Raw genomic sequence first — 45,829 nt, 5'->3', positions numbered from 1 at the left:
CTCCAGTTCGGCGCGGCGGCGGGCGCCCTTGCCGCGCGCCGCCCGCTCCGCGGCGGCCAGCCGCTCCGCCGCCGCGGACAGCTTCGCCCGGGTGCCGCCACGCCAGACGTGACACACCGCGAGCGCCAACGCGTCCGCCGCGTCCGCCGGCCGGGGCGGGGCGTCCAGCCCGAGCAGCCGGGTGACCATCGCCGTGACCTGCGCCTTTCCCGCCTGGCCGGAGCCGGTCACGGCCGCCTTGACCTCGCTCGGCGTATACAGCTCCAGCGGCAGACCGGCCCGCGCCGCGGCCAGCACCGCCACCGCGCCGGCCTGCGCGGTGCCCATCACCGTGCGCACGTTGTGCTGGCTGAACACCCGCTCCACCGCCACGCTCTGCGGCCGGTGCTCGGCGATCAGGTCGGTCAGCGACCGGTCCAGGTGCAGCAGCCGCAGCGGCAGGGCGTCCTCCGGGTCGGTGTAGACCACGTAGTACGCGACCAGCGTGCAGGGCCGCCCCGGCACGCCCTCGACGACGCCGACGCCGCACCGGGTCAGCCCCGGGTCGACGCCGAGCACCCGCACCACGCGCCCCCTCCCGACCTGACGTACGTGTGTTCGACACACTATCGGGTCCCGTCCGGCGCCCCCGCCGCGACACGCGCCCGGCGGCCCGTTACGGCGCGGCGAGGGCCTCCGTGGGGGCGAGCCGGCTGGCGCGGACCGCCGGGTAGAGCCCCGCCAGCGCACCGACCACGACCGTCACGCCGACCCCGGCCGCCGACGCCCAGGCCGGCAGGCTGACCGGCCAGCCGCGGCCGCCCGCGTACCCGGCGGTCACCAGCGCGCCGAGCAGGGTGCCCGCGGCGCCGCCCAACGCGGACAGCAGCAGCGACTCGGCGAGGAACTGGGCCCGGATCTGCCCCCGGGTGGCGCCCAGCGCCCGGCGCAACCCGACCTCGGCCCGGCGCTCCAGCACGGAGATGACCATCGTGTTGGCCACCCCCAGGCCGCCGACGAACAGCGCCACCGCCCCGAGTCCGAGCAGCATGCCGGTGAGCGCGGCGTCGGCGGCCCGCCGCGCGGCGAGGGCGTCGGACGGGCGGGAGACCCGCACCTCGTCCGGGGCCTGCGGCTTCGCCGTCCGGCCGAGCACCGCGCGGACCGCCTCGACCCGCTGCGGCGCGGCGCGCACGTACACCGTGGTGGGGTTGCCGGCGAAGCCCAGGTACGCGGTCGCGGCGGGCCAGCCGACCAGGGCCGCCGAGTCCAACTCCCCGGCGAGCGGCACCGGACGCAGCACGCCCACCACCGCGAACCACTCCCCGCCCAGCCACACCCGGGTACCCATCACGCGTACGCCGAGCCGCTGCGCGGCGGTGGCGCCCAGCACGACCGCCGGGTACCGCTCGGTGGCCGGGGTGAGCCAGGAGCCCCGGGCGAGCGTGGCGCCCACCGTGCCGGGCAGGCCGGGTTCCGCGGCGAACACCGCGATGCTGCCGGTCTGCCCGGACGGGATGTGGTCGTTGCGGTAGACGGCCACGTCCTCGAGGGCGGCCGTGGCGGCCACCGCCTGGACCGGCCCGATCCGGCCGATCATCGCGGTGGCCTGCGCGGGCAGCCGGGTCCGCTCGCCGGTGATGCCGGCACCCGGCGCGACGGTGAGCAGGTTGGTGCCGAGCCGGTCCAGGGTGCGGGTCAGCTCGGCCCGGCTGGAGGTGGCGATGCCGACGACGGCGAGCATGGCGGCGATGCCGATGGCGATGCCGAGCGCGGACAGCACCGCCCGCAGCGGCCGCGCCCGCATCCCCGCGGCGCCGAGCCGCGCCAGGTCCGCCGGGCCGAGCCGGGCCGGCGTGAGCTGGCCGGCCTTTCGGCCGGCCGGTGCGAGTTGGCCGGCTTGCCCGCCGGTCGGGAGGCGACGGTCAGCCATCGGTCACCCGCCCGTCGTGCACGGCGAGCCGACGCGGGAGGGTGGCGGCCATCGCCGCGTCGTGCGTGACCACCACGATCGTCGTCCCGGCCGCGTTCAGCTCCCGCAGCAGCGACAGCACCTGCGCCCCCGACCCGGAGTCCAGGTTCCCGGTCGGCTCGTCGGCCAGCAACAGCGGCGGGTCGCCCACGACCGCCCGCGCGATCGCCACGCGCTGCCGCTCGCCGCCGGACAGCGCGCCCGGCCGGTGCCCCAGCCGGTGCCCCAGGCCCACCCGCTCCAGCGCCGCCACCGCCCGCCGGCGCCGCTCCCGCAGCCCGACCCCCGCGTACAGCAGGCCGTCCGCGACGTTGTCCACCGCCGAGGCGCCGGCCGCGAGGTGGAACTGTTGGAACACGAACCCGATGTGCCGGGCCCGCAGCGCCGACAGCGCCCGGTCCGCCAGGCCGGCCACCTCGTGCCCGGCCACCCGCAGCGAGCCCGACGAGGGGCGGTCCAGCGTGCCGATCAGGTGCAGCAGGGTCGACTTGCCGGAGCCGGACCGGCCAACCACGCCGACCAGCTCGCCCGCCTCGACGCGCGCGGTCACCCCGGCCAGCGCGGTCACCCCGCCCGGATAGGTCCTGGTCACGTCCACCAGTTCGATCATCGCGGGGTCGGTCATTGCGGCACCGCCACCAGGACGCCCTCGGCCAGGTCCGGGCCGCGCACCTCGACCCGCCCGTCGGAGAACAGCCCGGTCTCGACCGCCACGGTCCGCGCGCCGCCGCCGGAGACGATCTCCACCCCGTACCCGCCCTCGGCCAGCGCCAGCAGGGCGCCCACCGGCACGGTCAGCGCGTCCGCGCGGCGCTCGGCGACGTACCGCACGTCGACCGGCGAGCGTTCGATCTTCGCGACGGCGCGCTGGTCGGCGATGGTGACGGTCACCGCGACGGTCGCGCCGCCGGTGCCGGGACTGGCCGGCTCCCCCTCCTGCCCGCCCGACGCCGGCAGCGCCTCGGCGCCGACCCGGTCCACCTTGCCCGCCAGGGTGACCCCACCGGGCAGCACGACCGTCACCGCCGCACCCCGCGTCGCCCAGCCCACCTGCCCGGCCTGCGCCTGGACGGTGACCACCTTCGTGCTGCCCGTGTACCCGAGCACCTCCCCGGTCGCCGCCGCGCCCACCCGGACCCGGTGCTCGCCGATCCGGACCGCGCCGGGCGCGTACACCACCCGCTCCCGCTCCACCGTCCCGGTCTCGGGCAGACCCAGGTCCCGCTGCCACCGCTTGACGGCCGCGGCGGTCGCGGCACTGAACGTGTCGTCCACGGTCAATCCGGTGTAGCCGAGGGCGGCCAGGTTCCGTTCGAACTGCGCGACGTCGGCGCCGGTCGCGCCGGCCGCGAGCGCGCGGTACATCGGCACCGCGCCGTACAGCAGCAGCACCGGGCGCTCGTCCACGCGCAGCAGCGGGTCGCCGCGGCGGACCGTGACACCCACCGGGGCCAGCCAGGTGACGGTGCCCTCGGCGGCCACCGCGAGCGGCGTGGTGGCGCCGTAGTCGAGGTCACCGGCCAGGGTCACCGTGCGCACCAGCGTCTGCCGGGTCACCGGCGCCGTGACGGGGGCGACGTCCACGCCGCCGCCGTCCGCGCCCTCGCCGCGGGCGCCACCCAGGCCGAGGCTGGCCGCGACCGCCACCGCGACCGTCAGCACCGCCGCACCGGCCGCGAGCACACCGCCCCGCCTCATCCCTTGGCGTCCGGCGGCGGGGTGGCGTTGGGGTCGGCCGGCTTGCCGTCCAGCACCGGCGCGCAGGTGAGCCCCGCGCGGTACCCCTGCTCCGCGCCCTGCTCCGACCCGCCCGGGTTGGCCCGGCGGGGCCAGGTGCCGTCCGGCTCCGGGTCGGGGAACGACTCGTCGCCGTGCTCCCGCATGCACTTCGCGTACGCGCGGCGGTGCGCGATCTGATCGGCCGTCAGCACCTCCCGCTCCAGGAGTTCCTCGGGGACCTCCCGGCTGAACCGCCGGCAGTCCTGCTGCGCCTGGATGAAGCGCGGGTCGGTCTTGTCGGTCACGCCGATCTGGCGCAGGTTGACGTCCACCCGGCCGCGCGAGTCCGGATCGGGCAGCTCGTAGCCGTGCTCGCGCATGCAGCCGACCCATTGGCGCTGCGCCGCCAGGTACTCGGCCACGGCGCCGCCGCCGGTGGCGGACGCGTCCGCGGTGGGCGCCCCGGTGGCCGCGGTCGCCACCTCGGGGCCCGGGTCGCCGCCGCAGCCGGAGAGGGCGAGCGCCACGAGCGCCACGGCCGCGGCGATTGCGGGCAGGGGGTGTCTAGGCATCGTTGCGAGAGACCTTCCTTCAGCGTGATCCGGCGGGCGACCAGCGCCAGCCGTCGGCAGAGCGGTACAGAACCCGGTCGGAGTAGCTGAGCGCGTAGTAGCAGCCGTCCGCGCTGCGCTGGACGGGGTAGACCGTGTCGGGCAGGCCCGGCGGCGACACGGGCACGAACTGCCCACCGCCCGGCGGTGCCGCCCAGTAGCGCTGGCGGTCGATGTCCACTCGGGCGGAGCGCCGCAGCTCGACCAGGACCAGCCGGCCGTCGCCGGCCACGTAGCCCCAGCCCACCACCGTGCCCACCGGACCGGTCGGCGCCGCACCGGCCGGCTCCCACCGGCCGGGGCCGCTCCACCGGAAGGCGGCCCAGCGTTGCCGGTCGGTCGGCGAGGTGGCCACCGCGTACCGGACGCCGCTGGGGCCGGCGACCACCTCCGGAGGGGGGCATTCGGCGGCGGCGCACGCGGGAAGCGGGGTGACCGTCCAACTGCGCCCGGCGTCCGGACTCTCCGCGACCGCGGGGCGCCCGTCACCGGTCCTGCCGCCGATCCAGAGCCGATCACCGTCGCGCACCGCGGCCGGGACGGCTGCCCGCACCCCGGGGAACACCTTGACCCCCGGCTGCTCGGCCAACGCGAAGTAGCGGTGGGCGACCGGGTCCACGACGGTGAGCGTGCACGGCGCGTCGACGGCGTCGGCCAGGCAGAGCAGCGGCGCCCCGGCCGGCGCCGCGACCACGTCCGGCCCCCGGGCCGCGGACGACCAGGTGGCGCCCCCGTCCGTGCTGACCAGAAGGCCAAGGCCACCTTGCGCCAGCGCCGCCAGCCGGCCGGGACCGAGCACCACCAGGCCCTCCGGGTCGACCGGGGCGCCGAGCGCTCCCCACGTGCGGCCGCCATCAGCGGACTCGGCGACCATGAAGCGGCTCTTGTCGCAGGCCGGCGGCCCGGCGGTCCCCTGGGTGGCCGGCGACCACGGCCACTCGGACCCCGCACATCGGATGTACGCCTGGTACACGTGCTCGGCGTCGCCGGCGCCCACCCACTGCACCAGGTCGGTGGCACCCGGCCCGGCAGTGACGGGCGGCTCACCCGGCCGCGGCGGCGCGGCCTGCGGACCGCCGACCACCGTGGCGGCGCCGGCCACCACGGCCACCACGAGGCCCGCCAGGGCGCCGGTCAGCGCGGCCCGGCGGCGGGCCCGCCGGCGCCGGCCGGCGGCGAACAGCGCATCCGAGGTCAACCGGCTCGGCGGCCCGGGCTCGCCGGCCACGTCCGCGAGCAGTTCGCGCAGGTCCGTCATCGCCCACCCACCCCGCTCAGCGCGCCCGGCAGTTCGTCACCCAGCAGCTCGCGCAGGGCGGCCAGGCCGCGCGCCGTCTGGCTCTTGACCGTGCCGACCGAACAGCCCAGCGCCGCGGCCGTCTCCGCGACGTCCAACTCCTGGTAGTACCGGCAGACGAGGGTGGCCCGCTGGCGGGGCGGCAGCCGGCGCAGCGCGCGGGCGAACAGCTCCCGCTGGGCCAACGCCTCGGGCCCGTCGTCCGGCACCACGGCCTCCGGCGGGTCGCCGTACGGCCGCTCCCGGCGCCGCCACAGCCGACGGGTCTCGGACAGGTACGCCCGGACCAGGCAGGTACGCACGAACGCGTCCAACGCCTGCCGATCCCGCACCCGCGACCAGCCGTCAGCGAGCCGGATGAACGCCACCTGGGTGAGATCCTCCGCCCAATGCCAGTCGCCACAGAGCAGATAGGCCGTCCGACGCACGGCGTCCCGGCGCGCGGCGAAATACTCGCCGAACTGGCGCCGCTCCTCCGCGTCCCCCCGCATGCGCGCCCTCCTTCGAGGACTAGGTGCGCGTGAGGACGCCGCCGGGTTGCCTCGCGGGGAAAATTACTTCCCGGCGATCCCGGCGAGCACCGCGTCGACGATCCGCTCGGCCAGGTTCTTCTCCTCCAGGTGCGGGTTCCAACGCAGCAGCCGCTGGAGCAGGACCGGCCCGGAGAGCATCGTCATCGTCAGCTCGACGTCCAGGTCCGCGCGCAGTTCGCCGGTCCGCACGCCGCGGCGCAGCACCTCCCGCATCCGCTCCCGGCGCGGCTCCATGAGCTCCTGGTACAGCCGGTAGTGCGCTTCGTTGCGGACCAGCTCCGGCACCAGACACGGCATCACGTTCAGCGCCCGCCGCTCCTGGCTGCAGCTCATCACGGACAGCAGCCGGATCAGATCGGCCCGCACCGACTCGCCCTCCACCTGGGGCGGGGGGCCCTTGAGCGCCCGCACGGCGTCCAGCAGGAGGGCCTCCTTGTTGGGCCACCGCCGGTAGATGGTGGCCTTGCCGACCCCGGCGCGGGCGGCCACCGCCTCGATCGAGAGCGCGTCGATCGGTGTGCCGTCCTGGAGCAGGTTCAGCACGGCCTCGATGATGGCTTCGTCCGCGCGAGCGCTCCTCGGTCGCCCGGGCGACCGAGGAGCGCTCCCGACGTCGGTGGTCATAGCCTGCATTGTTGCCGACCGGTTACGCTTCGGCCAGCTCCGGGTCAAGCACCTGTTCCGCGCGGGCCTGGGTGACCTGCTCGGAAACCACCCGCGGGGCGGGCGCGGCCGACCGCCCCGGCATCCAGCGCAGCACCACCAGCACGCCCAGCAGTGCCACCGTCGCGCCGCTCGCGGCCGCCCAGTGCATCGCCACCACGAACGCGTCGTTCGCCGCCCCGATCAGCGGCGCGCCCGCCGGGCCGAGCCGCTCGGCCACCCCGTACGCCCCGGCGATCGACTCGGTCGCCGGCACCCGGGCCGGCGCCGGAAGCCCGGCGACCGCCTCGGCCACCCGGTCCCGGTACACGCCGGCGACGACCGAGCCGAGCACCGCGATGCCCAGCGCCGACGCCACCTGCCGCACGGTGTTGGTGACCGCCGAGCCCACCCCGGCCTTCTCCCGCGGCAGCGACGACATCACCGACTCCATCGCCGGTGGCAGCACGTTCGCCATGCCGATGCCCTGCACGAAGCACATCACCGCGAACACCCAGATCGGCGTGTGCGCGGTCAGGAACGCCAACCCCACCAGGGACGCCCCGGTCAGGGCCAGGCCCACCGCCGCGACCGCCTTCGCGCCGTACCGCTTGACCACCGCCGCGCTGCGGGGCGCGAACACCAACTGGGCCACCGCGAACGGCAGCAGGAGCAAGCCAGTCTGCAGGGGCGTGAAGTCGCGGACCAACTGGAGGTAGAACGACAGGAAGAAGAACGCGCCGAAGCCCGCGAAGAAGACGAGCGCGATCGCGGCGGTGGCCGCGGAGAACCGCGGGTTGCGGAACAGCCCCACGTCCAGGGCGGGGTACGCGGTGCGCCGCTCCCAGGCCAGGAACGCGCCCAGCACCGCGAGGCCGCCAACGATCCACACCCACACGTCGACCCGACCGAAGCCGTCCTCGCCGCCGCCGATGATCCCGTACACCAGGCCGGTAAGCCCGACGACGGACAGCACCACCCCGATCAGGTCCACCCGGCCCGGCTCCGGGTTGCGCGACTCCGGCACCATCAGCGCCACCGCGACCAGGCCGACCAGCACCACCGGCACGTTGATCAGGAAGACCGAGCCCCACCAGAAGTGCTCCAGCAGCACCCCGCCGAGAATCGGCCCGATCGCCACCGCGATGCCCACCGAGCCGGACCAGACGCCGATCGCCCGGCCGCGCTCCCGCGGGTCGAAGACGTTCGAAATGATCGACAGGGTCGCCGGCATGATCGCCGCCGCCCCCAGCCCCATCAGCGACCGGGCCGCCACCAACTGACCGGGGCTCTGCGCGTACGCCGAGAGCAGCGACGCCAGGCCGAAGAGCGCGAGGCCCACCTGGAGGAACCGCTTGCGGCCGTACCGGTCGCCCAGGATGCCGAAGGTGAACAGCAGGCCCGCGAAGACCAGGGTGTACGAATTGATGGACCACTCGAGCTGGCTCTGCGTGGCGCCCAGCCCCTGCCGCGGGTCGGCGAGGACCTTCAGGGCCACGTTCAGGATCGTGTTGTCGAGCACGACCACGAGCAGGCTGACCACCAGCACGCCGAGAATGGCCCAGCGGCGCGGGTGGCCGGTGTTGATTGATGTTTCCACGTAGTCTCCCCCGGACGTGGATTGTGAAACGGAACTGACTCGTATCAACCTAGGGGGAGCCCAAGCGATACGGAACCGTCTCGTATCATAAAGTGGCCTCGGTCACAGGGAGTAACGCGCGACCGTGCCCCGACCGATTACCGGCTACTCCGGCCCGCACGCGGTGCGGGGCGGCGGCACGACAGCGACCTGTGCCGAGGGCGTGTGTACCCCGGCGGCACCATGTGGTCCGACGGCGACGAGGCAGGCGCGCGGGTGCCGCCGTTTCTATACGGAAGCAGGGCAAAGCGACGTGGCGCCACTGCCGCCAGGCCACGCCGCCACGCCGAGCCGGCTACGCGCCAGGCCGGGGCCGCCACGCCGCCGGGCCGAGGCCGCCGAGGTACGCCGTCAGGCCGAGCCGGTCGCCGCCACGCCGCCGCCGAGCCGAACCGGGCCACCGCCGAGCCCGCGCCACCGGGCCGCGCCACCAGCGTTCGTCATTGCGGTGAGCGCGGACGCGCAGCGCTGCGCCGGACAGGCACAACGAGGGTCAGCCGACGGCGGACATGACCTCGTCGGAGACGTCGAAGTTGGCGTAGACGTTCTGCACGTCGTCGCAGTCCTCGAGGGCGTCGATGAGCTTGAACACCTTGCGGGCGCCGTCCTCGTCCAGGGGCACGTTCACCGACGGCACGAACGACGACTCGGCCGACTCGTACTCGATGCCCGCCTCCTGGAGGGCGTTGCGGACCGCCAGCAGGTCGCCGGGCTCGCTGACCACCTCGTAGTTCTCGCCGAGGTCGTTGACCTCCTCCGCGCCCGCGTCCAGGACGGCCAGCAGCACGTCGTCCTCGGCCAGGTCGGCCTTCGGGACGATCACCACGCCCTTGCGGGAGAACATGTACGCGACCGAGCCGGCGTCGCCCATGGTGCCGCCGTTGCGGGTCAGGGCGGTGCGGACCTCCGTGCTGGCCCGGTTGCGGTTGTCGGTGAGGCACTCGATGAGGATCGCCACGCCGCTCGGGCCGTACCCCTCGTACGTCACCGTCTGCCAGTCGGCGCCGCCGCCCTCCTGGCCGGAGCCGCGCTTGACGGCGCGGTCGATGTTGTCGTTGGGTACCGAGTTCTTCTTGGCCTTCTGGATGGCGTCGTACAGCGTGGGGTTGCCGGCCGGGTCACCGCCGCCGGTGCGGGCCGCCACCTCGACGTTCTTGATGAGGCGGGCGAACAGCTTGCCGCGCTTGGCGTCGATGACCGCCTTCTTGTGCTTGGTCGTCGCCCACTTTGAGTGGCCGGACATTACCCCTCCACGTCGCTAGCCAGGCCCGCGACCACCTGACCGCAGAGCGCATCAATCCTACCGGTCCCGCACGACGTCCACGAAGTACCGGTGCAGTCGCGGGTCCCCGGTGAGTTCGGGGTGGAACGACGTGGCCACGAGGTTGCCCTGCCGCACGGCGACGATCCGGCCGGCCGCGGGGCCGTCGGCGACCTCGCCGAGCACCTCGACACCGGGGCCGACGCTCTCCACCCAGGGTGCCCGGATGAAGACCGCGTGGAAGGGTCCACCCTCGACGCCCTTGACCGGGACGGCGGCCTCGAACGAGTCGACCTGGCGGCCGAACGCGTTGCGCCGCACGGTCATCTCGATGCCGTCGAAGCCGCGCTGGTCGGGGCGGCCGTCCAGGACCTCGGTGGCCAGCATGATCATGCCGGCGCAGGAGCCGTAGACGGGCATGCCGGCGGCGACCCGTTCCCGGATCGGGTCCAGCAGGCCGAACTCGATCGCGAGCTTGCTGATGGTGGTGGATTCGCCGCCCGGCACCACCAGCGCGTCGACCTCGGCCAGTTCGTGGGGGCGGCGCACCGGGCCGGTCTGGGCACCGCACGCGGCCAGGGCGCGCAGGTGCTCGCGCACGTCGCCCTGGAGCGCGAGCACGCCGACGCGGGGCGCGGCCGACTGCGCGCCGGCCTGTGCGCCCGACGACCCGCCGGACGGCTCAGTCACGGGCCGCGGTCACCAGCCGCGCTCGGCCAGCCGGTGCGGCTCGGGGACCGCTTCGACGTTGATGCCGACCATCGCCTCGCCCAGCCCGCGCGAGACCTTGGCGAGCACGTCCGGGTCGTCGTAGAAGGTGGTGGCCTTGACGATCGCGGCGGCCCGCTCGGCGGGGTTGCCGGACTTGAAGATGCCGGAGCCGACGAACACGCCCTCGGCGCCGAGCTGCATCATCATCGCCGCGTCGGCCGGGGTCGCGATGCCGCCCGCGGTGAACAGCACGACCGGCAGCTTGCCGGTGGTCGCCACCTCGCGGACCAGCTCGTACGGGGCCTGCATCTCCTTCGCGGCGACGTACAGCTCGTCGGCGGGCAGCGAGGTCAGCCGGGCGATCTCGGCCCGGATCCGCCGCATGTGCGTGGTGGCGTTGGAGACGTCGCCGGTGCCGGCCTCGCCCTTGGAGCGGATCATCGCGGCGCCCTCGTTGATCCGGCGCAGCGCCTCGCCCAGGTTGGTGGCGCCGCACACGAACGGGACGGTGAACGCCCACTTGTCGATGTGGTGGGCGTAGTCGGCGGGGGTCAGCACCTCGGACTCGTCGACGTAGTCCACGCCGAGCGACTGGAGGATCTGCGCCTCGACGAAGTGCCCGATCCGGGCCTTGGCCATCACCGGGATGGAGACCGCGTTGATGATCCCGTCGATCAGGTCGGGGTCGCTCATCCGGGCCACCCCGCCCTGGGCGCGGATGTCGGCGGGCACCCGCTCCAGCGCCATCACGGCGACCGCGCCGGCGTCCTCGGCGATCTTGGCCTGCTCGGCGGTGACCACATCCATGATCACGCCACCCTTGAGCATCTCGGCCATGCCGCGCTTCACCCGCGCGGTGCCGGTGACGGGCTTGACCTGCTCAGCAGCCTGCTCGGCAGTCTCGGACATGCCGGAAATCCTACGCCGCCCGGGTGGCCGCACCCGACGGCCAATCGCGCTCCGGTGGCCTGCCGCGTGGCGCCGGTCACTCCGGTACCGCCGGCCCCGCCGGCCCCGCGCTCAGGCGGGTACCGGTGGCGTCAGCTCCAGCGTGGTGTCGCCCACGTCGAAGTACCCGGGGCGGTCGTGCCGGCGGGACAGCCGCAGCAGCCGGACCAGCCGGCGCTGGCGCAGCGCCAACGCGTCCCGGACGCAGTCGCTGTGCACCTGCCGGGCCAGCTCCACTCGGCGGCTGGCGGCAACGACCGCCTCCCCCGCCGGCCCGCCGGCCGGGTGGTCGATCAGGCGCAGCGCCCGGGTCAGATCGTTCTCGGCGGCCTCCCGCTCGCCGGGTGCCGCGTCCAGGGCGTCGCGGGCGGCCGCGTACAGCTCGGGGGCGGCCAGCTCCTCGGCGAGCACCGCCGCGGCGGCGGCCCGGCGCAGCAACTGGGCGTCCAGCGCCCGGGCCGCCGCGGCGGCCCGGGCGTGCAGCCGATCGAGGCGCCCCGCCAGCCACGTCACGTACATCGCCACCAGGACCACGACCGCGACCACGGCCACCACCGACCACATTCCGCGCATCGTAGTGGCGCCGGATGTCACCCGGGTTGCTCCTCGAGCTGCCCGTCGTCCCCGGTACCGATATCGCCCATTCCGACATCACCGACGGTGCCGTCACCCAGGGTGACATCGCCCAGGGCGGCGTCGTCGATGGCGACCCCGCCGGCCGCTTCGATCGCCGTCGCGTACACCTCGAGGACCCGCCGGGCCACGACCGGCCAGTCGTACGCGGCCACCACCTGGCTCGCGCGGGCGGCCAGGGCGGCCCGGCGCCCGGCGTCGTCCAGCAGCGGCCCGACGGCGGCGGCGAGGGCGGCGTGGTCGCCGGTCGGGAACAGCGCGCCGGCCCGGCCGCCGTCCAGGACCCGGCGGAACGCGTCCAGGTCGCTGGCGACCACCGGGGTGCCGGCGGCCATCGCCTCGGTGAGGATCATCCCGAACGACTCGCCGCCGGTGTTCGGCGCCACGTACAGGTCGACGCTGCGCAGCATCCGGGGCTTGTCCCGCTCGGGGACCAGGCCGAGGAACGTGACCCGGTCGTGCAGCGCGGGCGGCACCTCCTCCAGCAGCGTCTCCCGCTCCCCCGGCCCGGCCACCAGCAGGCGCAGCCCCGGGCGGCGCTCCGCCAGGTCCACAAAGGCCCGGCGCAGCACCGGGAAGCCCTTGCGCGGCTCGGTGAAGCGCCCGAGGAAGCCCAGCGTGCCGCCGCTGCCCGGGGCGCACGGGCCGGGCCAGCCGGACAGCGGCTCCGCGGCGGCGTAGCGGGCCACCGCGACCCCGTTGGGGATCTCCACCGCGCCGCCGCCCAGGTGCTCCACCTGGACCTTGCGGGCCAGCGCGCTGACCGCGATCCGGGCGGTGATCCGCTCCAGGATGAGCTGGAGCACCCCCTGGGCGGCGGCCATCGCCCGGGAGCGGGTCATCGCGGTGTGGAACGTGGCCACCACCGGGGCCCGGGCGGACAGCGCCGCCAGCATCGACACGCTCAGCACGAACGGTTCGTGCACGTGGACCACGTCGAACTCGCCCCGGGTCAGCCAGCGCCGCACCCGGGCGGTGGAGACCGGGCCGAACGTGATGCGGGCCACCGAGCCGTTGTACGGGAACGGTACCGAGCGCCCGGCCGGCACCACGTACGGCGGGTGCGGCGCGTCGTCGTCGGCCGGGGCGAGCACGCTGACCCGGTGACCGAGCGCGATCAGCGTCTCGGCCAGGTCCTGGACGTGGTTCTGCACGCCGCCCGGCACGTCCAGCGAGTACGGGCAGACGATTCCGATCCGCACGCCGCCCCCTAAGGCCGGTTCGCCGGCGCTGGCGCGGGCTCGTCGAGCCACAGCCGCTGCAGCATGTGCCAGTCCCGCGGGTGCGCCGCGATCCCGCGGGCCAGCTCGTCGGCGATGAGCTGGGTCAGGGCGCGCACGGCGGCGGCCGTGTCGGCGGCTGGCGGAACCGGCAGCGGCCCCACCAGCCGGGCGTGCACGGCGTCCGGCCCGTACCAGGCGTGCAGCACGTACAGCGGCGCGCCGGTGCGCACCGCGAGCAGCGCGCAGCCCGGCGGCATCCGGGTGCGCCCGCCGAAGAACTCCACCTCCACGCCGCGCGCGGACAGGTCCCGGTCGGCCAGCAGCGGCACGATGTACCCCTGTCGCAGCTTCTCGGTCAGCACGTCGATCGGCGGTCGGTCGCCGCCGGTCGCCGGCACGATCTCCATCCCGAGGGATTCACGGAAGGCCATGAACCGGGCGTACACCGCCTCCGGCTTGAGCCGCTCGGCCACGGTGACCATCCGCCAGCCGTGCGCCGCCACCCAGGCGCCGGCCGCGTCCCAGTTCGCGGCGTGCGGCAGCGCCACCACCGCGCCCCGCCCGGCGGCCACGTCGGCGGCCAGCAACTCCTCGCCGTCCAGGCGGAAGCCCGCCAGGTGCTGGGCGCGGGACCGGTTCGTCAGCCGGAACGCCTCCATCCAGTACCGGGCGTACGAGCGCAGCCCCGCCCGGACCAGGTCGGCCAGCTCCGCCTCGGGCATCCTCGGTCCGACCACCCGGCGCAGGTTCGCCGCCAGCCGGCGCGTACCGGGGCCGCCCCGCCGGTACGCGTAGTCACCGGCCAGCCGCGCCAGCCCGAACGCGATCGGCGCCGGCAGGGTGCGGGCCAGCCGCCACGCGGCGGCGTACCCGAACTCCACCCCGCGGCCGGTCAAGGCAGCTCCGAGGGGTCGGCGGCGACCGCGGCCCGGTCCGCCCGGTAGACGTGCACCAGCCGCTGCCAGATCGTGTAGAAGGACAGCGCGGCCAGGATCCACAGCGCGGCCGGCAGGCCCCAGGGGGCGATGTTCCAGCCGGTCAGCAGGCCACCGATGCCGAGCAGGACCAGCCGCTCGGCGCGCTCGGCGACGCCCACGTTGACGCTGAAGCCCAGCCCCTCGCCGCGCGCCTTCACGTACGAGATGATCTGCCCGCTGACCAGGCAGAGCAGCGCGGCGAGCAGGGTCCACCGGTCGTTGTGGGTGGCGTACCACCAGCAGACCGCGCCGAACGTGGCGCCGTCCGCGATCCGGTCCATCGTCGAGTCCAGCAGGGCGCCGAATCGGCGGCTCCCGCCGCGCATCCGGGCCATCGTGCCGTCGATGAGGTCGGTGAAGGCGAACGCGGTCACCACGAACGCCCCGATCACGAAGTGTCCCCGGGCGCCGAACACGATCGCCGAGGCCACCAGGCCGACGGTTCCGAACACGGTCACCGCGTCCGGGGAGACGCCGGCGCGCAGCAGCACCCGCGCGACCGGATCGAACACGCGGTTGACTGCGGCGCGGGCCGACCCGCTGAAGATCTTAGCCATGGCGCATTCACGATATCGGCGCGCTCCGGCCGCCGAACACCGGCCGGGCTTGTGTCACGCAGGGTTGCGGGTGTGGGATCGAAAAGTACCGTCAGCCAGCTCATTACGGGCGGAAGGTCCGGCACACTTCCCGGTAACCGACGCTCCACCGTCCGCCCAGTCACAGGAGGTGCGCGCATGGCGCAGAAGGCGCAGGAGAAGGGAGTCACCGGCCCCGCGCCGGTGGTGGACGCGCCCGGCAGGGTCCGCAACGTGGTGCTCGTCGGGCACTCCTCGGCCGGCAAGACCAGCCTGGCCGAGGCGCTGCTGGCGGCCACCGGCACGATCGCCCGGGCCGGCACCGTCGCGGACGGCACCACCACCTGCGACCACGATCCCGCCGCCGTGCGCCAGCAGCGCTCGGTGAGCCTGGCCTGCGCGCCGCTGCCGCACGGCGACGTGAAGGTCAACCTGCTCGACTCGCCCGGCTACGCCGACTTCGTCGGCGAACTGCGCGCCGGCCTGCGCGCCGCCGACGCCGCCCTGTTCGTCGTCTCCGCGGTGGACGGCGTGGACGCGGCCACCGGGGCGCTGTGGGAGGAGTGCGCCGCCGTCGGCATGCCGCGGGCGGTCGCCGTCACCCGGCTGGACCACCCGCGGGCGGACTTCGACGGCACCCTGGCCGCCTGCCAGGAGGTGTTCGGCGACAACGTCATGCCGCTGTACCTGCCGATGCTGGCCGACGACGGGCAGACCGTCGCCGGGCTGATGGGCCTGATCAACCAGCGCGTCTTCGACTACGGCGGCGACGGGCCGGGCGCCGGCTACCCGCCGGCCGTGCGCGAGCCGGACCCGGAGCACCTGCCCGCCATCGCCGAGTCCCGCAACCAGCTCATTGAGGGGATCATCGCCGAGAGCGAGGACGAGACCCTGATGGACCGGTACCTCGGCGGCGAGGAGATCGACACCGGCACGCTCACCGAGGACCTGGAGAAGGCCGTCGCCCGCGGCCACTTCTACCCCGTGGTACCGGTCTGCGCCGCCACCCGGGTCGGCCTGGACGCCCTGCTGGAGTTGCTGACGGACGCGTTCCCGTCCCCGCTGGAGCACGAACTGCCGGCCGTCACGGGCGTGGACGGTTCGCCCCGCCCGCCGCTGGCCTGCGACCCGGACGGCCCGCTGGTCGCCGAGGTGGTCAAGACCACGATCGATCCGTTCGTCGGCCGGGTGTCCCTGGTCCGGGTCTTCTCCGGCACGCTGCGCGCCGAGCTGGCGGTGCACATCTCGGGGCACGGCATGGAGCAGCGCGGCCACCCGGACCACGACGCGGACGAGCGCGTCGCCCACATCTACTCGCCGCTGGGCGCCCAGCTCCGCGAGGTACCCCACTGCGTGGCCGGCGACATCTGCGCGGTCACCAAGTCCGGCAGCGCCGAGACCGGCGACACCATCTCCGCCAAGTCGGACCCGCTGCTGGTCGCCCCGTGGGCGATGCCCGAGCCGCTGCTGCCGGTGGCGATCGTCGCCAAGACCCGCTCGGACGAGGACGCGCTGGCCAAGAACCTCGGCCGGCTCGTGGCCGGGGACCCGACCCTGCGCCTGGAGCGCAACCCCGAGACCCACCAGCTCGTGCTGTGGTGCATGGGCGAGGCGCACGCGGACGTGGTGCTGGAGCGGCTGCGCGCCGGCGGCGTCGACCTGGACACCGAACCGGTCCGGGTGGCGCTGCGGGAGACGTTCGCCGGCACCGCCAAGGGCCACGGGCGGCACGTCAAGCAGTCCGGCGGCCACGGCCAGTACGCGGTCTGCGACATCGAGGTCGAGCCGCTGCCCCGCGGCGCCGGCTTCGAGTTCGTGGACCGGGTCGTCGGCGGCGCCGTGCCGCACAACTACATCCCGTCCGTGGAGAAGGGCGTGCGGGCCCAGATGGAGCGCGGCCTGGTGGCCGGCTACCCGGTGGTGGACCTGCGGGTCACCCTGTTCGACGGCAAGGCGCACAGCGTGGACTCCTCCGATGCCGCCTTCCAGACCGCCGGCGCCCTCGCCCTGCGCGACGCCGCCGAGAAGAGCCAGGTCACGCTGCTGGAGCCGGTCGACGAGATCACCGTGCGGGTGCCGGACGCGTTCGTCGGCGCCGTGATGAGCGACCTGTCCGGCCGCCGGGGCCGCGTCCTGGGCACCGAACCGGATCCGGACGGCGAGGGGCGCACGCTGGTGAACGCGGAGGTGCCGGCCACGGAACTGCTCCGGTACGCCATCGAGCTGCGCGCGATGACCAGCGGCGCGGGCACCTTCCACCGCGCGTTCGCCCGCCACGACCCGATGCCCGGCCACCTGGCCGACCAGATCCGCAAGGAGACCCCCACCCACCACTGACGCCGCGCCCGGACCGGTGGGGGCGGGAGTCAGGGCCAGTGGGTGGTCAGGAGGGTGCGGGTGTCGGCCAGGAGTTGGGGCAGCACCTTGGTCTGGCCGATGACCGGCATGAAGTTGGCGTCGCCGCCCCACCGCGGCACGACGTGCTGGTGCAGGTGGGCGGCGATGCCGGCGCCCGCGACGGCGCCCTGGTTCATGCCGATGTTGAACCCGTGCGCGTTGCTGACCTTGCGGATCACCCGCATCGCGGTCTGGGTGAACGCCGCCAGTTCGGCGGTCTCGTCCGCGTCCAGATCGGTGTAGTCGGAGACGTGGCGGTACGGGCAGACCATCAGGTGCCCCGGGTTGTACGGGTAGAGGTTGAGCACCGCGAAGACGGTGGCGCCCCGGGCGATCACCAGGCTCTGCTCGGGCGGGCGGCCGGGCGCCAGGCAGAACGGGCAGCCGGCCGGGCGCTCGTACCCCTCGGCCGGCCGTTCGGCGCCCGAGATGTACGCCATCCGGTGTGGCGTCCAGAGCCGTTCCAGCCCGTCGGGGGCACTGACGTCCGTCACCCGCCCGATCCTACCGGCGCCGGCTCGGCGAGCAGATCGAGCGCGAGCGCGGCGGTCCAGCTGAACGCGGCGGCGCCGACGCCCTGCCCGGTGTCCGGGTGGTAGTACTCGAAGCAGCCCTCCCGGTCGATGAGGCCGAGCATCGCGGCGCGCAGGGCGGCGGCCAGGTCGTGCCGGCCGTGGGTGCGCAGGCCGCGCCAGAGCAGCCAGTTGATGTTGATCCAGCTCGGCCCGCGCCAGTAGCGCACCGGGTCGAAGTCGGGCGCGGTGCGGTCGTGGCTGGGTAGCGGCAGCCCCCGCCCGGCGGTGGGCCAGCCGAACCGGGGCGAGGCGCCCTCGGCGAGGATGGCCCGCACGGCCGGCTCCGGCAGGTCGGGCAGGATCAGCGGGGTCAGCCCGTTGACGCAGCGGGCCGGGCTGAGCTTGCCGGTGCGCACGTCCAGGGCGTGGAAGGTGGCGTTCACCGGGTCGTACAGCCGGTCGACCAGGGCGGCCGTCAGGGCGGCGGCCCGGTCCAGGTGCGGTGCCGGATCGGCGTCGAGCACGCGGGCGATGGCGGCCAGGGCGCGTTCGGCGGCGGCGGTCAGCGCGACGAAGTTCGGGCACTCCACCACGAACGGGTGCCGGTCGGCGAGCCCGGCGGGATCACCGGCCCCGTCCGCGTAGCCGCTGTCCCGGTAGGTCTCGGCGATGTGGATGTACCGGCAGTAGTCCACGTCGGTGGGCCGGTGCTCGGCGTGTGCCCGGCGCAGGTCCTGGCGGGCGTACCGGCGCAGCAGGTCCTCGTCGACCGGCACCTCGGTCAGCGGCGCGTCCCAGGCGGGGCTGTTGTCCAACCCGGACTCCCACGGGTGCACGATCGCCGGCAGCCCGGCGCCGCCCGCGTTCCGCCGGCCGAGCAGGTACTCCTGCTGGGCCACCAGGCGCGGGTACAGCCAGCCCAGGTGCCCGAGGGCGGCGGCTGACCGGTCGCGTGCGTAGACCTCCCAGGCGGCGACGGCGTGGACCGGCGGCTGAACGAGCCCGGTCGTGGCGCCGCCCGGCATCGCCGGCGGCGACGGCGCGCGCCAGAACGCGGGTCCCGGGAAGTAGTCGGCCTCGGCCACGGAGGCGTCGAAGACGATGTGCGGCACGCGGCCGTCCGCCCACTGCCCCGCGAACAGGGCCCGCAGGTCGTGCCAGGCGCGCTCGGGCGCGTAGTGGGCGAGTCCGATGGCGATGAACGCCGCGTCCCAACTCCACTGGTGCGGGTAGAGCTGCCGGGACGGCACGGTGTGGCCGCGGGCCCAGTTCCCGTCCAGGGTCTGGACGGCGAGGCGGCGCAGCCGCCGGCCGGCGGGAACGTCGTGGGGCATGGGGAGAGGTTGAGTTGTCATCGTTCTGTTCTCGGGGATGGTTGGGTGCGGGCGGGGCCCGGGCGGGCGCGGCATGCCATGGCGAGGGCCGGCTCCCGAGGGAGCCGGCCCCGCTCAAGCCCTATCGATCAATCCCATACCCGGCAGAGATCGAATGACAGTATCCACTCGGCCCGGGCCCGGCGACTAACCGCTGCGCCCGCCGACCGGATGGGCTATCCCGTTCGGTGGACGGCGGCCGTCACGCCTGGGCGGCGCTCGGCCCCTCGTTCGTGTGCGACCGGACGACGTCGACGACGTGCGCCACCGCGTCCGCCAGCGGCACGCCGTTGCGCTGCGAGCCGTCCCGGTACCGGAAGGACACTGTGCCGGCCTCGACGTCCGCGTCCCCGGCGATCGCCATGAACGGGATCTTCTGCTGCTGGGCGGTGCGGATCTTCTTCTGCATCCGGTCGTCGGACGTGTCCACCTGCGCCCGGATGCCCTCGGCCCGCAGGGCCTCCACAAAGGAGCCCAGATACCCGGCGTGGTCGTCCCGGATCGGGATGCCGACCACCTGGACCGGGGCCAGCCAGGCCGGGAACGCGCCCGCGTAGTGCTCGGTCAGCACCCCGAAGAAGCGCTCGATGGAGCCGAACAACGCCCGGTGGATCATGACGGGCTGCTGCCGGCTGCCGTCCGCCGCCTGGTACTCCAGCCCGAACCGCTTTGGCTGGTTGAAGTCGATCTGGACGGTCGACATCTGCCAGGTGCGCCCGATCGCGTCCCGCGCCTGCACGCTGATCTTCGGACCGTAGAACGCCGCGCCGCCCGGGTCCGGCACGAGGTCCAGCCCGGACTCCTCGGCCGCGGCGCGCAGCGCCTCCGTGGCCTCGGCCCACTCCGCCTCCTCGCCGATGAACTTCGGCGAGTCGTCCCGGGTGGACAGTTCCAGGTAGAAATCCGCCAGGCCGTAGTCGCGCAGCAGGTCGAGCACGAAGTGGAGCAGGGTGCGCAGCTCGCCCGGCATCTGCTCCTTGGTGCAGTAGATGTGCGAGTCGTCCTGGGTCAGCCCGCGCACCCGGGTCAGCCCGTGCACCACGCCGGACTTCTCGTACCGGTACACCGTGCCGAACTCGAACAGCCGCAGCGGCAGTTCCCGGTACGACCGCCCGCGCGCCCGGTAGATCAGGTTGTGCATCGGGCAGTTCATGGCCTTCAGGTAGTACTCCGCACCCTCCAGCGCCATCGGCGGGAACATGGTGTCGGCGTAGTACGGCAGGTGGCCGGAGGTCTCGAACAGCTGGGCCTTGGTGATGTGCGGGCTGTTGACGAACTCGTACCCCGCCTTCTCGTGCTGCTGGCGCGAGTACTGCTCCAGCTCCCGGCGGATGATGCCGCCCTTCGGGTGGAACACCGCCAGGCCCGAGCCGATCTCGTCCGGGAACGAGAACAGGTCCAGCTCCGCGCCGAGCTTGCGGTGGTCCCGGCGGGCCGCCTCCTCCAGCAGCTTCAGGTACGCCTTGAGCGCGTCCCGGGTCGGCCAGGCGGTGCCGTAGATCCGCTGCAGCTGCGGGTTCCGCTCGCTCCCCCGCCAGTAGGCGGCGGCGCTGCGCATCAGCTTCACCGCGCCGATCAGCCGGGTGGACGGCAGGTGCGGCCCCCGGCACAGGTCCGACCAGCAGGTCTTGCCGGACTCCGGGTCGACGTTGTCGTAGATCGTCAGCTCGCCGCCGCCGACCTCCATCAGCTCGTCCGCGTCGAAGTCGCCGGCGCCCGCCACATCGATCAGCTCGAGCTTGTACGGCTCGTCCGCCAGTTCCGTGGCGGCCTCCGAGACCGACCCGAACCGCCGCCGGCGGAACTTCTGCCCGGCCTTGACGATCTCCAGCATGCGCTTCTCCAGCCGGTCCAGATCCTCCGGCTGGAACGGGCGGGGCACGTCGAAGTCGTAGTAGAAGCCGTTCTGGATCGGCGGGCCGATGCCGAGCTTCGCCTCCGGGAACACGTCCTGCACCGCCTGGGCCAGCACGTGCGCCGACGAGTGGCGCAGCACGTTCAGCCCGTCCGGCGAGTCCATCGGTACCGGCTCGACCCGGATCGGGTACTCCGGGGTCCAGTCCAGGTCGCGGAGCGTGCCGTCCGGGTCCCGCACCACCACGACGGCCTTCGGCCCGGTCATCGGCAGCCCCGCCTCGGCCACCGCCGCGGCGGCCGTCGTACCGGCCGGTACGAGGACGGGCTCGGTAGGTACGGCGGCGGGCTTGGCGGGCTCGGTGGCCACGGGGCGCTCCTTCACATGGGTAATGGACCAACCGATGCTATCCGTCTCCGGCCGGCCCGCTGCCGGCGGCGCACCCCGGGGGTTACATTCAGCGCGTGGCTGCTCCTGACGTGATCGGCGCCCTGCAACGGCGCTACACCCGCTTCTTCGCGGGCAACCGGCCGGCCATCCCGTTCGCGGTAGGGAACGCGACCGGCCCGGCACACACCCTCGGTACCGGTGAACCCGCCTTCACCATCCGGATCACCGACACCCGCGGTGCCCGCGCGCTCGCCGGACTGGACCAGTTCGGCGTCGCCGTGGCGTACCTCGAAGGCTGGCTGGACGTGGACGGCGACCTGTCCGCGGCGCTGCGCATGCGCCAGTTCTTCCACGACTTCCACCCGGTCGCCTGGCTCAGCCGCTGGGCTCCCGCGCTGCTGCGCGGCCGGAAGGAACACGACCGGCGCTCCATCTCCGCGCACTACGACGAGGAGTCCGAGTTCTTCCTGAGCTTCCTCGACGACCGGCACCGCTGCTACACCGAGGGCGTCTTCGCGTACGACGACGAGCCCCTCGAGGACGCCATGACCCGCAAGATGGACCTGGCCCTGGAGGCGCTGGAGATCAAGCCCGGCGACCACGTGCTGGAGGTCGGCGGCGGCTGGGGCGCCTTCGCCGAGTACGCCGCCCGCCGCGACATCAGGGTCACCACCACCACGCTCGCGGCCGAGTCCGAGCGCTTCCTCAACGACTTCTTCCGGCGCGAGGGCCTGCCGGTCACCGTCGTGCGCGAGCACATCTTCTCGTACCGGCCGGACGAACGGTACGACGCCATCGTCAACATGGGCGTCACCGAGCACCTGCCCGACTACCGGAGGACGCTGAGCACCTACGCGCGGCTGCTGAAGCCGGGCGGCCGGGTCTACCTCGACGCGCTGGCGATGCGGGCCAAGCACAGCGTCAGCACGTTCATGAGCCGGTACATCTACCCGGGGCAGTCCTCGCCGCTGCTGCTGCACGAGTACCTCAAGCACGTGGCGAAGTCGCCGTTCGACCTGCTGTCGGTCGCCGACGACCGGCACAACTACTTCCTCACCTGCCGGGAGTGGGCCAAGCGGCTGGACGCCGCCCGGGACGAGATCGTCGCCCGCTGGGGCGAGCACATCTACCGGCGCTTCCGGCTGTTCCTCTGGGGCTCCGCGGCCGGCTTCGACACCGGTCTCGTCCAGGCGTACCGCTGGGTCCTCCGCCTGCCGGAATCCGCCCCCGCCTGAGGGCGGATCCCGGCGCGGCGGGGCGGGCGTCGGTTACCGAGCGGGTGGTGGCCGACGAGGGTGAACACGCACGCCCCGGGCGGCACCGCCCGGGGCGCGCCACCTACCCGCCAGCGCACCGGCACCTCCCATTACATTGACGTTTCCCGATCATTGTCGGAGCATGGAGCCACGCACCGGGAGCGCTCCCACGCCACCCGGGCGACGACCAGCCACCATGATCGAGGAGGCCCGCCCCGTGCGCACCCGATATCTCGCCCTGCTGGGCGCCGCCGTGCTGGCCTCGGCCGGCGTGGCACTGGCACCGCACGCGCGGGCGGCAGCCGGCCTGCCGTACCAGGACCCGAACCTGCCGGTCGCCACCCGCGTCACCGACCTGCTCGGCCGGATGAGCCTGGACGAGAAGCTCGGCCAGATGACGCAGGCGGAGCGGCCGAACGCCAGCAACGCCGACGTCACCACGTACCGGCTCGGCTCCGTGTTCTCCGGCGGCGGGGCGGCGCCCAGCCCCAACACGGCGACCGGCTGGGCCGACATGTACGACGCCTACCAGCGCGCCGCCCAGGCCACGCCGCTACAGATCCCGATCATCTACGGCGCGGACGCGGTGCACGGCCACAACAACGTGGTCGGCGCGACCATCTTCCCGCACAACATCGGGCTCGGCGCCAGCCGCGACCCCGCGCTCGTCCAGCGGATCGGCCGGGCGACCGCGGAGGAGGTGAGCGGGACGGGCGTCGACTGGACCTTCTCGCCGTGCCTGTGCGTGGCCCGCAACGACCGGTGGGGCCGCACCTACGAGTCCTTCGGCGAGAAGCCCGAGCTCCCGACGGCGATGGCCACGATCATCGACGGGCTGCAGGGCAGCTCGTTGAACGGGCCGGCGTCGGTGCTGGCGACGGCGAAGCACTACGTCGCGGACGGCGGCACCACCGGCGGCAGGGACCAGGGTGACGCGCAGATCACCGAGGCCGAGCTGCGGTCGATCCACCTGCCGCCGTTCCAGGAGGCGGTGCGGCGCAACGTCGGGTCCGTAATGATCTCGTTCAGCAGCTGGAACGGGCAGAAGCTGCACGGCAGCTCGTACCTGATCAATACCGTGCTCAAGGGCGAGCTGGGCTTCACCGGCTTCGTGGTGACCGACTACAACGGCATCGACCAGCTGGACGGGCAGCCGGGGTTCACCGGCGCCGAGGTGCGGCAGGCGATCAACGCGGGCATCGACATGGTGATGGTGTCGAGCGCCTGGAAGTCGTTCATCGACACGCTGCGCGCCGAGGTGCAGGCCGGCCGGATCACGCAGGCGCGCATCGACGACGCGAACCGGCGGATCCTGACCAAGAAGTTCGAGCTGGGGCTGTTCGAGAAGCCGCTGACCGACCGGTCGTACACCGGCACCGTGGGCAGCGCGGCGCACCGGGAGATCGCCCGCGAGGCGGTGCGCAAGTCGCAGGTGCTGCTGAAGAACGCGAACCGGGTGCTGCCGCTGGCCCGGGACAACAACAAGATCTTCGTGGCCGGCAAGAGCGCGGACAACATTGGCTACCAGAGCGGCGGGTGGACGGTCACCTGGCAGGGCGGCAGCGGGGCGATCACCCCGGGCACCACGATCCTGCAGGGCATCCGGGCCGGCGCGGGCGCGAACACCACGGTCACGTACAGCCAGAACGGCAGCGGCATCGACTCCTCGTACAAGGTCGCGGTGGCCGTGGTCGGCGAGACGCCGTACGCGGAGGGCCAGGGCGACCGGACCGGCTCGATGAGCCTGGACGCGACGGACCTGAACACCCTCAACACGCTGCGCGCCAGCGGCGTGCCCGTGGTCGTGGTGCTGGTCTCCGGGCGCCCGATGGACATCGCGGACCAGGTCGGCAACTGGGCCGGGCTGCTGGCCTCGTGGCTGCCGGGCACGGAGGGCGCCGGCGTGGCGGACGTGCTCTACGGCGCGTACAAGCCGACCGGGAAGCTGCCGGTGACGTGGATGCAGTCGGCGAGCCAGCAGCCGATCAACGACGGCGACGGCAAGGCGTCGCTGTTCCCGTTCGGCTTCGGGCTGACCTACGACGATTCCACGACGCCGCCCACCACCCCGCCCACCACGACCCCACCCACGACGCCGCCGACGACCACGCCACCCACGACCACGCCACCCACGACCACGCCACCGACGACCAGGCCGCCCACCACCCCGCCCACGACCACCCCGCCGACGACCCCGCCGACGACCGGGGCGTGCCAGGTGACGTACGCGGTCAACGACTGGGGATCCGGCTTCACCGCGAGCGTCACCATCAAGAACACCGGCACCGCCGCCGTCAACGGCTGGACGCTGAAGTTCACGTTCCCCGGCAACCAGCGGGTCACCCAGGGCTGGTCGGCCACGTGGAGCCAGTCCGGCGCGGACGTGACCGCCACGGATCTGTCGTGGAACGGCACGCTGGCGCCGGGAGCCTCGACGGACATCGGGTTCAACGGATCGTACAGCGGCGGTAACCCTCGACCGACATCGTTCAGCCTCAATGGAAGGGCCTGCACCGCGGGGTGACCGGCGGGGGCGGCCGGGGTGGGGGTTCCCCGGCCGCCCCTCACCCGCACGCGTTAACGGAACGATCGCCGCGCGCAGTACGGTGCTCTGCATGGCAACCGTGCTCCTCGTCGAGGACGACCACGTCGTGCGCGGCGCTATGCTGCGGTCCCTGGCGGACCGCGGGCACGCGGTGCACGCCGTCGGCACCGCCCTGGACGCGCTGCGCCGGGTCGCCGCCCAGACCCCCGACCTGGTCGTGCTCGACCTCGGCCTGCCGGACCTGGACGGCGCCGACGCGCTGCGCATGCTGCGCGGGATCACCGACGTGCCGATCATCATCGCCACCGCGCGCGACGACGAGCAGTCGATCGTGCGGCTGCTGCGGGCCGGCGCGGACGACTACATGGTCAAGCCGTTCACCGGCGCCCACCTGGACGCGCGGATCACCACCGTGCTGCGCCGGGTCGGGCGGGCCAGCCGCACGGCGACCCCGGCCGTGCATGAGGTCGGCGGCCTGCGGGTCGACGTCGGCGAGCGCAGCGCGTCCCTGGACGGCGCGTCGCTGGCGCTGACCCGCAAGGAGTTCGACCTGCTGGCGTACCTGGCGGCCCGACCCGGGCGGGTAGTCTCGCGCCGAGAGCTGTTGGAGGAAGTATGGCGGCAGCCGTCGGTCGGCGAGGATCAGACGATCGACGTCCATCTGTACTGGCTGCGCCGCAAGCTGGGCGAGTCCGCGGCGAAGCCGCGCTACCTGCGCACCGTGCGGGGGGTCGGGTTCCGGTTGGTGGCACCGGACTGAGGCTCGGCCTCGCGTACGTCACCGCGGCGATGGCGGCGCTGGTCGCGCTGGCGTTCCTGCTGCCGCTGGGTTTCACCCTCCAGTCCCGGGCGCGCGCCGACGCGCTGGCCGAGGCGCAGCGCCGGGCCTGGCTGGTCGGCGGGGCGCTGACCGCCAGCGGCGACCCGAGGGCGGTCCAGAAGGCGATCGACGCGGCGACCGCGGACGGTGCGCCCCCGGTGGTGCACCGGGTCGCCACCCTGGCCACCCCCGGCAGCCGGGCCAGCGGCGAGGACGTGACGACCGCCGCCACCAGCGGCGACCCCGTCGTGGCGGACGTGGCCGGCGGCGTGGTGCGCCTGGAGCCGGTGAAGGTCGGCACGAACACGGCCGTGGTCGAGGTGTTCGTCCCGGCCCGCCGGCTCACCGACGGCGTGCGCGGCGCGTGGTGGACGCTGATCGCGCTGGCCGCCGGGCTGATCGCCGCCTCGGTCGTGGTCGCCGACCGGATCGCCGCCCGGACGGTCCGCTCGGCGCGCTCGCTGGTCGAGGCCGCGCTCGCGGTCGGGGACGGCGACCTGGGGGTGCGGGTCCAGCCCAGCGGCCCGCGGGAACTGGCCGAGGCCGGGTACGCCTTCAACCGGATGGCGGACCGGCTCGGCGCGTCCCGCACCGACGAGCGGGAACTGGTGGCGGACCTGTCCCACCGGCTGCGCACCCCGCTGACCGTGCTGCGCCTCGACGCCGACGCGCTCGACTCGGACGACACCAGCATCGGCACCCTCTCGGCCGCCGAGGTGGACAAGCGGCGCACGATCCGGCGCATCCGCGAGGCGATCGTGACCCTCGAGGGCGAGGTCGACGTGCTCATCAACACCACCCGCAAGGCCGTCGCCACCCAGGCCCAGGAGCCGGCCACCTGCGACGTCAGCGAGGTGGTCCGGGACCGGATGGTCTTCTGGTCCGCCCTCGCCGGCGACCAGAACCGGCCGTACGAGGTGATGGGCGCGCACACCCGGATCATGGTGCCGGTCGCCCGGGGGGAACTGGCGGCGGCGCTGGACGCCGTCCTGGGCAACGTGTTCCGCTACACCCCGCAGGGCACCGCGTTCGAGGTCGCGGTCAGCTGCCGGGACGGCTACGTGGCGCTGCGGGTGGATGACGCCGGCCCCGGCATCGACCACCCCGACCGGGCCCTGCGCCGCGGCTCCAGCGAGCGCGGCTCCACCGGCCTGGGGCTCGACATCGCCCGCCGCGCCGCCCGCAGCGCCGGCGGCTCGGTCAGCATCGACCGCGCCCGCCTCGGCGGCGCGAGCGTGGTCATGCTGTTCGCCGACCCGACCGCGGCACCCCGGCAGGTAAGCCGCTTCGGGCTGGTCGGGCGGATCAGCCGGGAACCCGGCGGTGGCCGGCGCTGGCCCCGCCAGCGCCGGGGCTGATCGCGCCGGCGACTTCCCCGCCGCGGCACGGGTGTGCGGGTGGCGGTCAGTAAGGGCGAGCGCAAGTCTGGCTTAGGTGTGCATTAAGTGCGACCGCGGCCGCCGCCCTGACCGATACGGTTCACGGCAGAACGTGTTGCCGTTCCGCCGGGCACATCCCTGCAGTTTGCGATCACCCCACCCCTGCCCGGTGGGACGTCGCGCGCGGCGGGGGCAGGCGCCCCCACTGCACCGGGCTCCCGCCGCGCGCCAACAACGGCACCCGTTCGCGACTGTCGGCCCGGCGTGGCCGCCCGGAACAGCGTTACGCCGGGCCGACTCTCTCCTCATCCCGCATACGCGTCGATCTCCGCGCCGATCCGCGTCTTGTCCTCAGTGGACATGAACGAGGCGTCGACGCCCGCGCGGGCGAGCGCCGCGACGCCGGCCGCATCCAGGTCGAGCAGGCGGGCGGCCACCTCGTACTCGTCGGTGAGGGTGGTGCCGAACATCGGCGGGTCGTCGGAGTTGACGGTGACGACCAGGCCGGCGGAGACCATGGCCGGCAGCGGGTGCTCGGCCAGCGTGGGGACGGCGCGGGTGACCAGGTTCGAGGTGGGGCACACCTCCAGCGGTACCCGGTGCTCGGCCAGGTACTCGACCAGCCGCGGGTCGCCCATGGCGGACGTGCCGTGGCCGATGCGCTCGGCGCCGAGGTCGCGCAGCGCGTCCCAGATGGTCTGCGGCCCGGTGGTCTCGCCCGCGTGCGGGACGCTGCGCAGGCCCTGGGCGCGGGCCCGGTCGAAGTAGGGCTGGAACTGCGGGCGCGGCACACCGATCTCGGGGCCGCCGAGTCCGAAGCTGATCAGCCCGTCCGGGCGCTGGCGGAGCGCGATGTCGAGGGTCTGCTCGGCCGCCACCAGCCCCGCCTCCCCGGGAATGTCGAAGCACCAGCGCAGCGCCACCCCCAGCTCCGACTCGGCGCGGACCCGCGCGTCCTCGATCGCCTCGCAGAACGCCTCGGGGGCGATGCCGCGGTGCACGTGCGAGTACGGGGTGATCGTCAGCTCCGCGTACCGCACCTGCTGGCGGGCCAGCTCCCGGGCCACCTCGTAGGTGAGGATCCGCACGTCCTCCTCGTCGCGGATCAGGTCGACGACGCTGAGGTAGACCTCGACGAAGTGGGCGAAGTCGCGGAACACGAAGTAGTCGGCGAGCGCGGCCGGGTCGGCGGGGACCGGGGTGGTGCCCTCGTGCCGGGCGGCCAGCTCGGCGACGATCCGCGGCGAGGCGGAGCCGACGTGGTGCACGTGCAGCTCGACCTTGGGCAGCTTGGCGATGAACGCGGCCAGCCCGGGGCGCAGGGCGGGAAGGTCGGTCACGGGTTCTCCTCTTTCGGCGACTATGGCACGCGGGCGACCACGAAGACCCGCCGGAACGGGAACGGGACCACCCCGTGCCGGACGGGGTAGGCCGCGCGCAGGCGGGCGTCCAGCTCGGACCGGAAGGCCGACCACTGGTCGGCGTCCAGCGCCGCCCGGACCGGGCGCAACGCGGTCCCCTCCAGCCAGGTCAGCACCGGATGATCGACGACAGTACCCGCCGGGAGCAGATGCAGATACGTGGTTTCCCAGGCGTCCACGGCACAGCCGGCCGCGAGGAGCAGGTCGGCGTAGCCCGCCGGGTCGCGCACCGGCGCCTCGCGGAACAGGTGCGCCAACCGGTCGCCGCCGGTGGCGCGCAGCGCCCGGTGCGCGGGCCCGTCGAAGTTGCCCGGCACCTGCACGGCCAGCCAGGCGCCGGCCGGCAGCGCGGCGACCCAGCGGGTCAGCAGCCGCTCGTGGTCGGGGACCCATTGCAGGAGCGCGTTCGAGACGACCACGTCGGTGTCCGGCGCCGGCTGCCAGTCCGCCACGTCGCCGACCTCGAAGGTGGCACGGGTGTCGAGCGCGCCGGCCCGCTCGATCATCTCCGGGGACGAGTCGAGCCCGTGCACCGCGGCGCCGGGCCACCGCTCGGCGAGGGCGGCGGTCAGGGTGCCCGGTCCGCAGCCGAGGTCGGCGACCGCGCGCGGGTGCCCGGCCCCGACGCGGGCGACCAGATCGAAGAACGGCCGCGACCGTTCGCTGCCGTACCGCAGGTAGGTGCTCGGATCCCACATCGGCCACCCCTAAACCGTACGTACGTTTTGCGGGAACTCTAGCGACGGCGACCGACCCGGGCAACGGTAGGCTGCCCGGGTGGAGAATCGCAGCTTCGCCCGGCTGGGGCGGGAGGTGGGCGTCGTGGGTCTGGGCGCCTGGCAACTCGGTGCCGACTGGGGCTCCGTCGACGAGGACGCGGCGCTGGCCACCCTCGCAGCCGCGGTCGACGCCGGGGTCACCTTCATCGACACCGCGGACGTGTACGGCGACGGGCGCAGCGAGCGCCTGATCGGCCGCTTCCTCGGCGAGCGGCCGGGCCGCCGGGAGCTGTTCGTCGCGACGAAGATGGGGCGCCGGGTGGCGCAGGAGCCGGGAAACTACACGCCCGCGAACTTCCGGGCGTGGACCGACCGGTCCCGCGCCAACCTCGGGGTGGACACCCTCGACCTGGTCCAGCTGCACTGCCCGCCGAGCGAGGTCATCGCCTCCGACGCCGTCTTCGACGCGCTGGACGCCCTGGTCGAGCAGAAGAGCATCGCCGCGTACGGGGTCAGCGTGGAGACCGTGGAGCAGGCGCTGACCGCGATCGCCCGGCCGGCCGTGGCGAGCGTGCAGATCATCCTGAACGCGCTGCGGCTCAAGCCGATCGAACGGGTGCTGCCGGCGGCGGCCGCGGCGGGGGTCGGCATCATCGCCCGCGTACCGCTGGCCAGCGGGCTGCTGAGCGGCCGGTACGACGAGCACACGACGTTCGCCGCGGACGACCACCGCACGTACAACCGGCACGGCGAGGCGTTCGACGTCGGCGAGACATTCTCCGGTGTGGACTACCGGACCGGGCTGGAAGCGGTGCGTCGCCTCCGGTCACTGGTGCCCGCCGGCGCCGCCGTGGCGCAGTTCGCGCTGCGGTGGATCATCGACCAGCCGGGCGTCACCGTGGTGATCCCGGGCGCCCGCAACCCGGAACAGGCCCGCGCCAACGCCGCCGCGGCCGATCTGCCCCCGTTGGACGCCGACGCGCGGGCCGAGGTGACCGCGGTCTACAACGAACTGATCCATCCGCTGGTGCACCACCGGTGGTGACCGAGGGTCGTGAGGGAGGAGCCGTGAAGAACTGGCTGCCGCTGGTCCTCGGGCTGCTGGCCCTGGTCGTCGGTGCCGTCTGGACATTCCAGGGGCTCGGCGTGCTGGAGGGCAGCGTGATGACCGGGCAGAAGCTGTGGGCCGTGGTCGGGCCGGTCGTCGCCGTGCTCGGCCTGGTGCTGATCGGCTACGGCCTGCGCGCCCGCTCGAAGCGCGGTTAGCGACACCCGCGATACGGGCGACGGACAAGCGAAGAGCCCCGCACAGAGGCCGGATATCAGGGCACCGGATGCGGGGCTCGACGCGATTTCCCGGCGGACCGGGACGTTGGCTCGAGGGGTTCTGACGAGGGGCGAGCGTGGAGGACCGGCCGGATCCCGACCGGGTCCGCGCTACAGCGGGCGGACCTGTTCGGCCTGCGGGCCCTTCGCGCCCTGCCCGATCTCGAACTCCACGCGCTGGTTCTCCTCCAGGCTGCGGTAGCCGGAGGTCTGGATCGCGGAAAAGTGTACGAAGACATCAGCACCGCCGCCGTCGACGGTGATGAAGCCGTAGCCTTTTTCCGCGTTGAACCACTTCACGGTTCCCTGTGCCATGTACTACTCCTTCTAGGCGGCCTACGGCCTTGGCGCCGGGTGACCGCAAACTTTGGCAAAGCGTACCGGAGGCGAGCCCGTCTGCCACTCCTACCCCGAAACTGCCTATGCCGACGCGCCGCTGAATGAGATCAGCGGCGCGCCGTTGGTTGTTTCACTCCGGCCAGCGACCGGTCAGCCTGCGCACGCCCACCGCGCCGCCGCGGTCCACGGCGGCCTTCACCACCGCGAAAATGGCGCCCTGCAAGGCCGCCGCGGCCAAAACCTCGCCCCAGCCACGCTCCTCATCGGTCGCGTGCGGCGCGTCCCCGTCGCCATCGCCGACCAGCTTCCACACCTGCTTGAACAGCACGCCGGCGAGCGCGCCGGCGCCGATGCCGAACAGCACACCCATCGGCTTGTAAGCCAGCCTCACCCCGCTCACCCGCGCCTGCCCCGCAGCGCGACAACCAGCGCGAGCACGGCGGCGGCACCGGCCAGGGCGAACCACGGCACCGGGCTGCGCCGGGCCAGATCACGGGCCTCGGACGCGGAAACCCGGGCCTGCTCGGCCGCGTGTATCGCCTGGGTGCGGAGCCGGTCCTTGGTCTGCTCCGCCGACTCCCTCACCCGGGCCTTCACGTCCGCCCGGGCGGCCAGCGCCTGCACGGTCTCGCCAAGTTCGGCCCGGGTCTGCCGGATCTCCTCGCGGAGCGCCTCCGCGCTTCCGTTGGACGAGCGCGGGCTGGCCACCCCACCCCCCTGCGTCATCAACGCCTCCCATCCCGAACCGCGGCCCGCACGGTGTCCACGTCGGCCCGCACGTTGGACACCGCCTCCGACGGCTGCGGCGGCGACGCCTGCCGCACCTGGCTGCGGCCCACCAGCGCGAGCACCCCGGCGACGCCGAACAGCAGCGCGGCGACGATCAGCGCGGCGGCCCAGCCGGGCAGGACGATCGCCAGCGCCAGGATGACGGCGGCCACCAACGCCCCCATCCCGAAGAGCGCGACCAGTCCCCCGCCGCCGAACAGGCCCACACCGAGGCCGGCGTGCTTGCCCCGCTCGGTCAGCTCCTCCTTGGCTAGCGCCAACTCGTCGCGCACCAGCTTGCTGAACTGCTCGCTGGCCCGCTGCACCAGTTCGGCGGTCGATTGCTCGCCGACCGGCGGCGCCGGGCGCCTGTCCACGACGTGTGTCATCGTCGTCTCCTTCCGCCTTGCCGGGTTAGTGCCCCGTTCGCCCGGGGGTCAACCCTGCGTGGACCGGCCGTCGCACCGGGTCAGTCGAGCACCACCACCGACCGCAGCACCCCGCCCCGGGACATCGCCGCGAACGCCTCCTCCACGCCGTCCAGACCCACCGTTGCGGTGACGAACCGGTCCAGCGGGAGCCGGCCCTGCCGGTACAGGGCGATGAGGGTGGGAAAGTCGCGGCTGGGCAGGCAGTCGCCGTACCAGGAGGACTTGAGGGCGCCGCCGCGGCCGAACACGTCCAGGAACGGCAGGGTCAGCGTCATCTCCGGCCGCGGCACCCCGACCAGCACCACGGTGCCGGCCAGATCCCGCGCGTAGAACGCCTGCGAGTACACCTCGGGCAGCCCCACCGCCTCGATGGCCACGTCGGCGCCGAAGCCACCGGTGACGGCCCGGACCGCCGCGACCGGGTCGGTCTGGAGCGAGTTCACCGTGTGCGTGGCGCCGAACTCGCGCGCCCAGCCGAGCTTCCGGTCGTCCACGTCCACGGCGACGATCGTGGTGGCGCCGGCCAGGGCCGCGCCCGCGACGGCGGCGCAGCCGACCCCGCCGCAGCCGAACACCGCCACCGAATCCCCCCGGCCCACGGCGCCGGTGTTGATCGCGGCACCGAGCCCCGCCATCACCCCGCACCCCAGCAGGCCGGCGACGGTGGCCGGGGCCTGTGGGTCCACCCTGGTGCACTGCCCGGCGGCGACGAGCGTGCGCTCGGCGAACGCGCCGATGCCCAGCGCGGGGGCCAGCGGCGTGCCGTCCGGCAGCGTCATCCGCTGCCTCGCGTTGTGCGTGTCGAAGCAGTACCAGGGGCGGCCGCGCAGGCAGGCGCGGCACTGCCCGCACACCGCCCGCCAGTTGAGAATGACGAAGTCGCCGGGCGCCACGCCGGTCACGCCGGGGCCGACCGCCTCCACCGTGCCGGCCGCCTCGTGCCCCAACAGGTAGGGGAACTCGTCGCCGATGCCGCCCTCGCGGTAGTGCAGATCGGTGTGGCAGACCCCGCACGCCAGCACCCGGACCAGCGCCTCACCGGGCCCCGGGTCGGGCACCAGGATCGTCTCCACCGTCACGGGCGCGTCCCTGGTTCGGGACAGGACCGCTCGTACCTCGTGTGCCATGCGTCCCTCCTCGACCGGAGTAACGGTCACGCTACTCGCGTGGACGTTCCACGGGACCGGTCAACGGGACATTTCCCGGCGACGCCTTCGCCGCGCCGGCACCGCACGACACCTGTGCTGCGGCCGGCCGCAGCGCGACGCCTCCGCTGCGCCGGCCGCCGCGCAGCGCCTCCACCGCGCCGCCGCCGCGCAGCGCCTCCACCGCGCCAGCCGCCGCACCGGGCGGCAAACCCCGCCACGCGTGCCACACCCCGGCGACCGTAGGAGCGTCGCGGGCGCGCGTCCCCGACGAACCGGCGACCGGCGGACTAGCTTGGCGGCATGGACATCGTGGTGACGGACAACCCGGCGGCCAGCCGCTACGAGGGGCGGGCCGGCGACGACCTCGTCGGCTTCGTGGACTACCGCCCCACCGCCGAGGCGCTGGTCTTCGTCCACGCCGAGACGGACCCGACCGTGCGCGGGCGCGGCCTGGGCACCGTGCTGGTCCGCGGCGCGCTGGACGACGTGCGCCGGCGCGGGACCAAGGTGGTGCCGAACTGCCCGTTCGTGGCGGAGGTGATCGACCGCAACCCCGAGTACGCGGACCTGCTGGCCGGCTAGTCGCTAGCCGGCCCCGGCTACGGGATCTCGACCGCCGACCGGTCCACCGGGGTCAGCCCGAGCGAGACCAGTTCCTCGCGGGCGTAGCGCAGCTCCTCGGCGATCCCCCGGGCCAGGGCCCCCGGACCCGCCGGGCGGAACTGCCCGGGCAGCACGTTCCAGGTGTAGGTGTCCACCACCAGGTGATCGCAGCCCGCCGCGCCCCGACCGAGGAGGGCGGCGAGGCCCTCCCGCAGCACCGGGGTGGTGGTGGTCAGCGGGGCGGGCAGGGTGGCGTGCAGCGGCACGTGGAAGTGGACCCGCCACGGGCCGCCGGTCGCGGCGTCCGCCTGGGCGAGCGCGGCGGGCAGGTCGTCGGCGACCGGGCCGGCCGGCCCCCGCACGTGGTGCAGGAAGCGGGGCTCCGCGAAGCCGGCGAGGGTGGCCGCCGCCGTGCCGGGCTCCGCCACCTCGATCGCGGCGGACAGTTGCACGGCCACCACGGGCAGGCCCGCCTCCAGAACCCGGCGCAGCGCGTCCTCCGGGCGCTCCCAGGCGCAGGCCAGGTGGGCCAGGTCGAGGCAGACGCCGATCACGTCGGTGTCCACCTGGGTCAGGTGCGCGACCGCCTGGGCGGTGGTCTCCACCACGCAGCCCGGGCCCGGCTCGAAGCCGACCCGCACGGCCCGGCCGGTCTGCCACACCACGTCGCCCAGGCCCTTGGTCAGGTCGTCCAGCTGGCGGCGGACCGCGGCGTCCTCGGCGGCGCCCCACGGCTCCCGCCAGCCCAGCGGCATCGTGCTGACCGATCCCCGCACCGCGTCGTCGGGCAGCAGGTCGGCCAGGACCCGGGCCAGGTCCAGGGTGTACTCCAGCCGCCGCGGGCTGGTCCAGTCCGGCCGGTACGCCTCGGCCTTCGCGCCGTCGGTCTGGAAACCCCGGTACGGGCTGCCGTTGAGGGTGACCACCTCGAGCCCCCGGACGGCCAGCTCGCGGCGCAGCTTGGCGCGGCGGGTGCTGCTGGCGGCCAGGCCCGCGGCCAGTGGCGCGGGCAGCCACAGCCCGAGCCCCAGCACGTCGGCGTCGAGCCGCTCGCGGGCGGGCACCGCGGTCGCGTCGAGCTGGGCGAGGATCCCGGTCAGGTCCTCCGCCGGGTGCACGTTCGTGCAGTAGCCGAGGTGGACGGTCTGCCCGTCGGGGTGTCGCAGCCGCATGCAACCGCCTCCGCAGCGCTCGTGCCGACTACTCGTTGCCACCCAGTACGCGCCGGTGACCGGTTCGGATCATCGTGACCATCGATGGATCCGAGAACCGCCGCGGGTGCGGGGTTTTCCGCCGGTTCATCAGGGGGACGCGCCGATGCTATCCGCCGGTCCCCATCGGGGGAACCGGCGGACACCCCGCCTTCCGCGAAGCGGTGGAATCGGCCGCGGCGACTACAGTGCCGGCATGGCAGCGATCCTCGCGGCCGACCGGCCGTGGAACGAGATCCCGGGCGTCGGCGTGGTCGGCGGCATCATCGGCATCCTGATCATCGTGGTCGCGATCCGGTCCATGTTCCGCAAGAAGTAGTCGCGATTCCGCAAGAAGATAGTCACGCACCGGCTGTCGTTCAGCGGACATTCACTCCCGGCAACACTCCGGTAACCTGGCGCCCGCTTCCCCCGCACCGGCGGCAGAAGGTGGGAGACCGTGGAACTGGAGCCCCTCGGCCGGCAGCTGGCCGCCGGACTGGCCCGGGTTGCCGTGGCCGTGCACGCCGCCGGCGGCGGCGCCGCCGGGCTGGAGCGGACCCTCGCCCAGCAGCAGGTGCTGCTGGTGCTCAGCCGGCGCCGGGAGGTCTACCCGCTGACCGACCTCGCGCAGGATCTGGGCATGACCCGCCGCGACCTGCTGGCCGCGGTGTCCACACTGGTCAAAGAGGGGGCCGTCCAGATCGAACCGGCGCCCTCGTACGCGCCGTCGCAGGTGCGGATCCGGCTCACCGAGTCCGGCCGCCGGCAGCCGCCGGAACTGCTGAACTGGGCGGCGGACCTGCTCGCGGAGCTGCACAACCTGGACGAAGCCCACCAGCGCCGGCTGCTCGGGGTGGTGACCGGCCACATCCGCCGGTTGCAGCAGCAGGGGCAGATCCCGGTCTTGAAGCTGTGCGTCACCTGCCGCTTCTTCGACGGGTACCGGCACACCGGCAGCGACTCGCCGCACCACTGCTGGCTGGTTGACCGCCCGTTCGGGCACCGGGAGCTACGTCTGCGCTGCCCGGAGGCCGAGCCGGCGCAGAACGAGCCGGCGCAGAACGAGCCGGCGCCGAGCGGGCCGACGCGGGGCGGGCCGACGCGGGGCGGGCCGACGGCCGGTCGCGCATAGCCGCAGGCGGCCTGGGTATGAGCCGGGCATGCGCATCGGTTACCACCTCTCCTGTGAGGAGTACACCCCGGCCGAGCTGCTGGAGCAGGCGCGCGCCGCGGAGGCGGCCGGCTTCACCGCGCTGTGGATCGCCGACCACTACCACCCGTGGAACGATGCGCAGGGGCAGAGCGCGTTCGTCTGGTCGATGATCGGCGCGCTGAGCCAGGCGGTACGCCTGCCGATCACCACCTCGGTGACCTGCCCGACGGTGCGCGTCCACCCGGCGGTGATCGCCCAGGCGGCGGCGACCAGCGCGGTGCTCACCGGCGGGCGGTTCCGGCTCGGGGTGGGCACCGGCGAGGCGCTGAATGAACACATCCTCGGCGGCGCGTGGCCGTCCGCCGGGATCCGGCTGCGGATGCTCGAAGAGGCCGTCGAGGTGATGCGCGCGCTGTGGACCGGCGACTTCGTCACCCACCACGGCGAGCACTACGTGGTGGAGCAGGCGCGCGTCTACACGCTGCCGGACGAGCCGCCGCCGGTCTACGTCTCCGCCTTCGGGTCCAAGTCGGTCGAGCTGGCCGGGCGGATCGGCGACGGGTACATCAGCGTGCTGCCCGACGCGGACCTGGTGCGCGGGTTCCGGTCGTCGGGCGGCGCCGGCAAGGTGGCCCAGGCGGGCTTCAAGGCGGCGTACGCCGACAGCGAGGACGAGGGCGCCCGCCTGGCGTACGAGAAGTGGCCGCACGCCGGGCTGCCCGGCGAGCTGTCCCAGGTGCTGCCCTCCCCCCGCCACTTCGAGCAGGCGAGCAGGCTGGTCCGGCCGGAGGCGATGAAGGAGTTCTTCGTCTGCGGCCCGGACCCGGACCGGCAGCGCGAGATGATCGGCAGGTACGCCGCGGCCGGCTTCGACGAGGTCTACGTCGCCAACACCGGGCCGAACCTCGACGGCTTCTTCTCGATGTACGCCAAGCACGTCCTCCCGGCCCTCTAACGCGACCCGGGCCGCCGGGAGTCCGATGTGGATGGCCGGGACGGGTTTGCCGGTACCGCCGGCCGGGTACTTCGGCCCGGCGATGAACAAGCTGCTGCCCACCTTCGCGCGCCTCCGCGGCGCCGCCCGCCGCCACTTCGGGTGGCGGTCCCTGCGCCCCGGCCAACTGGCCGCGATGCGCGCCCTGCTCCGCCGGCGGGACGCCCTGGTCGTGCTGCCCACCGGCGCCGGCAAGTCGGCGATCTACCAGGTGCCGGCCACCCTGCTGACCGGGCCCACGGTGGTGATCTGCCCGCTGCTCGCGCTCCAGCAGGACCAGATCGCCGCGCTCAACGAGCGGCGCGACCCGCGGCTGCGCGCCGTGCGGCTCAGCTCGGCCGAGACGCCGACGCAGCGCGAGGCCGCGCTGGTCGAGGTGCGCGAGGGCCGGGCCCGCTTCCTGTTCATCACCCCGGAGCAGCTCAGCGACCCGGGACGCCTCGACCGGGTGCGCGCGCTGAAGCCGGGCCTGGTCGCGGTGGACGAGGCACACTGCATCTCCACGTGGGGCCACGACTTCCGCCCCGACTACCTGACCCTGGGGCACCTCATCGAGCAGTTGGGCCGGCCGCCGATCGCGGCGCTGACCGCCACCGCCTCCCCGCCGGTCCGCGACGACATCGTGGACCGGCTGCACCTGCACCGCCCCCGGGTGGTGATCGGCGCGCTGGACCGGCCGAACCTGTTCCTGGAGGCGGCCCACTGCCCCGACGAGGACTACCGGTGGCGGCGGCTGCTGGCGCTGCTGGACGGCGGCGAGCGGCCGGGCATCGTCTACGTGCCCACCCGCCGGGCCGCCGAGGACCTGGCCGGGCGGCTGAGCGCGGCCGGCCACCCCGCCGGGGCGTACCACGGCGGGATGGCGGCCGGCGAGCGCGCGCGCCGGCACGCGGACTTCCTCGCCGACCGGGTCCCGATCATGGTGGCGACCTCCGCGTTCGGCATGGGTATCGACAAGCCGAACATCCGCTTCGTGGCACACGCCGCGCTGCCCGACTCGCCGGACAGCTACTTCCAGGAGATCGGGCGGGCCGGGCGGGACGGCGCGCCGGCCCGCACGCTGCTGCTCTACCGCGCCGAGGACGTGGGTCTGCAGCGGTACTTCAACGCCGGCACCGCCGACGAGGAGGATCTGGCGCGGCTGGCCGGCGCCCTGCACGCCGGCCCGGTCGGCAAGGGCGAACTGCGCGAGCGGACCGGGCTCGGCGCCCGCAAGCTGGGCCACCTGCTGGGGCTGCTGGAACAGGTGGGCGCCGCGCTGCCCACGCCGAAGGGCAGGTACCGGTGCCCGCCGTACGCGCCCATGCCGCGCGACGCCGCCCGGCTGGCGATCGCCGAGTCCGCGCGGTACCAGGCGATTCAGGACAGTCGGGTCGATATGATGCGGTACCACGCCGAAACCCGGCAGTGCCGGGCCCAGTCGCTGCTCGCCTACTTCGGCGACCGGCTGCGACACCGGTGCGGGCACTGCGACAACTGCGCCAACGGCGAGGCGCAGGCGACGCCCGAGTCCGCCGACGGGCCGTTCCCCGTGCACAGCACGGTGCGGCACGCCGAGTGGGGCCACGGCCTGGTGCTGCGGTACGAGGACGGCGAGCGGATGACCGTGCTGTTCGACAAGGTCGGGTACAAGACCCTGTCGGTGTCGGTGGTCCGGGACCAGAAGCTGCTGACGCCGGCGCCCACCCGGCGACCGGCGGCCTGACGGCGGCGGGGCGGACGGCGACCGGGATGAGCCCCGGGGTGAACCGCGGGATGAAAGGGCGGGGTGTGAGGCGTATGAACGGCACCGGGGGCGGCAGGATAGCCTCGTGTCTCATGTCCAGCCCGCCGACGAGGCCCGACGAGGAGACCAGATGATCGAGCCAGTACAGCTGCCCGACCCCTGGCGGGACAGCCGACTGACGGTCGTGGTCCCCACGTACAACGAGGCGGGCAACCTGCCCCGCGTGGTGGAGCGGCTGCTGGCGCTGCCGCTGCCCGGGCTGACCGTGCTGGTCGCCGACGACAACAGCCCGGACGGCACCGGCGAGGTCGCCGAGAAGCTGGCCGGCGAGCACCCGGGCCGGGTGCTGGTCGTGCACCGCCCGGGCAAGCAGGGCCTCGGCCGGGCGTACGTGGACGGGCTGGGCCGCGCGCTGGAGGCCGGCGCCGACTTCGTCGCCCAGATGGACGCGGACCTGTCGCACCCGCCGGAGGCGCTGCCCGGCATGCTCGGCACGCTGCTGTCGACCCGGGCCGGCCTGGTCATCGGCTCCCGGTACGTGCCCGGCGGGCAACTGGACGACAACTGGCCGCTGTACCGGCGGGCGCTCTCCGGGTGGGCCAACCTCTACGTGCACGCCCTGCTCAGCGTGCGGGTGCGGGACCTGACCGCCGGCTTCAAGATCTGGCGGGCGGACGTGCTGCGCGACATTGACCTGCGCCGGGTGCTCTCCGACGGGTACAGCTTCCAGGTGGAGATGCACTACCTGGCGACCCGGCTCGGGCACACGATCGTCGAGGTGCCGATCCGGTTCGAGGAGCGGGTGGACGGCGCGTCGAAGATGACCACGCGAACAAAGGTGGAGAGCGCCGTCATGCCGTTTCAGCTACGGTGGAAGCACCGTCGGTTGACCAACCCGGGGCGCCCGTAGGGGCGGTGCGATCCAGGGGCAGGGGGATCCACCATGGACAACTTCTACGACGACCTCCCACTGTGGGAAGCCGACGAGGACGCGGTGCCGCCGGTCATCGGCCGGGTGGACGCGCGCACGGGCGAGCAACTGATGCACTACGAGACCGCCGGCGAGGTCTCGAATCCGGACGAGCGGCCGGCGGGTGGCTCGGCATCGCCGGCGATCAGCTATGACACGGACGACGGCGTGAGCGTGTCGGTGTCGTTCTGATCACGCCTCGCGATACCGCCTAGGCGGGGCACCATGATTTGCTCCGTCACGCTAACCTCAGGGGCAAATATGTCCACAGCGGCTCACAAGCCTACGGGGCGGTGGGCGAAACCCTGGGGGTGAACGGAGCTTTGGCAGATGTCAACGCAGTAACGCCTGAGCTACTGGCGGCGGCCGGCAAGGCGGAGAACGGCGGTCAGTCGATCGCGCAGATGCTCAGCGCGTTGATTCAGAACCTCGAGCCCATGCAGCAGGGCTTCGTCGGCCAGGGTGGTCTGCGGTTCCAGCAGGTCAAGGAGTCCGTCAACGCGGACCTCATCGCCATCACGGACGCGCTGAACGAGGTGGCGCAGGGCATCCGGACGGCCGGCCAGGACTACTCGGTCGCCGACCAGGAGTCCGAGCAGGAGGTCACCAAGGCGGCGGAGGACGCTGGCAACATCATCAACCGTCTCCGCGGCGGCGCCTGACCGGATCGAAGAAGAGGAGCTGAACCCATGGGCGCAGAAGGCCAGATCGTTTACAAGTTCCACACCATGTCCAGTGCCGCCGAGGCCATCGACGTGGCGGTGAGCACCCTCAACGGGACCCTGTCGGACATCGAGCGCGACCTGCGTCCGCTGGAGGGCGAGGCGTGGAGCTCCGAGGCGCAGCAGCAGTACAAGATCCGCCAGGACCGGTGGCGCAACGCGGCGGCGCACATCGCCCAGACCCTCGGGCAGATCAAGGCCGCGGTGATCTCGGCGAGCGAGCGCATGTCGCACACCGACAAGAAGGCCGTGAACTACTTCTAGGAACCGCTCGCCCGGGTCCCGGCCGCCCGGCCGGGACCCGGCGTGCGTCCAGCGTCGCCTAAGGAGAAGCGGTGCCGAGCCGTCGCGAACAGTTGTTCAGCTACCAGTTCATGGTGCAGCGACTGATCTCCGCCTTTGTCTACCGGGACGCGGAACTGGTCCAGGTGCCATTCCGGCGGGCCGCCGGAAATCTGTTCATCGGTGCGATGCTGGGCGTTCTGGCGCTCGCCGCGGTCGGCGTGTATGGCGTGATCAACCCCGGCGGCAAGGCGAGCTGGAAGAACGACAAGGTGCTGGTCGTCGAGAAGGAGACCGGCGCCCGATACGTGTACCTGAACAACGAACTGCACCCGGTCGTCAACTACGCCTCGGCGCGCCTGATCCTCAAGCAGTCCGGCCTGAAGACCGTGAGCGTCTCGCAGGCGTCGCTGCGGGCCGCGCCGCGCGGCGTGCCGCTGGGCATCGTCGGCGCGCCGGACTCGCTGCCGGAGGCCGCCCAGCTGGTCCGCGGCGACTGGCTGCTCTGCTCCCAGCCGGCCACCAACGAGGCCGGCCAGTCGATCACCCGCTCGGTGCTGCTCATCGGCGCCCAACCGCAGGGTGGCCGCCCCCTCGTCGACGACGAGGGGCTGTTGGTCCGGCACCCGGACCGCACCATCTTCCTGATCTGGCACGACCGGCGGTACCAGATCCGCAAGCCCGAGGTCACGCTCGGCGCGCTGGCCCTGGGCCAGGCCCCCGTCATCGCGGCGGCGCCGGCCTGGATCAACGCGATACCGCAGGGCGCTGACATGGGTCCGATCTCGATCGACGGGCGCGGCGGCCGCTCGCAACTGCGCGACGCCCGGGTCGGCCAGGTCGTGGTGGCCCGCTCGCAGAGCGGCGAGAACCAGTTCTTCGCCGTGCTGGCCGACGGCATCACCGACATCACGCCGGTGCAGGCGGACCTGCTCATCAACGACCCGGCCACCGCGGCCGCGTACCCGGACGGGCGGGTCGAGCCGATCCAGCGCACCGACCTGATCCAGGCCAAGCGCTCGGCCCGGCGGCTGCTGCCGCAGGGCGACTCCGCTCCCCCGCAGACCACGCCCCGGATCGCCACCGGCGTCGAGCGGTCGGGGCTGTGCACCACGTTCGCCGGCGCCGCCGCGCCGCAGGTGCTGGTCGGCGCGGCCGTGCCCGCCGGCGCGGGTGCCGGTGCCGCGGCGGGCCCGGGCGGCTCGGCGCAGGGCACGCCGCGCGCCGACCGGGTGGTGGTCGGCTCCGGCCTCGGCGCGCTGGTGCAGTCGATGATCTCGCCGGACGCCACCGGCGGCGCCCTGTCCGTGGTCACCGACCTCGGCGTGCGGCACCCGCTCACCGGCCAGGAGGTGGCCGGCTACCTGGGCTACGACCCGAGCCGGGTGGTACGGATGCCGGCCGGCCTGGTGGCGTTGCTGCCGGAGGGGCCGCCGCTGGACCCGAACCGGGCCACCGCGCCGGCCGAGGCACCGTGACCGGCGCCCCGCTTCCCGGCCGCAACGTCGCCGCGCGCGCCCCGCTCGCCGGCCGCACCCGCGCTGCGCGCCGCCCGCTCCCGGGCCGCACCACCGCGACCCGTGCCCAACTCCACGGCCGCACCACCGCGACGCGCGCCCCGCTCACCGGACTGCTCGCCGTCGCCGCGCTGGTCGGCGGCGGTGTGGCCCCGCTGGTCGCGCCCGGCGCCGCGGCCGGCAAGGCGCCGGCCAGCGTGCCGGGCGCCGCCCGCCTCGACTGTCTCAAGCCCGGGCCGGTGGTCGCGCCGGTCCCGTGGGCGCAGAAACTGCTCGCGCCCGAGCGGGCGTGGCCGCTGGCCACCGGCAGCGGCGTGACCGTCGCCGTGCTGGACTCCGGTGTGGACGGTGGGCACCCGCAACTGGCCGGTCGCGTGCTGCGCGGTCGCGACTTCCTCAACCCCGGCAACGGCCCGGGCGACCGGGACTGCGCCGGTCACGGCACCGCGGTGGCCAGCATCATCGCCGCCCAGGCGGCCACCGACACGGGCTTCCACGGCGTCGCGCCGGGGGTGAAGATCCTGCCGGTGATCGTCAGCGAGCGCGGCGGGGACGACGACGGCAACGGCGGCGGGGTGACCCCGGCCAGGTTCGGCGAGGCGCTGCGCTGGGCGGTCGACAACGGCGCGGACGTGGTCAACATGTCGCTGTCGTTCGCCCGGGACAACCCGCCGATCCGGGCGGCGGTCGAGTACGCGCTGTCCCGGAACGTGGTGCTGGTCGCGGCGGCGGGCAACAACGGCAACAACGGCAACCCCACGCCGTACCCGGCCGCGTACGACGGCGTGCTGGGCGTCGGCGCGGTGGACGAGATCGGCCTGGTGCTCGCCGACTCGGGTCATGGGTCGTTTGTGGACATCGCGGCGCCCGGCGGCAACGTCACCGCCGCGACACCGCAGCGCGGGCACGCGGCCTGGTCGGGCACGAGCTTCGCCACGCCGTTCGTGGCCGGCGCGGCGGCCCTGGTCCGGCAGAAGAACCGGGACCTGACCGCCCGGCAACTGGCCGACCGGCTGACGGCCACGGCCAGCCCGGCACCGGCCGGCAAGCACAGCCCGTACTACGGCGAGGGTGTGATCGACCCGTACCGCGCGGTCGCGGACCGGCTCGTCGCGCCGGCCCCCCGGGTGGCACCCACCCCGATCGTGCGCCAGGTCGACGCCGCCGCGTTGGCCCGCGAGCGCGCCGACCGCGTCCTGCGCGAGCGGGCGATGTGGCTGGCCGGCGGGGCACTGCTCCTCGTCGTCCTGGTGCTGCTCGCCGTCGGGGTGCGGCGCTGGGGCCGCCGGCAGCGGTGGCGGCCGGCCCGGGCCGCGCCGATCCCGCCCCCACCGGACGACGTGGACGACGCACCGGTCAAGCTCTTCGACGAGGTGACCTGAGATCGTGGTGTATCGATGAATCAAGCCAATCGTGACCGCGACGGGGCATTGCGCTTTGCCGTGATTGGCTAGTCTTAGAGGAACGTCTCAGCCATCTGCCTGGCTCGTGCCGCCGGTTCGAGCGAGCGGGCCGCACCGGGGAGGAATCGCATGGCGGACAGGCCCGACTGGGTCTCCGATCAGCCGGTCGAGGTGGACATCCAGTCGCTGTACAGCTTCGCCCAGGCCATCCAGCAGGAACTGGATCAAAACGTGAAGCCCAACGTCCCGATCCTGATGGAGCGGATCGGTACCGGCGGCGAGGGCATGTCCTTCGGCAGGGACGGCCGGTACAGCCAGGGCCAGGTGATCGGCAGCTATCACCAGGACTGTGAGATCAAGGCCCGGGAACTGCTGGAGAATCTCCAGATCGGCCTCCAGGCGATCACGTACGCGGCGCAGAGCATCGCCCAGGAGTACACGTCGCAGGACGAGCAGAACGCCATGGAGATCAGCAAGATCGGCGGCTACTTCAGCCCGAAGGACAAGTCGCGGTCGATGGCCGAGCAGCTGGGCCTGCCCGAGCCGGAACCGGATGACCCGCCGCTCGGCGGGCCGGGCCGCAACCGGGCGATCTGACGGGGGTACGGACTGATGAGCGAGTTCGACGGGTACAACGTCCACGAGCTGCGCGAGATCGCGAACGACGACAACGACGCCCAGCGGATGGACGAGCAGGCCGAGGGCTGGCGCGGCATGGCCTGGCTGTTCGAGGCCCAGGTGGGCCGGCTCGAGGTGGCCATGAGGCAGCTCCAGGCCGCGTGGAACAGCCCGGCCGGACGCAAGTTCCTGGAGGAGGTCGACAAGGTCAAGCAGACCCTGTCGGCCGCTCAGGAGAAGGCCACCGGCAACCAGCGGGCCTGGACGGCGATCTCCCAGAAGGCCAAGACGGTCAAGACCGAGGTCGCGCAGATCGAGCAGGACTACTTGAAGGCGTGGGGCAAGGCGCAGGCGGATTACGAGGCGGCCAAGAAGAAGGACGCGGACAACTTCAACTGGGCCTGGGGCGGCCTCGGCGACCTGTGGGACGACCCGGATCCGCCGAACCAGAACGCGGTGCGCGCGCCGTACGACACCAAGGCCCGCCTGGCGATGGCCGGGGCGGACACGGTCTACGTCACCGAGTACCGCCAGAACCTGTGGACCCCGCCGCCGTACGAGGGCCCGAGGGACGCCAAGGTCCCCGAGCACGAGGCCGGCGGCGGTGGCGGCAACACGAGGTACACCGGTGGGGGCGGCGGGAGCGGCGACTTCACCGTGCCCGGCGGCCGGCCCGGCACGATCCCCGGCTACAACCCGCCGAACAACACCATCGTCATCCCGCCGGGGCAGCAGCCGCCGGCGTTCACCCCGCCGGACCTGCCGGACCTGGAGGGCGGCCTGGTGCCGCCGGTGCCCCCCGGGGGGTTCCCACCGGCCCCGCCGCTGATCCCGCCGGGCGCGCCCCCGGTCGGTGGCCCGCCGATCGTCCCGCCGATCACGCCGCCGGGTACCCCGGCGCCGAACCTGCCGATCCCGCCCGGGCGGGGACTGCCGATCCCGCCGGGCAGCAAGCCCCCGCTGCTGCCGAACCTGCCGGAGGGCAACCAGCCGATCACCGGCGGCCGGAACCTGCCCGGCGGCCGTCCCCCCGGCAGCCCGAGGCTGCCCGGTGGCGGCCTGGACGAGTCGATCGTCGGCGGCCGACCCGGCAGCCAGGGGCCCCAGGGCGGCCCGCGCAACGTGCCCGGTGGGCGCTCGATGCCCGGCGGGCGCCCGATGCCCGGGCGCGGCGGCGCGCCCGGCGAGGGCCAGGTGCCGGGCGGTCGGCCGGCCCCCGGCGGCCGCGGCGTGACCCGGCCGGTCG

Annotated in this window: 47 protein-coding genes and 1 pseudogene; 20 read left to right on the top strand and 28 right to left on the bottom strand. The window is 73.9% G+C overall.

Annotated elements, in window-relative coordinates:
* The 16 genes and pseudogenes from ruvC to pgsA all read right to left on the bottom strand — a co-directional run.
* Window positions 1-564 (bottom strand): crossover junction endodeoxyribonuclease RuvC (gene ruvC, locus KJS59_RS22610; RefSeq protein ID WP_213454973.1); only part of this gene is annotated, 564 nt, incomplete at its 3' end.
* 91 nt (window positions 565-655) lie between these two features.
* Window positions 656-1,912, bottom strand: a complete 1,257-nt coding sequence (locus tag KJS59_RS22605) for an ABC transporter permease (RefSeq protein ID WP_213454962.1) — start codon at window positions 1,910-1,912, stop codon at window positions 656-658.
* Window positions 1,905-2,561: an ABC transporter ATP-binding protein gene (locus KJS59_RS22600; protein WP_213454972.1), complete on the bottom strand. Its 657-nt coding sequence runs from the start codon at window positions 2,559-2,561 to the stop codon at window positions 1,905-1,907. Before KJS59_RS22600 ends, KJS59_RS22605 begins: the two co-directional genes overlap by 8 nt.
* Before the next feature lie 11 nt (window positions 2,562-2,572).
* Window positions 2,573-3,649 (bottom strand): peptidoglycan-binding protein, encoded by a 1,077-nt coding sequence (locus tag KJS59_RS22595; RefSeq protein WP_213454961.1) that lies wholly within the window; start codon window positions 3,647-3,649, stop codon window positions 2,573-2,575.
* Window positions 3,646-4,242, bottom strand: coding sequence for a hypothetical protein (locus tag KJS59_RS22590; RefSeq protein ID WP_213454960.1), 597 nt, complete (start codon window positions 4,240-4,242; stop codon window positions 3,646-3,648). The genes KJS59_RS22595 and KJS59_RS22590 overlap by 4 nt, the downstream gene beginning before the upstream one ends.
* Before the next feature lie 19 nt (window positions 4,243-4,261).
* Window positions 4,262-5,539 carry a WD40/YVTN/BNR-like repeat-containing protein gene (locus KJS59_RS22585; protein ID WP_213454959.1) on the bottom strand — a complete coding sequence of 426 codons (1,278 nt, stop codon included), beginning with the start codon at window positions 5,537-5,539 and terminating at the stop codon, window positions 4,262-4,264.
* A complete protein-coding gene (locus tag KJS59_RS22580; protein WP_213454958.1) occupies window positions 5,536-6,069 on the bottom strand; it encodes a SigE family RNA polymerase sigma factor in 534 nt (177 codons plus the stop codon). Before KJS59_RS22580 ends, KJS59_RS22585 begins: the two co-directional genes overlap by 4 nt.
* Window positions 6,070-6,132: 63 nt before the next feature.
* On the bottom strand, window positions 6,133-6,744 hold the full coding sequence (locus tag KJS59_RS22575; RefSeq protein ID WP_213454957.1) for a TetR/AcrR family transcriptional regulator: 612 nt from the start codon (window positions 6,742-6,744) through the stop codon (window positions 6,133-6,135).
* 13 nt (window positions 6,745-6,757) lie between these two features.
* Complete coding sequence (locus KJS59_RS22570; RefSeq protein WP_213454956.1) at window positions 6,758-8,353, bottom strand: MFS transporter; 1,596 nt, start codon at window positions 8,351-8,353, stop codon at window positions 6,758-6,760.
* A 532-nt stretch (window positions 8,354-8,885) separates the two neighbouring features.
* Window positions 8,886-9,635, bottom strand: coding sequence for a YebC/PmpR family DNA-binding transcriptional regulator (locus tag KJS59_RS22565; protein ID WP_213454955.1), 750 nt, complete (start codon window positions 9,633-9,635; stop codon window positions 8,886-8,888).
* Between the two features lie 57 nt (window positions 9,636-9,692).
* A complete protein-coding gene (pdxT, locus tag KJS59_RS22560; protein WP_283775848.1) occupies window positions 9,693-10,343 on the bottom strand; it encodes a pyridoxal 5'-phosphate synthase glutaminase subunit PdxT in 651 nt (216 codons plus the stop codon).
* Window positions 10,344-10,352: 9 nt separating this feature from the next.
* A complete protein-coding gene (gene pdxS, locus KJS59_RS22555; RefSeq protein WP_213454954.1) occupies window positions 10,353-11,273 on the bottom strand; it encodes a pyridoxal 5'-phosphate synthase lyase subunit PdxS in 921 nt (306 codons plus the stop codon).
* 111 nt (window positions 11,274-11,384) lie between these two features.
* Window positions 11,385-11,885, bottom strand: a complete 501-nt coding sequence (locus tag KJS59_RS22550) for a hypothetical protein (protein WP_213454970.1) — start codon at window positions 11,883-11,885, stop codon at window positions 11,385-11,387.
* Between the two features lie 110 nt (window positions 11,886-11,995).
* Window positions 11,996-13,147 (bottom strand): annotated as a pseudogene (locus KJS59_RS22545) (glycosyltransferase family 4 protein); the annotation flags it as partial.
* A gap of 8 nt (window positions 13,148-13,155) precedes the next feature.
* Window positions 13,156-14,064 carry a phosphatidylinositol mannoside acyltransferase gene (locus tag KJS59_RS22540; protein WP_249714722.1) on the bottom strand — a complete coding sequence of 303 codons (909 nt, stop codon included), beginning with the start codon at window positions 14,062-14,064 and terminating at the stop codon, window positions 13,156-13,158.
* The gene (gene pgsA / locus KJS59_RS22535) at window positions 14,061-14,702 is read right to left on the bottom strand and encodes a phosphatidylinositol phosphate synthase (protein ID WP_213454952.1); all 642 of its coding nucleotides are present in this window, start codon (window positions 14,700-14,702) and stop codon (window positions 14,061-14,063) included. Before pgsA ends, KJS59_RS22540 begins: the two co-directional genes overlap by 4 nt.
* 177 nt (window positions 14,703-14,879) lie before the next feature.
* Here pgsA and KJS59_RS22530 point away from each other — a divergent pair, with 177 nt between their 5' ends.
* Complete coding sequence (locus KJS59_RS22530) at window positions 14,880-17,057, top strand: elongation factor G-like protein EF-G2 (RefSeq protein ID WP_213454951.1); 2,178 nt, start codon at window positions 14,880-14,882, stop codon at window positions 17,055-17,057.
* Window positions 17,058-17,086: 29 nt separating this feature from the next.
* Here the strand turns inward: KJS59_RS22530 and KJS59_RS22525 are convergent, their stop codons facing one another.
* The 3 genes from KJS59_RS22525 to thrS all read right to left on the bottom strand — a co-directional run bounded on the left by KJS59_RS22525 (window position 17,087) and on the right by thrS (window position 21,229).
* Window positions 17,087-17,557: an HIT family protein gene (locus tag KJS59_RS22525; protein WP_213454968.1), complete on the bottom strand. Its 471-nt coding sequence runs from the start codon at window positions 17,555-17,557 to the stop codon at window positions 17,087-17,089.
* A 50-nt stretch (window positions 17,558-17,607) separates the two neighbouring features.
* Complete coding sequence (locus KJS59_RS22520; protein WP_213454950.1) at window positions 17,608-18,966, bottom strand: MGH1-like glycoside hydrolase domain-containing protein; 1,359 nt, start codon at window positions 18,964-18,966, stop codon at window positions 17,608-17,610.
* A 241-nt stretch (window positions 18,967-19,207) separates the two neighbouring features.
* A complete protein-coding gene (gene thrS / locus KJS59_RS22515) occupies window positions 19,208-21,229 on the bottom strand; it encodes a threonine--tRNA ligase (protein ID WP_213454949.1) in 2,022 nt (673 codons plus the stop codon).
* Between the two features lie 95 nt (window positions 21,230-21,324).
* Here thrS and KJS59_RS22510 point away from each other — a divergent pair, with 95 nt between their 5' ends.
* From KJS59_RS22510 to KJS59_RS22495, 4 genes are all read left to right on the top strand, one after another.
* Window positions 21,325-22,485 carry a class I SAM-dependent methyltransferase gene (locus KJS59_RS22510; RefSeq protein ID WP_249714719.1) on the top strand — a complete coding sequence of 387 codons (1,161 nt, stop codon included), beginning with the start codon at window positions 21,325-21,327 and terminating at the stop codon, window positions 22,483-22,485.
* A gap of 238 nt (window positions 22,486-22,723) precedes the next feature.
* Entirely contained in the window at window positions 22,724-25,030 is a 2,307-nt protein-coding gene (locus KJS59_RS31365; protein ID WP_249714717.1) for a glycoside hydrolase family 3 N-terminal domain-containing protein, read from the top strand.
* A 91-nt stretch (window positions 25,031-25,121) separates the two neighbouring features.
* Window positions 25,122-25,811, top strand: coding sequence for a response regulator transcription factor (locus KJS59_RS22500; protein ID WP_213454948.1), 690 nt, complete (start codon window positions 25,122-25,124; stop codon window positions 25,809-25,811).
* 29 nt (window positions 25,812-25,840) lie between these two features.
* Window positions 25,841-27,229, top strand: a complete 1,389-nt coding sequence (locus tag KJS59_RS22495) for a HAMP domain-containing sensor histidine kinase (RefSeq protein WP_213454947.1) — start codon at window positions 25,841-25,843, stop codon at window positions 27,227-27,229.
* 326 nt (window positions 27,230-27,555) lie between these two features.
* On the opposite strand, the gene KJS59_RS22490 is transcribed toward KJS59_RS22495, so the two are convergent.
* Window positions 27,556-28,590, bottom strand: a complete 1,035-nt coding sequence (locus KJS59_RS22490; protein WP_249714715.1) for an adenosine deaminase — start codon at window positions 28,588-28,590, stop codon at window positions 27,556-27,558.
* 20 nt (window positions 28,591-28,610) lie between these two features.
* On the bottom strand, window positions 28,611-29,369 hold the full coding sequence (locus tag KJS59_RS22485; RefSeq protein ID WP_213454946.1) for a trans-aconitate 2-methyltransferase: 759 nt from the start codon (window positions 29,367-29,369) through the stop codon (window positions 28,611-28,613).
* A gap of 79 nt (window positions 29,370-29,448) precedes the next feature.
* On the opposite strand from KJS59_RS22485, the gene KJS59_RS22480 reads away from it, so the two are divergent.
* Together KJS59_RS22480 and KJS59_RS22475 are read left to right on the top strand one after the other, a co-directional pair.
* Window positions 29,449-30,435 (top strand): aldo/keto reductase, encoded by a 987-nt coding sequence (locus KJS59_RS22480; protein WP_213454945.1) that lies wholly within the window; start codon window positions 29,449-29,451, stop codon window positions 30,433-30,435.
* A 23-nt stretch (window positions 30,436-30,458) separates the two neighbouring features.
* Complete coding sequence (locus tag KJS59_RS22475) at window positions 30,459-30,656, top strand: hypothetical protein (protein ID WP_249714713.1); 198 nt, start codon at window positions 30,459-30,461, stop codon at window positions 30,654-30,656.
* Window positions 30,657-30,827: 171 nt separating this feature from the next.
* On the opposite strand, the gene KJS59_RS22470 is transcribed toward KJS59_RS22475, so the two are convergent.
* The 6 genes from KJS59_RS22470 to KJS59_RS22445 all read right to left on the bottom strand — a co-directional run bounded on the left by KJS59_RS22470 (window position 30,828) and on the right by KJS59_RS22445 (window position 33,631).
* A complete protein-coding gene (locus KJS59_RS22470) occupies window positions 30,828-31,031 on the bottom strand; it encodes a cold-shock protein (RefSeq protein ID WP_213454943.1) in 204 nt (67 codons plus the stop codon).
* Window positions 31,032-31,185: 154 nt separating this feature from the next.
* Window positions 31,186-31,425 (bottom strand): DUF4235 domain-containing protein, encoded by a 240-nt coding sequence (locus tag KJS59_RS22465; protein ID WP_213454942.1) that lies wholly within the window; start codon window positions 31,423-31,425, stop codon window positions 31,186-31,188.
* 26 nt (window positions 31,426-31,451) lie between these two features.
* The gene (locus tag KJS59_RS22460) at window positions 31,452-31,781 is read right to left on the bottom strand and encodes a DUF3618 domain-containing protein (protein WP_213454941.1); all 330 of its coding nucleotides are present in this window, start codon (window positions 31,779-31,781) and stop codon (window positions 31,452-31,454) included.
* A complete protein-coding gene (locus tag KJS59_RS22455) occupies window positions 31,781-32,212 on the bottom strand; it encodes a phage holin family protein (protein WP_213454940.1) in 432 nt (143 codons plus the stop codon). The genes KJS59_RS22460 and KJS59_RS22455 overlap by 1 nt, the downstream gene beginning before the upstream one ends.
* Before the next feature lie 80 nt (window positions 32,213-32,292).
* Window positions 32,293-33,381, bottom strand: a complete 1,089-nt coding sequence (locus tag KJS59_RS22450) for an S-(hydroxymethyl)mycothiol dehydrogenase (RefSeq protein ID WP_213454939.1) — start codon at window positions 33,379-33,381, stop codon at window positions 32,293-32,295.
* A gap of 31 nt (window positions 33,382-33,412) precedes the next feature.
* Window positions 33,413-33,631 (bottom strand): hypothetical protein, encoded by a 219-nt coding sequence (locus KJS59_RS22445; protein ID WP_213454938.1) that lies wholly within the window; start codon window positions 33,629-33,631, stop codon window positions 33,413-33,415.
* Between the two features lie 71 nt (window positions 33,632-33,702).
* Here KJS59_RS22445 and KJS59_RS22440 point away from each other — a divergent pair, with 71 nt between their 5' ends.
* The gene (locus KJS59_RS22440; protein WP_213454937.1) at window positions 33,703-33,984 is read left to right on the top strand and encodes a GNAT family N-acetyltransferase; all 282 of its coding nucleotides are present in this window, start codon (window positions 33,703-33,705) and stop codon (window positions 33,982-33,984) included.
* Between the two features lie 17 nt (window positions 33,985-34,001).
* On the opposite strand, the gene eboE is transcribed toward KJS59_RS22440, so the two are convergent.
* A complete protein-coding gene (eboE, locus tag KJS59_RS22435) occupies window positions 34,002-35,177 on the bottom strand; it encodes a metabolite traffic protein EboE (protein WP_213454936.1) in 1,176 nt (391 codons plus the stop codon).
* A gap of 235 nt (window positions 35,178-35,412) precedes the next feature.
* Here eboE and KJS59_RS31860 point away from each other — a divergent pair, with 235 nt between their 5' ends.
* The 12 genes from KJS59_RS31860 to KJS59_RS31855 form a co-directional block, all read left to right on the top strand.
* On the top strand, window positions 35,413-35,535 hold the full coding sequence (locus KJS59_RS31860) for a hypothetical protein (RefSeq protein WP_283775842.1): 123 nt from the start codon (window positions 35,413-35,415) through the stop codon (window positions 35,533-35,535).
* A gap of 120 nt (window positions 35,536-35,655) precedes the next feature.
* On the top strand, window positions 35,656-36,330 hold the full coding sequence (locus KJS59_RS22430; RefSeq protein WP_213454935.1) for a MarR family winged helix-turn-helix transcriptional regulator: 675 nt from the start codon (window positions 35,656-35,658) through the stop codon (window positions 36,328-36,330).
* 28 nt (window positions 36,331-36,358) lie between these two features.
* Window positions 36,359-37,306 carry a TIGR03557 family F420-dependent LLM class oxidoreductase gene (locus tag KJS59_RS22425; protein ID WP_213454934.1) on the top strand — a complete coding sequence of 316 codons (948 nt, stop codon included), beginning with the start codon at window positions 36,359-36,361 and terminating at the stop codon, window positions 37,304-37,306.
* Between the two features lie 82 nt (window positions 37,307-37,388).
* The gene (locus KJS59_RS22420; protein ID WP_213454964.1) at window positions 37,389-39,050 is read left to right on the top strand and encodes a RecQ family ATP-dependent DNA helicase; all 1,662 of its coding nucleotides are present in this window, start codon (window positions 37,389-37,391) and stop codon (window positions 39,048-39,050) included.
* A 151-nt stretch (window positions 39,051-39,201) separates the two neighbouring features.
* Entirely contained in the window at window positions 39,202-39,981 is a 780-nt protein-coding gene (locus KJS59_RS22415) for a polyprenol monophosphomannose synthase (protein ID WP_213454933.1), read from the top strand.
* A gap of 33 nt (window positions 39,982-40,014) precedes the next feature.
* Complete coding sequence (locus KJS59_RS22410) at window positions 40,015-40,233, top strand: hypothetical protein (RefSeq protein WP_213454932.1); 219 nt, start codon at window positions 40,015-40,017, stop codon at window positions 40,231-40,233.
* 131 nt (window positions 40,234-40,364) lie between these two features.
* Entirely contained in the window at window positions 40,365-40,703 is a 339-nt protein-coding gene (locus KJS59_RS22405) for a WXG100 family type VII secretion target (RefSeq protein ID WP_213454931.1), read from the top strand.
* Window positions 40,704-40,730: 27 nt separating this feature from the next.
* On the top strand, window positions 40,731-41,027 hold the full coding sequence (locus KJS59_RS22400) for a WXG100 family type VII secretion target (RefSeq protein ID WP_213454930.1): 297 nt from the start codon (window positions 40,731-40,733) through the stop codon (window positions 41,025-41,027).
* Between the two features lie 71 nt (window positions 41,028-41,098).
* Window positions 41,099-42,523: a type VII secretion protein EccB gene (gene eccB / locus KJS59_RS22395; protein WP_213454929.1), complete on the top strand. Its 1,425-nt coding sequence runs from the start codon at window positions 41,099-41,101 to the stop codon at window positions 42,521-42,523.
* Window positions 42,520-43,944, top strand: a complete 1,425-nt coding sequence (gene mycP / locus KJS59_RS22390) for a type VII secretion-associated serine protease mycosin (protein WP_249714711.1) — start codon at window positions 42,520-42,522, stop codon at window positions 43,942-43,944. Before eccB ends, mycP begins: the two co-directional genes overlap by 4 nt.
* Before the next feature lie 150 nt (window positions 43,945-44,094).
* Complete coding sequence (locus KJS59_RS22385) at window positions 44,095-44,562, top strand: hypothetical protein (protein WP_213454928.1); 468 nt, start codon at window positions 44,095-44,097, stop codon at window positions 44,560-44,562.
* Window positions 44,563-44,577: 15 nt separating this feature from the next.
* Window positions 44,578-45,829 (top strand): WXG100 family type VII secretion target (locus KJS59_RS31855; RefSeq protein ID WP_376771237.1); only part of this gene is annotated, 1,252 nt, incomplete at its 3' end.

Origin of the sequence: Rhizomonospora bruguierae (assembly GCF_018397995.1) — a bacterium.
GTDB classification, from domain to species: domain Bacteria; phylum Actinomycetota; class Actinomycetes; order Mycobacteriales; family Micromonosporaceae; genus Rhizomonospora; species Rhizomonospora bruguierae.
Note: the sequence above shows the minus strand (reverse complement) of the source record. Positions and strands in the feature narration are given on the sequence as shown.

Excerpts from the sequence above, each read along its gene's own strand:
- KJS59_RS22550 (WP_213454970.1), bottom strand. The coding sequence starts at position 11,885 with ATGCGCGGAATGTGGTCGGTGGTGGCCGTGGTCGCGGTCGTGGTCCTG.
- KJS59_RS22525 (WP_213454968.1), bottom strand. The coding sequence starts at position 17,557 with ATGGCGTACATCTCGGGCGCCGAACGGCCGGCCGAGGGGTACGAGCGC.
- KJS59_RS22520 (WP_213454950.1), bottom strand. The coding sequence starts at position 18,966 with ATGCCCCACGACGTTCCCGCCGGCCGGCGGCTGCGCCGCCTCGCCGTC.
- KJS59_RS22420 (WP_213454964.1), top strand. The coding sequence starts at position 37,389 with ATGAACAAGCTGCTGCCCACCTTCGCGCGCCTCCGCGGCGCCGCCCGC.
- KJS59_RS22440 (WP_213454937.1), top strand. The coding sequence starts at position 33,703 with ATGGACATCGTGGTGACGGACAACCCGGCGGCCAGCCGCTACGAGGGG.
- KJS59_RS22485 (WP_213454946.1), bottom strand. The coding sequence starts at position 29,369 with ATGTGGGATCCGAGCACCTACCTGCGGTACGGCAGCGAACGGTCGCGG.
- KJS59_RS22410 (WP_213454932.1), top strand. The coding sequence starts at position 40,015 with ATGGACAACTTCTACGACGACCTCCCACTGTGGGAAGCCGACGAGGAC.
- KJS59_RS22590 (WP_213454960.1), bottom strand. The coding sequence starts at position 4,242 with ATGCCTAGACACCCCCTGCCCGCAATCGCCGCGGCCGTGGCGCTCGTG.
- KJS59_RS22450 (WP_213454939.1), bottom strand. The coding sequence starts at position 33,381 with ATGGCACACGAGGTACGAGCGGTCCTGTCCCGAACCAGGGACGCGCCC.
- KJS59_RS22605 (WP_213454962.1), bottom strand. The coding sequence starts at position 1,912 with ATGGCTGACCGTCGCCTCCCGACCGGCGGGCAAGCCGGCCAACTCGCA.
- KJS59_RS22585 (WP_213454959.1), bottom strand. The coding sequence starts at position 5,539 with ATGACGGACCTGCGCGAACTGCTCGCGGACGTGGCCGGCGAGCCCGGG.
- KJS59_RS22400 (WP_213454930.1), top strand. The coding sequence starts at position 40,731 with ATGGGCGCAGAAGGCCAGATCGTTTACAAGTTCCACACCATGTCCAGT.
- KJS59_RS22530 (WP_213454951.1), top strand. The coding sequence starts at position 14,880 with ATGGCGCAGAAGGCGCAGGAGAAGGGAGTCACCGGCCCCGCGCCGGTG.
- KJS59_RS22600 (WP_213454972.1), bottom strand. The coding sequence starts at position 2,561 with ATGATCGAACTGGTGGACGTGACCAGGACCTATCCGGGCGGGGTGACC.
- KJS59_RS22500 (WP_213454948.1), top strand. The coding sequence starts at position 25,122 with ATGGCAACCGTGCTCCTCGTCGAGGACGACCACGTCGTGCGCGGCGCT.
- KJS59_RS22385 (WP_213454928.1), top strand. The coding sequence starts at position 44,095 with ATGGCGGACAGGCCCGACTGGGTCTCCGATCAGCCGGTCGAGGTGGAC.
- KJS59_RS22565 (WP_213454955.1), bottom strand. The coding sequence starts at position 9,635 with ATGTCCGGCCACTCAAAGTGGGCGACGACCAAGCACAAGAAGGCGGTC.
- KJS59_RS22415 (WP_213454933.1), top strand. The coding sequence starts at position 39,202 with ATGATCGAGCCAGTACAGCTGCCCGACCCCTGGCGGGACAGCCGACTG.
- pdxS (WP_213454954.1), bottom strand. The coding sequence starts at position 11,273 with ATGTCCGAGACTGCCGAGCAGGCTGCTGAGCAGGTCAAGCCCGTCACC.
- KJS59_RS22580 (WP_213454958.1), bottom strand. The coding sequence starts at position 6,069 with ATGCGGGGGGACGCGGAGGAGCGGCGCCAGTTCGGCGAGTATTTCGCC.
- KJS59_RS22495 (WP_213454947.1), top strand. The coding sequence starts at position 25,841 with ATGGCGGCGCTGGTCGCGCTGGCGTTCCTGCTGCCGCTGGGTTTCACC.
- KJS59_RS22460 (WP_213454941.1), bottom strand. The coding sequence starts at position 31,781 with ATGACGCAGGGGGGTGGGGTGGCCAGCCCGCGCTCGTCCAACGGAAGC.
- KJS59_RS22425 (WP_213454934.1), top strand. The coding sequence starts at position 36,359 with ATGCGCATCGGTTACCACCTCTCCTGTGAGGAGTACACCCCGGCCGAG.
- KJS59_RS31860 (WP_283775842.1), top strand. The coding sequence starts at position 35,413 with ATGGCAGCGATCCTCGCGGCCGACCGGCCGTGGAACGAGATCCCGGGC.
- KJS59_RS22455 (WP_213454940.1), bottom strand. The coding sequence starts at position 32,212 with ATGACACACGTCGTGGACAGGCGCCCGGCGCCGCCGGTCGGCGAGCAA.
- KJS59_RS22465 (WP_213454942.1), bottom strand. The coding sequence starts at position 31,425 with ATGGGTGTGCTGTTCGGCATCGGCGCCGGCGCGCTCGCCGGCGTGCTG.
- KJS59_RS22470 (WP_213454943.1), bottom strand. The coding sequence starts at position 31,031 with ATGGCACAGGGAACCGTGAAGTGGTTCAACGCGGAAAAAGGCTACGGC.
- KJS59_RS22595 (WP_213454961.1), bottom strand. The coding sequence starts at position 3,649 with ATGAGGCGGGGCGGTGTGCTCGCGGCCGGTGCGGCGGTGCTGACGGTC.
- pgsA (WP_213454952.1), bottom strand. The coding sequence starts at position 14,702 with ATGGCTAAGATCTTCAGCGGGTCGGCCCGCGCCGCAGTCAACCGCGTG.
- eboE (WP_213454936.1), bottom strand. The coding sequence starts at position 35,177 with ATGCGGCTGCGACACCCCGACGGGCAGACCGTCCACCTCGGCTACTGC.
- KJS59_RS22575 (WP_213454957.1), bottom strand. The coding sequence starts at position 6,744 with ATGCAGGCTATGACCACCGACGTCGGGAGCGCTCCTCGGTCGCCCGGG.